This is a genomic window from Chryseobacterium sp. KLBC 52 (assembly GCF_003347605.1).
Classification (GTDB): Bacteria; Bacteroidota; Bacteroidia; order Flavobacteriales; family Weeksellaceae; genus Chryseobacterium.
This window is the reverse complement of sequence record NZ_QDFZ01000007.1, coordinates 115,343-173,013: the sequence shown is the minus strand read 5'-3', so window position 1 is coordinate 173,013 and position 57,671 is coordinate 115,343. Positions and strand designations below refer to the sequence as shown.

Annotated in this window: 56 protein-coding genes (2 of these 56 running past the window's edge); 31 read left to right on the top strand and 25 right to left on the bottom strand. The window is 37.0% G+C overall.

Annotated elements, in window-relative coordinates; translation table 11 throughout:
* The 9 genes from DDF69_RS09665 to DDF69_RS09625 all read left to right on the top strand — a co-directional run.
* On the top strand, window positions 1–1,959 hold the 3' portion of the coding sequence (locus tag DDF69_RS09665; protein WP_114820606.1) for a TonB-dependent receptor plug domain-containing protein. Its footprint begins 147 nt before the window's first position; only the last 1,959 of its 2,106 coding nucleotides appear in the window; its start codon lies beyond the left edge, outside the window; it ends in the stop codon at window positions 1,957–1,959.
* 16 nt (window positions 1,960–1,975) lie between these two features.
* A complete protein-coding gene (locus DDF69_RS09660; RefSeq protein ID WP_228411956.1) occupies window positions 1,976–3,091 on the top strand; it encodes an HmuY family protein in 1,116 nt (371 codons plus the stop codon).
* A gap of 21 nt (window positions 3,092–3,112) precedes the next feature.
* Window positions 3,113–3,991 carry a hemin ABC transporter substrate-binding protein gene (locus DDF69_RS09655; RefSeq protein ID WP_114820604.1) on the top strand — a complete coding sequence of 293 codons (879 nt, stop codon included), beginning with the start codon at window positions 3,113–3,115 and terminating at the stop codon, window positions 3,989–3,991.
* Window positions 3,975–5,015 (top strand): FecCD family ABC transporter permease, encoded by a 1,041-nt coding sequence (locus DDF69_RS09650; protein WP_114820603.1) that lies wholly within the window; start codon window positions 3,975–3,977, stop codon window positions 5,013–5,015. The genes DDF69_RS09655 and DDF69_RS09650 overlap by 17 nt, the downstream gene beginning before the upstream one ends.
* Window positions 5,015–5,788, top strand: coding sequence for a heme ABC transporter ATP-binding protein (locus DDF69_RS09645; protein ID WP_114820602.1), 774 nt, complete (start codon window positions 5,015–5,017; stop codon window positions 5,786–5,788). The genes DDF69_RS09650 and DDF69_RS09645 overlap by 1 nt, the downstream gene beginning before the upstream one ends.
* Before the next feature lie 2 nt (window positions 5,789–5,790).
* Window positions 5,791–6,441, top strand: a complete 651-nt coding sequence (locus tag DDF69_RS09640; RefSeq protein ID WP_114820601.1) for a class I SAM-dependent methyltransferase — start codon at window positions 5,791–5,793, stop codon at window positions 6,439–6,441.
* 4 nt (window positions 6,442–6,445) lie between these two features.
* Window positions 6,446–7,474 carry a hemin-degrading factor gene (locus tag DDF69_RS09635; RefSeq protein ID WP_114820600.1) on the top strand — a complete coding sequence of 343 codons (1,029 nt, stop codon included), beginning with the start codon at window positions 6,446–6,448 and terminating at the stop codon, window positions 7,472–7,474.
* Window positions 7,475–7,592: 118 nt separating this feature from the next.
* Complete coding sequence (locus DDF69_RS09630) at window positions 7,593–8,465, top strand: ChaN family lipoprotein (RefSeq protein WP_114820599.1); 873 nt, start codon at window positions 7,593–7,595, stop codon at window positions 8,463–8,465.
* 202 nt (window positions 8,466–8,667) lie between these two features.
* Window positions 8,668–9,303 carry a peptide deformylase gene (locus tag DDF69_RS09625; protein ID WP_114820598.1) on the top strand — a complete coding sequence of 212 codons (636 nt, stop codon included), beginning with the start codon at window positions 8,668–8,670 and terminating at the stop codon, window positions 9,301–9,303.
* 195 nt (window positions 9,304–9,498) lie between these two features.
* Here DDF69_RS09625 and DDF69_RS09620 read toward each other — a convergent pair whose 3' ends face one another.
* The 3 genes from DDF69_RS09620 to DDF69_RS09610 are packed head-to-tail and all read right to left on the bottom strand — an operon-like array spanning window position 9,499 to window position 11,024.
* The gene (locus DDF69_RS09620; RefSeq protein ID WP_114820597.1) at window positions 9,499–9,924 is read right to left on the bottom strand and encodes an organic hydroperoxide resistance protein; all 426 of its coding nucleotides are present in this window, start codon (window positions 9,922–9,924) and stop codon (window positions 9,499–9,501) included.
* On the bottom strand, window positions 9,925–10,359 hold the full coding sequence (locus DDF69_RS09615) for a MarR family winged helix-turn-helix transcriptional regulator (RefSeq protein WP_114820596.1): 435 nt from the start codon (window positions 10,357–10,359) through the stop codon (window positions 9,925–9,927).
* A 32-nt stretch (window positions 10,360–10,391) separates the two neighbouring features.
* Window positions 10,392–11,024 carry an NAD(P)H-dependent oxidoreductase gene (locus DDF69_RS09610; protein ID WP_114820595.1) on the bottom strand — a complete coding sequence of 211 codons (633 nt, stop codon included), beginning with the start codon at window positions 11,022–11,024 and terminating at the stop codon, window positions 10,392–10,394.
* A gap of 277 nt (window positions 11,025–11,301) precedes the next feature.
* Between DDF69_RS09610 and DDF69_RS09605 the strand changes: the two genes are divergently transcribed.
* Window positions 11,302–12,054: an SDR family oxidoreductase gene (locus DDF69_RS09605; RefSeq protein ID WP_114820594.1), complete on the top strand. Its 753-nt coding sequence runs from the start codon at window positions 11,302–11,304 to the stop codon at window positions 12,052–12,054.
* Between the two features lie 6 nt (window positions 12,055–12,060).
* On the opposite strand, the gene DDF69_RS09600 is transcribed toward DDF69_RS09605, so the two are convergent.
* The 14 genes from DDF69_RS09600 to DDF69_RS09535 all read right to left on the bottom strand — a co-directional run bounded on the left by DDF69_RS09600 (window position 12,061) and on the right by DDF69_RS09535 (window position 24,502).
* A complete protein-coding gene (locus tag DDF69_RS09600) occupies window positions 12,061–12,336 on the bottom strand; it encodes a hypothetical protein (protein ID WP_162800894.1) in 276 nt (91 codons plus the stop codon).
* Window positions 12,337–12,443: 107 nt separating this feature from the next.
* Window positions 12,444–13,403 carry a protein-glutamine glutaminase gene (locus tag DDF69_RS09595; RefSeq protein WP_114820592.1) on the bottom strand — a complete coding sequence of 320 codons (960 nt, stop codon included), beginning with the start codon at window positions 13,401–13,403 and terminating at the stop codon, window positions 12,444–12,446.
* A gap of 365 nt (window positions 13,404–13,768) precedes the next feature.
* On the bottom strand, window positions 13,769–14,497 hold the full coding sequence (gene lipB, locus DDF69_RS09590) for a lipoyl(octanoyl) transferase LipB (protein ID WP_034696030.1): 729 nt from the start codon (window positions 14,495–14,497) through the stop codon (window positions 13,769–13,771).
* A gap of 31 nt (window positions 14,498–14,528) precedes the next feature.
* Window positions 14,529–15,287 carry a tryptophan synthase subunit alpha gene (gene trpA, locus DDF69_RS09585; RefSeq protein ID WP_228411959.1) on the bottom strand — a complete coding sequence of 253 codons (759 nt, stop codon included), beginning with the start codon at window positions 15,285–15,287 and terminating at the stop codon, window positions 14,529–14,531.
* Window positions 15,288–15,349: 62 nt separating this feature from the next.
* Window positions 15,350–16,534 (bottom strand): tryptophan synthase subunit beta, encoded by a 1,185-nt coding sequence (trpB, locus tag DDF69_RS09580; protein ID WP_114820590.1) that lies wholly within the window; start codon window positions 16,532–16,534, stop codon window positions 15,350–15,352.
* A gap of 4 nt (window positions 16,535–16,538) precedes the next feature.
* Window positions 16,539–17,084: a GNAT family N-acetyltransferase gene (locus tag DDF69_RS09575; RefSeq protein WP_114820589.1), complete on the bottom strand. Its 546-nt coding sequence runs from the start codon at window positions 17,082–17,084 to the stop codon at window positions 16,539–16,541.
* Window positions 17,081–17,590, bottom strand: a complete 510-nt coding sequence (locus DDF69_RS09570) for a hypothetical protein (protein ID WP_114820588.1) — start codon at window positions 17,588–17,590, stop codon at window positions 17,081–17,083. The genes DDF69_RS09575 and DDF69_RS09570 overlap by 4 nt, the downstream gene beginning before the upstream one ends.
* 19 nt (window positions 17,591–17,609) lie before the next feature.
* Window positions 17,610–18,308: a phosphoribosylanthranilate isomerase gene (locus DDF69_RS09565; RefSeq protein ID WP_114820587.1), complete on the bottom strand. Its 699-nt coding sequence runs from the start codon at window positions 18,306–18,308 to the stop codon at window positions 17,610–17,612.
* Between the two features lie 18 nt (window positions 18,309–18,326).
* Complete coding sequence (gene trpC, locus DDF69_RS09560; protein ID WP_114820586.1) at window positions 18,327–19,100, bottom strand: indole-3-glycerol phosphate synthase TrpC; 774 nt, start codon at window positions 19,098–19,100, stop codon at window positions 18,327–18,329.
* Window positions 19,101–19,293: 193 nt separating this feature from the next.
* A complete protein-coding gene (trpD, locus tag DDF69_RS09555; RefSeq protein WP_114820669.1) occupies window positions 19,294–20,280 on the bottom strand; it encodes an anthranilate phosphoribosyltransferase in 987 nt (328 codons plus the stop codon).
* 41 nt (window positions 20,281–20,321) lie between these two features.
* Window positions 20,322–20,924, bottom strand: a complete 603-nt coding sequence (locus tag DDF69_RS09550) for an anthranilate synthase component II (RefSeq protein ID WP_114820585.1) — start codon at window positions 20,922–20,924, stop codon at window positions 20,322–20,324.
* A 57-nt stretch (window positions 20,925–20,981) separates the two neighbouring features.
* Window positions 20,982–22,406, bottom strand: coding sequence for an anthranilate synthase component I family protein (locus DDF69_RS09545; RefSeq protein ID WP_114820584.1), 1,425 nt, complete (start codon window positions 22,404–22,406; stop codon window positions 20,982–20,984).
* Window positions 22,407–22,652: 246 nt separating this feature from the next.
* The gene (locus tag DDF69_RS09540) at window positions 22,653–23,297 is read right to left on the bottom strand and encodes a hypothetical protein (protein ID WP_114820583.1); all 645 of its coding nucleotides are present in this window, start codon (window positions 23,295–23,297) and stop codon (window positions 22,653–22,655) included.
* Between the two features lie 752 nt (window positions 23,298–24,049).
* On the bottom strand, window positions 24,050–24,502 hold the full coding sequence (locus tag DDF69_RS09535; RefSeq protein ID WP_114820668.1) for a cupin domain-containing protein: 453 nt from the start codon (window positions 24,500–24,502) through the stop codon (window positions 24,050–24,052).
* A gap of 199 nt (window positions 24,503–24,701) precedes the next feature.
* Between DDF69_RS09535 and DDF69_RS09530 the strand changes: the two genes are divergently transcribed.
* The 4 genes from DDF69_RS09530 to lysS all read left to right on the top strand — a co-directional run bounded on the left by DDF69_RS09530 (window position 24,702) and on the right by lysS (window position 28,106).
* Complete coding sequence (locus tag DDF69_RS09530; RefSeq protein ID WP_076354041.1) at window positions 24,702–24,920, top strand: hypothetical protein; 219 nt, start codon at window positions 24,702–24,704, stop codon at window positions 24,918–24,920.
* Entirely contained in the window at window positions 24,920–25,294 is a 375-nt protein-coding gene (locus DDF69_RS09525) for a c-type cytochrome (protein WP_114820582.1), read from the top strand. Before DDF69_RS09530 ends, DDF69_RS09525 begins: the two co-directional genes overlap by 1 nt.
* A 3-nt stretch (window positions 25,295–25,297) precedes the next feature.
* On the top strand, window positions 25,298–26,227 hold the full coding sequence (gene rlmF / locus DDF69_RS09520; protein ID WP_114820581.1) for a 23S rRNA (adenine(1618)-N(6))-methyltransferase RlmF: 930 nt from the start codon (window positions 25,298–25,300) through the stop codon (window positions 26,225–26,227).
* Between the two features lie 181 nt (window positions 26,228–26,408).
* The gene (gene lysS / locus DDF69_RS09515) at window positions 26,409–28,106 is read left to right on the top strand and encodes a lysine--tRNA ligase (RefSeq protein WP_114820580.1); all 1,698 of its coding nucleotides are present in this window, start codon (window positions 26,409–26,411) and stop codon (window positions 28,104–28,106) included.
* 41 nt (window positions 28,107–28,147) lie between these two features.
* Here lysS and DDF69_RS09510 read toward each other — a convergent pair whose 3' ends face one another.
* From DDF69_RS09510 to DDF69_RS09500, 3 genes are read right to left on the bottom strand one after another with little or no spacing between them, the layout of a single operon-like run.
* A complete protein-coding gene (locus DDF69_RS09510; RefSeq protein ID WP_114820579.1) occupies window positions 28,148–28,663 on the bottom strand; it encodes a ClbS/DfsB family four-helix bundle protein in 516 nt (171 codons plus the stop codon).
* A 7-nt stretch (window positions 28,664–28,670) separates the two neighbouring features.
* Window positions 28,671–29,675, bottom strand: coding sequence for a cytochrome d ubiquinol oxidase subunit II (locus DDF69_RS09505; RefSeq protein WP_114820578.1), 1,005 nt, complete (start codon window positions 29,673–29,675; stop codon window positions 28,671–28,673).
* On the bottom strand, window positions 29,672–31,015 hold the full coding sequence (locus DDF69_RS09500; RefSeq protein WP_114820577.1) for a cytochrome ubiquinol oxidase subunit I: 1,344 nt from the start codon (window positions 31,013–31,015) through the stop codon (window positions 29,672–29,674). Before DDF69_RS09500 ends, DDF69_RS09505 begins: the two co-directional genes overlap by 4 nt.
* Window positions 31,016–31,249: 234 nt before the next feature.
* On the opposite strand from DDF69_RS09500, the gene gyrB reads away from it, so the two are divergent.
* From gyrB to DDF69_RS09470, 6 genes are all read left to right on the top strand, one after another.
* Window positions 31,250–33,184, top strand: a complete 1,935-nt coding sequence (gene gyrB, locus DDF69_RS09495) for a DNA topoisomerase (ATP-hydrolyzing) subunit B (RefSeq protein WP_114820576.1) — start codon at window positions 31,250–31,252, stop codon at window positions 33,182–33,184.
* Window positions 33,185–33,265: 81 nt separating this feature from the next.
* Window positions 33,266–33,688 carry a DUF5684 domain-containing protein gene (locus DDF69_RS09490; RefSeq protein ID WP_034695994.1) on the top strand — a complete coding sequence of 141 codons (423 nt, stop codon included), beginning with the start codon at window positions 33,266–33,268 and terminating at the stop codon, window positions 33,686–33,688.
* 401 nt (window positions 33,689–34,089) lie between these two features.
* Window positions 34,090–35,982: a DUF3857 domain-containing protein gene (locus tag DDF69_RS09485; RefSeq protein ID WP_114820575.1), complete on the top strand. Its 1,893-nt coding sequence runs from the start codon at window positions 34,090–34,092 to the stop codon at window positions 35,980–35,982.
* 2 nt (window positions 35,983–35,984) lie between these two features.
* Window positions 35,985–37,919, top strand: a complete 1,935-nt coding sequence (locus DDF69_RS09480; protein WP_114820574.1) for a transglutaminase-like domain-containing protein — start codon at window positions 35,985–35,987, stop codon at window positions 37,917–37,919.
* A 93-nt stretch (window positions 37,920–38,012) separates the two neighbouring features.
* On the top strand, window positions 38,013–38,837 hold the full coding sequence (locus DDF69_RS09475; protein WP_114820667.1) for an RsiV family protein: 825 nt from the start codon (window positions 38,013–38,015) through the stop codon (window positions 38,835–38,837).
* A gap of 43 nt (window positions 38,838–38,880) precedes the next feature.
* Window positions 38,881–39,732, top strand: a complete 852-nt coding sequence (locus DDF69_RS09470; protein WP_114820666.1) for a diacylglycerol/lipid kinase family protein — start codon at window positions 38,881–38,883, stop codon at window positions 39,730–39,732.
* A 200-nt stretch (window positions 39,733–39,932) separates the two neighbouring features.
* Here the strand turns inward: DDF69_RS09470 and DDF69_RS09465 are convergent, their stop codons facing one another.
* Window positions 39,933–41,213 (bottom strand): dicarboxylate/amino acid:cation symporter, encoded by a 1,281-nt coding sequence (locus DDF69_RS09465; RefSeq protein WP_114820573.1) that lies wholly within the window; start codon window positions 41,211–41,213, stop codon window positions 39,933–39,935.
* 170 nt (window positions 41,214–41,383) lie between these two features.
* A complete protein-coding gene (gene ggt / locus DDF69_RS09460; RefSeq protein WP_114820665.1) occupies window positions 41,384–43,072 on the bottom strand; it encodes a gamma-glutamyltransferase in 1,689 nt (562 codons plus the stop codon).
* A 233-nt stretch (window positions 43,073–43,305) separates the two neighbouring features.
* Here ggt and DDF69_RS09455 point away from each other — a divergent pair, with 233 nt between their 5' ends.
* From DDF69_RS09455 to DDF69_RS09445, 3 genes are all read left to right on the top strand, one after another.
* Window positions 43,306–46,158 carry a TonB-dependent receptor plug domain-containing protein gene (locus DDF69_RS09455; protein WP_114820572.1) on the top strand — a complete coding sequence of 951 codons (2,853 nt, stop codon included), beginning with the start codon at window positions 43,306–43,308 and terminating at the stop codon, window positions 46,156–46,158.
* Between the two features lie 103 nt (window positions 46,159–46,261).
* Window positions 46,262–47,227, top strand: a complete 966-nt coding sequence (locus DDF69_RS09450; protein ID WP_114820571.1) for an NAD-dependent epimerase/dehydratase family protein — start codon at window positions 46,262–46,264, stop codon at window positions 47,225–47,227.
* A gap of 84 nt (window positions 47,228–47,311) precedes the next feature.
* Complete coding sequence (locus DDF69_RS09445; RefSeq protein WP_114820570.1) at window positions 47,312–48,064, top strand: polysaccharide deacetylase family protein; 753 nt, start codon at window positions 47,312–47,314, stop codon at window positions 48,062–48,064.
* Window positions 48,065–48,209: 145 nt separating this feature from the next.
* On the opposite strand, the gene DDF69_RS09440 is transcribed toward DDF69_RS09445, so the two are convergent.
* A complete protein-coding gene (locus tag DDF69_RS09440; protein ID WP_114820569.1) occupies window positions 48,210–49,415 on the bottom strand; it encodes a metallophosphoesterase in 1,206 nt (401 codons plus the stop codon).
* A gap of 66 nt (window positions 49,416–49,481) precedes the next feature.
* Window positions 49,482–50,555, bottom strand: a complete 1,074-nt coding sequence (locus DDF69_RS09435) for a 3-oxoacyl-ACP synthase III family protein (RefSeq protein ID WP_114820568.1) — start codon at window positions 50,553–50,555, stop codon at window positions 49,482–49,484.
* A gap of 101 nt (window positions 50,556–50,656) precedes the next feature.
* Between DDF69_RS09435 and DDF69_RS09430 the strand changes: the two genes are divergently transcribed.
* The 8 genes from DDF69_RS09430 to DDF69_RS09395 all read left to right on the top strand — a co-directional run bounded on the left by DDF69_RS09430 (window position 50,657) and on the right by DDF69_RS09395 (window position 56,945).
* Complete coding sequence (locus DDF69_RS09430) at window positions 50,657–51,226, top strand: hypothetical protein (protein ID WP_114820567.1); 570 nt, start codon at window positions 50,657–50,659, stop codon at window positions 51,224–51,226.
* A 3-nt stretch (window positions 51,227–51,229) separates the two neighbouring features.
* A complete protein-coding gene (gene ubiE, locus DDF69_RS09425; RefSeq protein ID WP_047096897.1) occupies window positions 51,230–51,961 on the top strand; it encodes a bifunctional demethylmenaquinone methyltransferase/2-methoxy-6-polyprenyl-1,4-benzoquinol methylase UbiE in 732 nt (243 codons plus the stop codon).
* Window positions 51,962–51,964: 3 nt separating this feature from the next.
* Entirely contained in the window at window positions 51,965–52,747 is a 783-nt protein-coding gene (locus tag DDF69_RS09420; RefSeq protein WP_034695972.1) for a porin family protein, read from the top strand.
* Window positions 52,740–53,189, top strand: coding sequence for a hypothetical protein (locus DDF69_RS09415; RefSeq protein WP_228411955.1), 450 nt, complete (start codon window positions 52,740–52,742; stop codon window positions 53,187–53,189). Before DDF69_RS09420 ends, DDF69_RS09415 begins: the two co-directional genes overlap by 8 nt.
* Window positions 53,189–53,476: a cell division protein ZapA gene (locus DDF69_RS09410; RefSeq protein WP_034695967.1), complete on the top strand. Its 288-nt coding sequence runs from the start codon at window positions 53,189–53,191 to the stop codon at window positions 53,474–53,476. Before DDF69_RS09415 ends, DDF69_RS09410 begins: the two co-directional genes overlap by 1 nt.
* A 233-nt stretch (window positions 53,477–53,709) precedes the next feature.
* Window positions 53,710–55,275, top strand: coding sequence for a ribonuclease Y (gene rny / locus DDF69_RS09405; RefSeq protein WP_185144333.1), 1,566 nt, complete (start codon window positions 53,710–53,712; stop codon window positions 55,273–55,275).
* A gap of 73 nt (window positions 55,276–55,348) precedes the next feature.
* Window positions 55,349–56,590: an MFS transporter gene (locus tag DDF69_RS09400; RefSeq protein WP_114820565.1), complete on the top strand. Its 1,242-nt coding sequence runs from the start codon at window positions 55,349–55,351 to the stop codon at window positions 56,588–56,590.
* A gap of 166 nt (window positions 56,591–56,756) precedes the next feature.
* The gene (locus DDF69_RS09395; RefSeq protein WP_114820564.1) at window positions 56,757–56,945 is read left to right on the top strand and encodes a hypothetical protein; all 189 of its coding nucleotides are present in this window, start codon (window positions 56,757–56,759) and stop codon (window positions 56,943–56,945) included.
* 80 nt (window positions 56,946–57,025) lie between these two features.
* Here DDF69_RS09395 and DDF69_RS09390 read toward each other — a convergent pair whose 3' ends face one another.
* On the bottom strand, window positions 57,026–57,671 hold the 3' portion of the coding sequence (locus DDF69_RS09390) for a YeiH family protein (RefSeq protein ID WP_114820563.1). It continues 290 nt past the right edge of the window; the window shows 646 of its 936 coding nt (coding positions 291–936); its start codon lies beyond the right edge, outside the window; the stop codon is at window positions 57,026–57,028.

The following is a 57,671-nucleotide window of genomic DNA, read 5'->3' as shown; positions in this document are numbered from 1 at the left end:
AAGGTTGATGTTATTGATGCAGAACAGATTAAAAATATGGCAGCAACGAATGTTGCCGAGGTTTTAAATCAAAGTCTGAATATACAGATCACTCCGGATACGCGTTCAGGAAATTCTACCGCCAACATCATGGGACTTAACGGAGACTATGTGAAAATCCTTATAGACAATATACCGGTAGTAGGGGATACAGGACTGGGAAGTAATATTGACCTTACCAAAATTACACTAAGCAATATCGAAAGAATAGAAATTGTAAAAGGAAGTATGGGGGTTGAATATGGAAATGGTGCCGTTGCCGGTGTCATCAACATTATTACAAAGAAAACAAGCACAAAAAAAGTAAGTGTAAGAGGTTCATTACAGGAAGAGACCGTAAGGGACAACTACGATCTTAAGAAGAGGGGGAACGGCAGACATATCCAGAATCTTAATGTAGATTATAATATCAACAGTCAATGGTTTGCAAGCATCAATTTCAATCATAACCAGTTTATGGGATATGAGGGAGAAAGCAAAGGTTACAAATATTTCGGACAGGATAACCAAAGAGGGTATGAATGGAACCCGAAAGATCAGTATGATGCTTCTGCTCTATTAAGGTATACCAAAAATAAAACGACATTCTTTTACAAGTTATCTTATCTTGACGAAAAATTCAATTTTTATAATCCGGAGGTGAACAGAAATCCTCTTAATGATGGTTTGGGTGGGGTTGCCTACGAAAGCAGAGACAGAAGATACAATACAGACCGATGGATTCACCAGTTCAATATTCAAACCAATCTGGGACACATCCGATACATGGGAGACTTCTCGTACCAGAATCAGGATAGAAAATATTACGACTACAATTACGATATTCCAAACAGGCAAATCAAAAGCCGTCAGGAAGAAAAGTCTTACTATAAGACAGACGTCATCTATTCAAGAGGGATGTTCAGCAACTTCCTCGACAGCAAGGTTTTTGATTTTCAGTTAGGATATGAATTAGACTATACCAATGGCTATGCTGCTTTAATTGCCGGAGATTTCTTCGGTGAAGCGGTAAAAAGAAAGATCTTCACCTATTCCAATTTCCTTTCTGCAGAATGGAATGTGTCAGACAAATTCTCTTTAAGACCGGGAGTAAGACTTTCCCTTAGCGAAAACTTTAATAATCAGTATAACTATTCTTTATCAGCAAGATATAAAACCTCTGAGAATTCAAACCTTAGAGCAGTGGTAGGATCGGCTAACCGCTTCCCAAAATATGATGAGTTGTACACCTATTTTGTGAATCTTAACCATGATGTACAGGGAAATCCGGACTTGAATCCTGAAAAGGGATTCTCTGCAGGACTTTTCTGGAATCAGAACTTTTCAGCAGATAATGGCTGGAAGATCGCTTATGGAGTAGACGCATTGTACCTTGATGTACGTGACAGAATTGAAATGGTGATGATTAAAGAGCCGTCCACCTACAAATATATGAACCTTAATACCTATAAAAATCTACTATTCTCCGCTAATGTAGATTTCAGAAAAGATCAGTTTGCCCTGTCTTTAAGAGGATCAGTAAACGGAACATCAGTATCGATGATTGATTTAAAATCCTCTTCCCCTACAGATTTCCAGTATCTGTTGCAGGCAGGGGCTTCAGCAACCTACAAACTGAAAAGTACCGATACCAATTTTGCTCTTTATTATAAGTTCACAGGTCCGGACAGAATTTATGTATCCGATGGAGCTAGTGACTTCCGCCTTGGAAAAATAGATAGTTTCCATATGATGGATTTTATTGTAAGCCAGCCTTTCTGGAATAAGCACTTTGAAATTTCAGCCGGGGTGAAAAATATATTCGATGTCACAAGATTAAACTCTACTGCAGTGGCAGGTTCAGCCCATACCGCTGCGAACGGGTTTGTTAATTTATATTATGGCAGAAGCTATTTTGCCCGATTAATGTTTCAATTTTAAATAATACGTTACGATTATGAAGTATCTAAAAATAGTATCTCTTCTTTCTATCATGGCCGCCACACAGTCATGTCTTTCTGCAGACGAAGATCCGGTTCCGGTTCCTCCTATGACAGGATCTGAAGTAAGTGTGCAAGTTGGCGGTCCTACAGAACCTAATCAGGTTTGGATCGATTTAAGTGACTATACCAATCCGGCGGTCAACAGCAGAACAGACTGGGACCTTGGTTTTTACAGTGGCGATGCCTACAGAGTGATTATGAACGGGTCTCTTGCGATGACGGTAATCAAAATACCCAACGCTTCAGACATCAGTAAAGTAAAGGAAACTGATATTTCAAGTTTAAAAGATATTGCCCAGGTAGGAACATTTGATGCTGCTAACATGAAGTATGTTGACAATCCGAACGGAGACTTCTTAAATCAGACTTCAGGAATTGATGCCATCCACGAAAATGATGCTGATAACCCAGTGTATCTGATCAATCTGGGAAGAGAAATACCTTCTTCTGCCAATATCGGAGCTGGTTCCGTTTCATTGTCCGGTGATCCGAGAGGATGGAAAAAAATTCAGATTCTGAGAGCGCAGAATGGCTATAAAATCCGTTATGCCGATGTGAATGCAACAGGAACAGATATCAAAGAATATCTTATTACCAAAGATACAGAATACAACTTCTCATTCTTTAACCTGAAAACAGGAACTCCGGTAAAAATTCAGCCTAAGAAGAAAAAATGGGACATGGTGTTTACGACATTTACCAATGAAGTATTCATGGGGCCTACAACAAGTGCCGGAAGTTATTTTTATGCTGATTTTGTAGCAACCAATACCCTGAATGGAGTAGGAGCTTATCAGGTAACGGTTACAGGAAGTCTTGATGCTGCTTACAATGCTTTTAAACTGAAAGATGTAGAGCCTGCAAAATTTGTTTTCAATGACCAGAGAGCGATTGGTGATAAATGGAGAACTACTACCGGTACCGCCTCCAATCCTGTTCCTTTTGTATATGCAGACCGTTTCTTTGTATTGAAAGATGCTGAAGGTTTTTATTTCAAGCTGAGATTCAATACCATGAAAAATACAAAAGGTGAAAGAGGATACACCAATTTTGAATTCGAACCTTTATAAATAATCAAATAATAGTATATCATGAAAAAATTCATCCTTGCAGCTTCTGTACTTGTAGCAGTATATTCTTGCAAAAAAGCAGAATCAGGAGCAAAAGAAAATACTACAGAAGCTAGTTCTGAAGCACCAAAAACCAACAATAAAATAGTAACATTAAACGGAGGGATTACTGAAATCGTTGCTGCTTTAGGCCACGAAAAAGAAATCGTTGCAACAGATGTTACCAGTACTTATCCTGCCTCTTTAAAAGCTACCGCTAAAGATTTAGGACACATGAGATCAATGACAATTGAGCCGATCATGGCTGTAAACCCTACTTTGATTCTGGCTTCTGATAAAGACATCAACCCGGAACTAATGGGGAAAATTAAATCTTCAGGCATTAAAGCGGAAGTTTTCAAACAGGAATATACGGTTGAAGGAACTAAAAAACTGATCGAGCAGGTAGCAAAAGCGATCGGAAATACAGATTATCAGACATTAAATGATAAAATTGATGCTGACCTTAAACAGGTACAGCCTATCGCTAAAAAACCGAAAGTATTGTTCATCTACGCCAGAGGAAATATGCTGATGGTGAGTGGTAAAAATACCCCAATGGCGTCATTGATTACCCTCGCTGGAGGAGAAAATGCAGTCACTGATTTTGAAGATTTCAAACCATTGACTCCGGAAGCGGTTGTAAAAGCTAATCCTGATGTATTGTTCTTCTTCGAAACTGGTTTACAGGGAGCAGGAGGAAACGAAGGAGCGCTAAAAATGCCGGGAGTATCTCAGACCAATGCAGGTAAAAACAAGAAAATCATTGCAATGGACGGAGGTTTAGTATCAGGTTTTGGACCAAGAGTAGGAGAAGCAGCAGTAGGATTAAACAAACTTTTAATTGAAAGCACAAAGTAAACTATACTTTTATCTTATTATCAGTGCGGTACTGCTTGTCATTATAGCAGTACTGTCACTTAATATAGGAGTTTATGATTTCGGAGAAAACTCTCCGTTCAGGGCACTGTGGCAATTTATAAAAGGAGATTCCGGTTTGTCACTCAGTGATAAATATGTGATTTGGGACGTAAGAGCAGCCAGAATTATCATGGCCATTTTAATAGGAAGTATGTTGTCGGTTTCAGGAACGAGTCTTCAGGGGCTTTTCAAGAATCCTCTGGCAACGGGAGATTTAATAGGACTTACATCCGGAGCAACGTTGCTGGCAGCTATTGCGATTGTTTTAGGAGGACATTTTAAAGAATATCTTCCTGAAGCTGTACAATTTTCACTGGTAGGAATAGCAGCTTTTATCGGTTCTTTTTTATCAATGATGCTGGTGTACAGGATTTCAACAAGCGGAGGAAAAACAAATGTAGTGATGATGCTGCTTACCGGAGTTGCGATAACGGCTATCGGGTTTTCGATAACCGGGTTTTTGATCTATATCTCAAAAGATGAGCAGCTGAGAGATCTTACTTTCTGGAATTTGGGAAGTCTGGCAGCCGCTACATGGACGAAGAATATCATTCTGGCTATTGTTGCAATGATTGCTTACATTATTTTACTTCCAAAAGGAAAAGCATTGAATGCAATGATGCTGGGAGAGAAAGATGCACAACATCTGGGAATCAATGTGGAAAGACTGAAAAAGCAGATCATTATCATCGTGGCTTTAATGGTGGGTAGTTGCGTGGCATTCTCCGGAACCATTGGCTTTGTAGGTCTTATTGTCCCTTATATTTTAAGATTGTTATTCAAATCCAATTATACCTTTATTTTGCCACTATCGGCGATGTGCGGAAGCATTTTGTTATTGACAGCAGATACCTTCAGCAGAAGTATTGTAGCACCATCAGAGCTACCGATCGGAATTTTAACAGCCTTAATGGGAGGACCTATTTTTATCGCTATTTTGGTTAAATTTAAAAAATCACTGTAATGATCAAGGCACACCAGATTAATTATAAACATAAAGAATTCCGGATTCTGGACGGGGTAGATGTCTCTCTGGAATACGGTGAATTCTTGGCCATTGTAGGACCCAACGGTGCAGGGAAGTCTAGCCTTCTGAGCGTGTTGGCAGATGAAGTGAAATCCGGACATAACAAAGTTTTGTTTAAAGATAAACCTATTAAAGAATGGAATATCAAAGAACTTTCAAAACACAAAGCCAAGTTCTCACAGCACAACAGCAACGATATTCCGCTTGAGGTAAAAGATGTGATCATGATGGGACGGTATCCCTATTTCGATGCCCAGCCCGGAAAAGAAGATCTTGAAGCCATGAATAATATGATGTACGAAACCGATATTTTTCATCTGAAAGAAAGAGAATACAACACCCTTTCAGGAGGAGAAAAGCAGCGTGTACATCTATCAAGAGTGATGGCACAGCTTGAAAACGAGATCACCCACAAACTGGTTTTTCTGGACGAACCATTGAACAATTTAGATATAAAACATCAGTACAAAGCATTGGAAATTATCAAAAATTTTACTAAAAAAGCCAACAGTGCTATTGTCGTTTTGCATGATCTGAACCTTGCTGCACAGTTTGCAGATAAGATTTTATTAATGAAATCAGGACAGGTTTCCGCCTATGGAACTCCAGAGGAAGTTTTTACTGAAGAAAATATCAGCAATGCCTATAACTTCCCCTGTACCATCTGCGGACACCCTATTACGAATAACCCAATGATCATTTTTGGATAACCATGGAAAAAGACGAACTCAAAATCCTCGCACAGAATCTTGCCAATCCTCAGGGGGAGAAAGGCATCGAGATTGGTGAAATGATGAATGCTACCAACATCAGCATGACGTTGGAAAGTATCAAAACATTGGTGATAGACGATGAGCAGCAGATTCTTGAAATAGGACACGGAAACGCTGCCCATCTGAAAAGCTTAATGAGTCTTGCCAAAAACCTCAGATATACAGGAATTGATATTTCTGAGACCATGCACAATGAAGCCAAAAGGCTCAATAAAGAATTTGAAAGCGAAGCAGATTTTGTTCTGTATGAAGGCAAAAGGCTTCCTTTTCGGGATCGATCTTTTGATAAAATATTTACTGTAAACACAGTCTATTTCTGGGAAAATCCGGTTGAATTTTTAAATGAAATCTACAGAGTTTTAAAAGATGACGGAACATTTGTTCTTACGTTCGGACAAAGAGAATTCATGGAAAAACTGCCGTTTACGGAATATGATTTCACCTTGTACAGCAACAGTGAAATGGAAGAGCTGGTCTCCAAAAGCCAATTTAAAAGAATGAAAACTTCTGAAAGAGAAGAAGAAATAAAAAGTAAAACAGGAAACGAAACCATACGAAGAATTTATACAATTTTAACCATAAAAAAGTAAAGTAATGAGCACATTAGTTAATGATTTAAAGGAAAAATGGGAAGCTCTGAAAGCAGAAAATCCACATATCAGAATAAGAAATGCTGCAGCACAGCTGGAAGTAAGTGAGGCAGAATTATTGGCAACAAGCATTGGAGAAGGCGTTACGGTCCTGAATCCGGATTTCCAGGGAATCCTTACAGAAGCTGGGCAATTAGGAAAAGTAATGGCGCTTACCCGTAATGATGAATGTGTTCATGAAAGAAAAGGAACTTACCTGAACGGAGATTTCAGCAGCCCTCATGCACAGCTTTTTGTGGGTGAAGATATCGATCTCAGAATTTTCCTTAACCACTGGAAATTTGCTTTTGCCGTATTGGAAGGAGAGAAGAAAAGCCTTCAGTTTTTCGGAAAAGATGGTCTGGCACTTCACAAGATTTATTTAACGAAAGACAGTAATGAAGCTGCTTTCGATGCGATCGTAGAAAAATTCAGAGCAGAAGATCAGAATCAGGTACTTGTTTTTGAAGCAGTAGCTCCAAAACAGGCTGAAAAAGCAGATTCAGACATTGATGTGGAAGGATTCAAAAAAGCATGGACAGAACTGAAAGATACTCATGATTTCTTCATGATGACCAGAAAATATGGAGTAAGCAGAACACAAGCATTAAGATTGGCTCCGGAAGGATTTGCCAAGAAAATTGATAATGCTAAAGTAGTGAACATCCTTGAAGATGCTTCTGAAAAAAATACACCGATCATGGTTTTCGTTGGAAACAGAGGAATTATACAGATCCACACAGGAAATGTGAAGAAAACACTTTGGCACCAGCAATGGTTCAACGTAATGGATCCTGACTTCAACCTGCACCTTGACGTAACGAAAATTGCTGAAGCATGGATCGTGAAAAAACCAACTGAAGACGGAGAAGTAACGGCTATCGAAGTATTCAATAAAGAGGGCGACTTCATCGTTCAGTTCTTCGGAAAAAGAAAACCTGGAATTCCTGAGCTTCAGGAGTGGAAGGACCTTGTAGCCGCATTAGAGAAATAATAATTAGATGATTTGAATGAGACCGTTTTGTTTGTAAAATTCAAAGCGGTCTTTTTTATTGCATGCGGCCTATGGGTGACGAAATATTTGTGTAATTTGTGATTAAATATAAAATAAAATGAAACATATTTTCATAGCGATATTGCTTACCGGATTCTTTTCGTTGAAAGCACAGGATTTAAAAGCGTATCAGTTTTATGATAAAAAAGGAAAAGAAGTGAAGACAGAAAAGCTGGTAAAAGAACTGGCAGATTATGATGTGGTCTTTTTTGGTGAAAATCATAACAGTTCTATCAATCACTGGCTTCAGCTTAAAATTACAGAAGCGCTGTTTGCTAAAAAGAACGGACAGCTGATCTTAGGAGCAGAAATGTTTGAGAGAGACAATCAGGCTCAGCTGGATCAATATTTAAACGGAAAGTTTGATGCTAAGACTTTGAAGGATTCTGCCCGTTTATGGAACAATTATGCAACTGATTACAAGCCTTTGGTTGATTTTGCGAAAGATAAAAAGCTGAATTTTGTGGCTACCAATATCCCAAGAAGATATGCCTCTCAAACCGCAAAAGAAGGTCTTGAATCCTTGAATAAATTAAGCGAAAAAGAGAAAACCTATATCGCCCAGTTGCCGATTAAAGTGACTTTAGACACTCCCGGATATCCGGAAATGAAAAAGATGATGGGAGATCATGCAGAAGGAACCAAAGTGATGAATTTTATTTCAGCTCAGGCTACAAAAGATGCTACAATGGCTGAATCTATCCTGAAAAGCTACCAGGCGGGAAAAACCTTCATTCACTATAATGGAAACTACCACAGTAAAGAATTCGGTGGAATTTATTGGTATATCAAACAGAAAAATCCTAATCTGAAAATGGCCGTAATTTCTGTTTTTGAATCAGACGATCCTGAACTAAAAGTTCCAGTTAAAGATTATATTCCGACAGACTTCAATTTGATTATTCCGGGAGATATGACGAAGACTTTTTAATAAGAAGCCCGCAGATGATGCGGATTGAGCAGATCTTATTATAAATTAAATAATTTGAATTGCATTCATTCAATAGGAACGGGCTTTAGCCCGTTCTTTTTTTATATCAAAATTCCATTGGCTTTAGCCAAAACTTAAAATTCATCGGCAAATAAATCATTTTTATGTCACAATATTTACCTTTGTATCACATTCAAAACATATGAAGAAATTACCCATTCTGCTGATCTTTTTTATCGGACTGTTCAATGCACAAAAACTGACTTCCAATGAACTTTCCATCATCAATCAGGGAGATGTAAACAAGGCGTTACCAATTTATCAGACGACGGATAATAATCAGCATCAAACATTGCTGAACATTTCTTCAGAAGCAGATCCTCTTGATCCTAATACAGCTGTTCTGGTAAAAAGGATGAAAGAATCTCTTCTATCTACGGATGGCGGAGTAGGTATTGCAGCCCCTCAGGTGGGAATCAACAGAAAGATCATCTGGGTACAGCGTTTTGATAAAGAAGGAACTCCGTTGGAATATTTTATTAATCCGGTGATAGTTTGGCGATCTGATCTTCAGAACCTCGGTCCTGAAGGCGATTTATCTATTCCTGACTTCAGAGATCAGTTCTACAGAAGCAAAGTTATCCAACTGGAATATGTGGATTTGAAAGGACAGAAATATTCAGAAATTGTAGAAGGTTTTACAGCAGTAATTTTCCAGCATGAAATCGACCATCTTTTCGGAATTCTGATTTCCGATAAAAAGGAAAAAGAAAAAAACGATTCTTATAAAAAGGTAGATGCCTATCAGAAAAGTGATGTAAATAAAGACAGGAGGTAATTATAAATGATGAATGATGAATGATGAATGATGAATGATGAATGATGAATGATGAATGAAATTCTTAAGCATTATATACAAAAAAATATTCTCAATCATCTGTGCCCATCTGCGAAATCCGTGGGAAAATTAAAAAAAGGAGCTGTTTCCATGGAAACAGCTCCTTTCGTTATAACTATGCTTAAAAAAATTGGATTAATCGTTGTTGGTTACTGAAAGTTTCACCTCCATATTATTTCTGGTAGCATTAGAGTAAGGACAGATCTGGTGTGCCTTTTCTGTCAAAGCTTGTGCTTCCTCAAGAGAAACTCCGGGGATGTTCACATCCAGTTCTGCTGCCAGTCCGAAGCCACCATTCTCAAGTTGGCCTATGCTTACCTGAGCAGTTACTGTAGTTTCTCCGGTTTTTATTTTAGAAAGACTGATCACTCTGTTCAGAGCGCTGTCGAAACAGGCAGAATATCCTGCTGCAAAAAGCATTTCAGGATTGGCAAAATCATCATTGGCTCCTCCTAAACCTTTCGGCATTCTTACCTCAAGTTCCAATACTCCGTTTTCACTTTTCACATGGCCGTTTCTGCCTCCTTGAGCAGTAACCTGAGTGGTATATAAAGTTTTCATTTATTTTTCTATTTTGTTTAATATTTTTAAGACTGTGTCTTTAAGGTGCAGCAGCTCTTCCGGTTGTATTCCCAGTTTTTCCTGGATTTTTCCCGGAATTTCACAAGCCTTCTGCTGAAGCTGTTTTCCAGCTTCGTCTAAAAATACTTCAACCACTCTTTCGTCCTCTTTTTTTCTCTTTCTGATAATAAATCCTTTAGACTCCAGTCTCTTAAGAAGAGGCGTTAAAGTTCCACTGTCCAGAAACAGTTTTTCTCCGATATGCGTTACCGTAAGTCCGTCACCATCCCATAATATCATCATCACAAGATACTGCGGATACGTAATGCCCAGCTCATCAAGAAAAGGACGGTAAAGCCCTGTAATCTCTTTGGCAATGACATATAATGGGAAGCAAATCTGGTTTTCCAGTTTGGGTGTTTTCGGATTTTCCATAATTTTTGAGTACGAAAGATTCGATGAAGGTATTACTTTTTTATGATAAATTCATCCATTGGAATTCTGACTTTTTTCATAGAAGAAAGCCAGTCATTAGCTTCGTCGCGGTATCCAAGGTATAAAAGGCTTACACTTTTTAATCCTAATTCTTTTAATCCCAGTACTTCATCCACTACAGCATTGCTGAAACCTTCAGCCGGTGTACTGTCGATTTTAAGTTCCGCAGCCTGTGCAAGAGCAATTCCTAAGGCAATATAAGTCTGACGAGCAGTGTGGGCAAAATGCTCTTCAGCAGTCTGTGCTCCATACATTTCCTTAATTTTATCGGTGTAGCTTCCGAAACGTCCTCTCGGAAGGTCTCTTACATCGGTATGATAATCGTAAACTTTGTCAATTTTTTCATTAGAATAGCTGTCCCATGCTGCAAAGACCAAAACGTGAGAAGAATCTCTCATGACTTCAGGGTTTAAAGCGCCTGCTACCATTTTTTCTTTCAGTTCCTGATTTTCTACTACAATAATTCTGAACGGTTGTAGTCCGGATGAAGTAGGAGCCAGTCTTGCTGATTCTAAAATAGTAGTAAGGTCTTCCTGTGAAACTTTTTTGGTAGGATCATAAGCTTTTACAGCGTGTCTCCAGTTTAGATTTTCTATTAATGACATTTTTATTTTGTTTTTAAATTAAACTACTTTGTGTTTATCACTTCTGTTTTTATGTTGAAGTAAATGAACAGTACAAATGTACACTCAATTTAATTGTGTACAATTTAATTTTGAAAGATTTTATTGATGGCAATTATTGATAAACTTTAAAAAGGTAAATAAATGAAGATGACCAATGAGAAATTTTTAGTTTCAGTTTTAATCATTTCAGCATGATTCGGATTTTTTCAAAGCCTTTGAATTCCAATCTTTGCCTTAGAATTTTAAACTAAAAACAATGCAGAGATTTAAAAACAAAACGGCCTTAATTACAGGAGGAACCAATGGAATGGGTTTGGCAACCGCTCAGAAATTTATAGAAGAAGGAGGGAAAGTCATTATTACAGGCAGAAGTGAAGAAACTGTGAATAATGCTTTGGAAAAGCTTGGAGAAAGTGCCTTCGGAATCATATCCAACGCAGGAAATATAAAAGATCTGATGATTCTTCAGCAGGAAGTCAGAAAGTATACAGAACATATTGATCTGGTCTTTGCCAATGCGGGTTACGGAAGATTTGCTCCCGTAGAATACGTAGACGAAAATCAGTTTGATGAACTCTTTGATATGCTGGTAAAAGGACCGTTTTTTACGGTACAGCAGATATTACCATTGATGAAAAGCGGAAGTTCTGTTATTTTCAATACTTCGGTGGCGACAGAGATTGCGATGCCTAATTTTTCGGTGTATTCTGCAGCAAAATCTGCAGTGCAGTCAATGATCAAAACTTTTGCCGTAGAGCTTACAGAACGTGGAATCCGTGTGAATGGAGTAAGTCCCGGACATATTAAAACCAATATTTTTAATAATACAGGATTAACGGGAGAGCAGATTGAAAGTGCTATAGATGATATTATCCCTACAATTCCTTTTAAAAGGCAGGGTGAACCGTCAGAAATTGCCAATGTAGTTCTGTTTCTGGCTTCAGAAGAAGCTTCCTATATCCATGGGGCAGAAGTGAAAGTGGATGCCGGAATTTCTGTGATCAGATAATCCGGATTATTTGACCTCTTTAATTTCTTTGATGATATTGGTTTTATTTTCAATACCGATATTATAGGTCTTACCTTTTTTAAAGCTTTGGGTTGCTTTTTCCATAAGGCTTTTGTATTCCGGTGATTTTTTTGAAAGATAAAAAACCTGAGCGCTGATTCCAATAGCGACACGTACCACTTCATTCGGTTGATCGGGATCTTCCATGATGTTGGAAATCGTGGCATTATTGTACCATGTTAAGTTCTGTGAACTGGAATTTCCGGAACAGGATGTAATCATAATAAAAAGTAATAGTAAATAGGACCAGGCTTTCATAATAAAAAAAAGATTAAGTAAAAAGCTCCTGCAATATATCAAAATATGGGCAGGAGCTCTATATAAATTAGTTAAAATCCACAACTTGCTACACTAGGTGCAGGGGAAGGAGAACATCCTGAAAGGGATGAGAATATGTTTAATACACAGTTGGTATTTACATAATTGTTATCATATAATAAAGATCCTGATGGACTTCTGTAGTATACGTTTCCTGCTGTATTGGCATAAGAAGAAACAGAAGCAGATCCACAGCTTGTATTGGTACATGCAGCTCTCCATGCAGCGTCAGTTACAGGTCCGCTGGAGAATAATGATGGGTCAATGATTCTTTTTTCAACAATTCCTGAAGCATTTTTGAAGCTTACCAAAATGGCTACGTGATATACCCATGAAACGCAGCAGGTTCCTGTAGAAGCTCTTAGGTTACCATAAACGAATTGCTTTTCACAATCGTAACCTGCATTTAAAAGGATTTGTCTCATTTTGTGAGCTCTTGCATAACAGCCATCCACAGGATATCTGAAGGTGATACATGGTGAAGATGCGGTAGAAGTTCCGCAAGCCTGGTTTTTGATCTGTGTAAAAAGACTGTTTAATGTAGCAAGATTAGGAATAACACTTACTGCCTTGTTACTTTCCCCTCTTTCTTCTTTGTTGAATACTGATTTGAAATAACGGATGTCATCAGCTGTTGCTTTTTCTACTTTTGCAATTTCATTAGAATTAGCTTTCAGAAAAATCTGAACAGGCGTTTCATTTTCTACAGCTTCTTTGATCATGGAGATAAATCCCGCATTTTCTTTGGTATCCTTAATTTGATAGGGCTGTGCAGAAACCATAAATGAAACCTTAAATTTTCCATCCTCTTTTTCTATCCCTACCGGAACAGTTTTACCGAAGTCTTTCATGGCAATTTCATTAGACTCCTTGGCTACAAGATTAGGATCCTGGCTGGCACCTGAATCTGAGCAGGAATTAAAAGATAGTACCGACACGAATACCATCATGGATAACAGAAATTTTTTCATAGTTTTTATATTTTGTGGTTAATTTTCAGTGAACTTTATAATGGTGATAGTTCACTATTTTGTGATATTAAAAGTAATAAAATTTAAAATATGAGCAATATTTTTTTTAAAAAAAATAAATTATTCTGTTGTTTTATTGATTTAATAATAGGGAAAAAGGTAGAAAAATGATGATTTTTATAGGTAAATCCAAGGAAAATAGAAAATTTTTAAAATAGTAAAATCCGTTGTTTTTTACGATTTGAATTCCTACGGAATGATAAACGTTGTGGCTAGTCTAATTAAATAAAAATAACATTATCATAAAATTAAAAACCCAGTTTCAATAGTTGAAACCGGGCTTATTATATTGTAACTAAACTTGGCTATTTGTAAATCAATTCTGCCTGAAAAACATCAGCGAAATGTTTTCTGATCTTTGCTTTCAATTCTTCCATTTCTTCTGGTGTCAACTCTCTTTCAAGCTCTCTTTTCAAAGAAGTTACCTGCTTGTCTTTGATCCCACATGGAATAATGTATTCAAAATAACGCATATCCGTATTCACATTCAATGCAAAGCCGTGAAGAGTTACCCAACGGGAAGCTTTCACTCCCATCGCACACATTTTTCTGGCGTAAGGCTTTCCAACATCCAGCCAAACTCCGGTTTCTCCCGGCGAGCGTTCTCCTTTAATACCATATTCGGCAATGGTTCTGATGATCACTTCTTCCAGATTTCTCATATATAAATGAATATCTGTGAAAAAGTTTTCAAGATCCAGAATAGGATAACCTACAACTTGTCCATAACCGTGATAGGTAATATCTCCGCCACGGTTTACTTTCACGAAAGTAGCATCAATTTCTTTCAGCTTGTCAATACCGGCAAGCATATTTTCTTCATGCCCGCTTTTTCCTAAGGTATACACATGAGGATGTTCTACAAAAAGAAGGTGATTGGGAGTAGTGGTATGTTGTTCTGCAGGAAGATCTCTGTTTTTTATTTTGGTGTCAATGATGTTTTTCATCAGCTGTTCCTGATAATCCCAGGCAGGCTGATATTCTTTGACTCCTAAATCTTCAAATTCTACTGCTTTATTTTGATTTGTATTCATTTCAATTTTTGATATACAAATTTAGTGAATTTTACCCTTTTATGGAATGGATAAAATCTATAGCACTTTTCTTCCAGTCTCTATCCTGAAGTAAAATATTCACAAAGGCTGTCCCAATGATACCGCCATCTGCTTTTTCTGTTACATTTTCAAAATCTTCTTTAGACTTAATTCCGAATCCAATCATCACCGGATTTTTAAGCGGGAGGGAAGCTACCCTGGAAAGGTAGTTTTCATTTTTTACAACAGCATTTTCATTTCCGGTAGTAGAAGAGGAGCTCACTGCATACAGGAACCCTGAGCTTAAAGAATCCAGATAGATCATCCTTTCATCGGAAGTTTCCGGAGTTACCAGAAAAGTGAAATTAAGATGATATTGTTTTAAAATATGCTGATAGTTTTTCTCAAACTCAATAGGAGGAAGGTCTGGAAGAATCAATCCTGACACACCACTTTCCGCACATACTGCACAGAATTTCTCAAATCCGAAGCTCAAAACAGGATTAATGTAACCCATCAGAATAATCGGAATTCTGATTTCGTCTTTGATCGCTTTCAGCTGAGACAGCAATTTTTCAATGGTCATTCCGTTTTGTAAAGCCAGCTCGTGCGCTTTCTGAATCACAGGTCCGTCTGCTACAGGATCAGAATAAGGCATTCCGATTTCAATCATATCGGCTCCGGATTCCTGAATCAGTTGTATAATATCAGCGGTATCTTCCAACTGTGGAATTCCTGCTGTGAAGTATATATTTAGTTTTTTCATTTCTTTATTATAGAGGTTAGAAATTCGAGGTTAGAAGTTAGAAGGTGAATACTTTTTATTAGGTAATACTTACTAATTTCTAGTATCTAACTTCTAATTTCTTTAAGATAGGTGCCCATATCCTTATCTCCACGGCCACTCAGGCAGATAACGACAACATCATTTTCATTAAATTTTTTCTTATCTAAAACTGCCAGCGCATGAGAACTTTCCAGTGCGGGAATAATTCCTTCCAGTCTGGTGAGTTCAAAAGCACATTGTAAAGCTTCGTCATCATTAATACTAAAGAATTCTGCTCTTTTTTCTTTGAACAAATGCGCATGAAAAGGACCTATTCCAGGGTAATCCAATCCTGCAGAAATAGAGTGAGGCTCTATCACCTGTCCGTCTTCCGTCTGCATCACAAGGCTTTTGCTTCCGTGAAGTACCCCCAAAGTTCCTAAAAATGTAGTCGCAGCAGATTTTCCTGAATCTACACCCAATCCTCCGGCTTCAGCAGCAATGATTTTTACTTCTTTTTCTTCTACAAAATGATAGAAAGTTCCTGCAGCATTACTTCCTCCACCTACACAGGCAATCACATAATCCGGATTTTCCCTTCCGATTTTCTCTTTCAGCTGTTCTTTGATTTCTTTTGAAATAATACTCTGAAATCTTGCTACCAAATCAGGAAAAGGATGAGGTCCTACCACACTTCCAATCACGTAATGAGTCGTTACAGGATTGTTGATCCAGTCTCTTAATGCTTCATTCACTGCATCTTTAAGGGTTTTTGATCCTGAAGTAGCTGCTACCACTTCTGCACCAAGCATTTTCATTCTTGCTACATTCGGGGCTTGTCTCTGGATATCAATTTCTCCCATATAAACGATGCACTCAAGACCAAGTAAAGCACACGCTGTAGCGGTAGCAACACCATGTTGTCCTGCACCGGTTTCAGCAATAATTCTTGTTTTTCCAAGACGTTTTGCCAATAAGACCTGTCCCAGAGCATTATTAATCTTGTGAGCTCCGGTATGGTTGAGATCTTCCCGTTTCAAATAAATCTGTGTCTGGTATTTTTGACTTAAGTTTTTAGCAAAATAGAGTGGAGTAGCCCTTCCGACATAATTTTTCAGCAAATCCTGATATTCAGCCTGAAAATCTTCAGATTCTATGATTTCAAGATAGTTTTTTTGCAGTTCTTCTACATTAGGATAGAGCATTTCGGGGATGAAAGCACCTCCAAACTCTCCATAATATCCGTTCTCATCGGGGTTTTTATAATTCATTTTTTTATTCTTTAGTCATTAAATAAGCGTTGTTTTGTACACTCAGCTGGTTCAGCAGCTCTTTTCTTTCCTGTGAGGTATGAAAAATCAAAATATCATCATCTTCAGAATTCACCCACTCCGAGCCGATACTTTCTTTGATCATTTTGGCTTTGTCGTGGAGAATTTCTATATCACATTTTTCATAAAAGGAACGAAGATCAGCATGGCAGAAACCAATCGTTTCCAAATTTCTATGAATGACGTTTTCCTTGAAATTCTTTACCAATGCAGCACCGTAACCTTTCTTTTTATGAGCTGCTACAAGCCCTACAGCTTCTGCAAAATTATATGCTGTGTCTGCTATTTTTAAGGTAAAATCAAAATTCACCCTTATAACAGCCAGGATATTTTCATGGGCATCTACCAGAAAATGAAACTCTGAATCTTTGAAAAAAGTACGGAAATAGGTAGATTTCATTGTATTCCATGCAGAAATGTCCCAAAGTTCAAGAATATGTTTGATCTCGTCTTCCGTTAAATCTTTCGTTTCTTTTATCTTATATTTCATGGGTTTAAGCTATTAATAAATGTGAGATGGTAATCATTTTGCTGTTTGGTAATCAGTTTTTTATAATACAGCAATTCTATTTTGTGCATTACATCAATTAAGGTTGCTTTATCTATTTTCGACTGATACATGGTAATCGCAATTTCCAGATTGTCAATCAGATAATAAGGATCAGAGTCTTCGTAAAGTAGAAATATTTTAGCATAAATAAGTCCTAAGTCATACTTTACAAGCGATCTGACATGGTTTTCCAAAAATTTATCCGAAATAATCACCAGATAATAGCTGTTCCATAAGCTGATTCTTTCAAAAAAATACTGAATATCACTTTCTTCAAAATCTTTTATAATACTAATGAAATCAGACAATAATCCACCCACTTCCCAATGTTCTGTATTACTGTCGTTCTGAGCAACAAAGTGGTACAGGTTCTGAATTTTTTCATTCCCGAATTTAGGCGGAAATAATGTTTTATAAAATGTCTTTTTGAGCAAATGTATATTCATCCTTGTGTGTTTTTATGTGTTATTTATTTTGCTGATATAAAGTTTTAAACTTTTTTATGCTGTTAATATTTTTATTTCCGGGCTCTGTTTCAAATTTCGAATTGATATCCAAAGCAAAAGGCTGTTGTTTCAATGTATCCATATTCCCTAGATTTTCCTCAGAAATACCGCCGCTTAAAAAGTAGGGCAATGGAATTTGAAACTCATTCAGAATATTCCAGTCGAATTGTTTTCCAGTTCCACCAAAGGCTTTGCTGTCCGTATCGAATAGGTAGTAGTTGATAGGTTGCAGGTTGCAGGTTGCAGGTTGCAGATCAAGAATTTGTGTTATTTTGTTTTGATTTTCTGCCGTATTACTTCCTATTCTGATGACTTTAATGATTCCAACCTCAGGATTTAGTTTTTGTCTTAGTTCAGCAATGAAATCATTACTTTCATCACCATGAAGCTGTACAAAATTCAAATCTGCATGTTGAACGATCTTTACAATGATATCTGCTTCTTCATTGACAAAAACGCCCACTTTTCCCTGATGATCAATGGTTGAGATCTCTTCCAGACTCAGATGATTCAAAACATATCTCGGTGACTTTTCGTAGAAGATAAAACCAAGAAAATCTGTTTTCATAGCAATCAATTCCTGAATCTGATCCGGTTTTGTAAGACCGCAGACTTTCAGGCGAGGTGGCAGGTTTGAGGTGGTAGGTTGCAGTTTCATTGTTGATTATTATTGAGTTTAAATTTGAGAAGTGAATTCTTCAAAAGCTTTGGCAGGATCTGTATTTTTCATGAAATATTCACCCATCAGGAAACCGTCAAATCCTTTTTCTTTTAAAAACTGAAAATCTTCAAGGCTGTAAATACCACTTTCTGCAACAGATAAAACTTCTTTTGGAAGCTGATTTTTCAACTGAACAGAATGGTGAAGATCTACTTTAAAATCTTTAAGATTCCTGTTGTTAATCCCCACTAAGTCGATTTTTGAATTAAAGTGGTTCAGTTCATCTTCCGTATGAATTTCCAGTAAAACTTCCAGTTTCAGCTGGTGAGCTAATTCTGTGAATTCCTTTACCTGAGCTGGTGAAAGACATGAAGCAATCAGTAAAACAACATCAGCTCCAATACTTTTGGCTTCATAAAACTGATATTCATCAATCATAAAATCTTTTCGCAGAATCGGAATGGTAATCTCATTTCTTACATCCAGAATATCATTTAAATTTCCTCCGAAAAAATCATGATCAGTCAGGATAGAAATTCCGCTGGCTCCAAAATTTTCGTAAGCAGAAACTACCTCCAAAGGCTGTACACTATTGTTGATGATACCTTTTGAAGGAGATTGTCTTTTAAACTCAGCAATAATTCCGCTCCTATTTTTGATGGATTCTTTCAGAGAATAGGTTTTTCTTCCAAAAAAAGCGGTGTCTTTTAATCGGTCAGGGGAAATGCGTGATTTTGCTGCAGCAACTTCCTCTTTTTTTCGTTCAATAATTTTATCCAGTATAGTCATTTTTTTGTGTTTAAAATTTAATCAATGATTATTTTATTCGAACCTGTTTAAACTTTTTTCTTTTTGAACCATTAAGATTGTATTAAGGTGTTAAGATTATTAAGATGAACTTTACTTTAACTTAAAATCAGAATGATTTATCTTAATGATTCTTCATTACTTAAAATTCTTAAAGGTTAAAAAAATTGTAAGACTAATTAATTAAAAGATTAAAACTATTCAATGCTTTTCCGCTTTGAAGGCTTTCCTGAGCCATTAAAAGACAGTCATCATACGTCCCGAATTTATGAGTGTTGTGTAAGGCTACTGAAGCGTTGGCAAGGATTACAGAGTTCTGCTGCTCTGTACCGTTTCCTTCCAGAATATTCATAAATATTTTTGCCGTTTCCTGAATGGAACTTCCGGCTTTAATATCTTCCAGTGTTACCGGATTGAAACCTAAATCTTCTGCAGAATAGATTTCTTCTCCGTTTTTTGTAATGATTTTACTATCGTCAGTAAGACTTATTTCATCATATCCGTCAAGACCATGTACTAGAGTAAAATCACGTTCCTCTTTCTGAAGGAGATACTGATAAATTCTTGCAATTTCAAGATTATAAACTCCGATCATTGAATATTTGGGTTTTGCCGGATTTACCAATGGCCCCAAAAGATTGAAAAATGTCCTCAATCCCAAAGATTTTCTCAATAATCCGACTGATTGCAGAGCAGGATGAAAATAAGGAGCATGTAAAAAGCAGATATTGGCTCTTTCAAGATCTTCATTCAATTGCTCTGAGCTGTTTTTAAACTGATATCCCAGTTCTTCCAGCACATTCGATGATCCTGTGGTGGTTGAAGCTCCGTAATTTCCATGCTTTGTTACCTTTTGTCCGGCTCCGGCTACTACAAAGCTGGCCAGAGTGGAGATATTGATGGTGTCTTTTCCGTCTCCTCCGGTTCCAACAATGTCAATGGCATCACTGGCATCAATTTTTACAGGAACAGCCATCTGTAATAGTGCTTCTCTGAAGCCTTCCATTTCTTTCAATGTGATATTCCGCATCAGGAAAACACTTATGAAAGCAGTAACTTCTGCAGTGTTGAATTTATTCTGTGCAATCTCAATCATGGTAGCTTTTGCTTCTGATTTTGAAAGCGTATTATGGTTGAACAGGTATTGCAGTATTTCTTTCATTTGTGGTGTTTTTATGGTTGTTGAAGGGGTTTCTAAGGTTTTCATGACAACAGAAAGTTTTTAATGATTACTTCTCCTTCCGGTGTTAAAATGCTTTCAGGGTGAAACTGTACTCCGTGTACATCATAGGTTTTATGCTGCAAAGCCATGATCATTCCGTCTTTATCTACAGCTGTAATTTCCAGTTCTTCCGGGAATCCTTCCGGGTTGACTGCCCAGCTGTGGTATCTTCCTACTTCCAATCCTGATTGTAAATCTTTGAAAACTTTGGTGTTTTCTTTTACAATTTCAGTAGTGGTGGCTACTCCGTGAAAGATTTCAGAAAGGTTAATCAAACTTCCCCCAAAAGCTTCAGCGATAGCCTGCTGGCCCAGGCACACTCCAAGGATACTTTTTGTAGGAGCATATTCTTTAATGAGGTCTAATAAAATACCGGCTTCTTCAGGAATTCCAGGACCTGGAGAAAGGATGATTTTGTCATATTTTCCAATTTCTTTAAGAGTAATTTTATCATTTCTTACCACATCCACTCTTTGATTCAGAATTCTTTCGATAATCTGAACAAGGTTATAGGTAAAGCTGTCGTAGTTGTCGAAAACGAGAACTTTAAGCTGTGGTTGTTGAATGTTTATATTGTTGTTCATTGCTTTTTTGTTAAATTGTTGCTGGTTGTTTTTGTTGCTGTTTGTTGGTTGACGGATTTATTTTTCAACTATTTTTTCAGCTTTTTCTACGGCTTTTTTAAGAGCGTTCAGTTTGTTGTTGACTTCCTGTAGTTCGCTTTCAGGGACAGATTTTGCCACAAGGCCGGCACCAGCCTGATAAAATAATGTATTGTTTTTGCTTAAGAATGTTCTGATCATAATGGCCTGGTTGCAGGTTCCGTTCAATCCGATAATTCCGATACAGCCGCCATAATATCCACGGGAATCTTTTTCATATTGGTTGATCAGCTGAAGTGCTTTATGTTTGGGCGCACCGCTTAATGTTCCCTGAGGGAAAGTGGCGGAAACCATCTCCAGAGGATTGATATCATCTTCAACATCTGCCGTCACTTCACTTACCATATGAATAACGTGAGAGAAAAGCTGGATTTCTTTTAGTTTAGTAACCGTTACATTTTTCCCAAGCTTTCCAAGGTCATTTCTGGCGAGATCTACCAGCATGGTGTGTTCTGCATTTTCTTTGGGATCAGCTTTTAAAACTTCAATCGCCTCAAGATCCGCTTCAAAGTTTCCGGTTCTTTTTGAAGTTCCTGCAATCGGGTGAATGATCGCTTTATTATTTTTAATGATTAACTGGCTTTCAGGACTTGATCCGAATAATTTATAATTTCCGTAATCAAAATAGAACAGGTAAGGGGAAGGGTTGATATTTCTCAAAGCACGGTACACATTGAACTCATCTCCCTTGAATTTTTGTTCAAACCTTCTGCTTAAAACCAGTTGGAAAACATCACCACGCATACAGTGTTTCTGAGCTGTTTTTACAAGTTCAAGATAATCTTCATCGGTAATATTAGATGTTTCATCACTTGTTTTCTCAAAAGGATAAACCGGAGTATTCTGATTTTTAATAAGGTTTTCCAACAGATGAAGTTCAGATTTTACTCCATCGATAAAGTTTTCAATAATATGCATTTCATCATTGAAATGATTGATCGCAATTACATATTGGTATAATCTGTATCTCATCACAGGGATTTCTACTTCCTTGCTTTGTGCTTTAAGGCTGATGTTTTCAAAGAACTGTACCGCTTCAAAACTTGTATATCCAAAAAGACTCTGAGCTGTCTGTTCAATTGGATCATTGGTCTCTTTGCAGTTAAAAATTTTTCGGAACTCCTCAAATATATCTGTGATATTTCGCTCCATAATAAATTGTTTTACGGGAGCAGAAGCAGGAAGTTTGATTTCATATTCGTTGAGGTTTTTCACTTCAATTCCGGCGATGGCATTCACCGCAATGAAGGAAAAATTGTTATCGATACTTTTCGAGTCCGAGCTTTCCAGAAGAATGGTATCCCTGAATTTATCCCTGATCTTAAGATAAATATTCATGGGAGTATGAAGGTCTCCCAGTGTTTTTTTCGAAACAGTTTTTATTGTAATTGTGTTGGTCAACATCTTATTGTTTTTTGTGAGATTAAGGAATAAAAAAAGGCTTTAACGGTATCCGTCAAAGCCTATATATTGTTTTTTGATTATTTCTGCTGTAGTTAACAACATGACAATACCTCCAGACCCGACGAAGAGTTTGAAAGCCACCACCAAATATTGTTGTTCATTTTTAACATGGGACAAATGTAGAAATTTTTTTAATAAAAAAACTAAAAAATATCAGAAAATAAATAAACTTAATATAGAAATCCTTTATTTAAGCTGCTTAAGCTCCTGTTTTAATTCTTTGATTTTTTCTCTGTATGTTTTATCATCATCATATTCAACATAATTTTCCAGTGCAGAAATGTATTCTTCTATGAACTCCTTATTTGTTTTATCAACTTCATATTTGATTCTGGCAGAGTTAACAGGAGCCAGTTTGGAATACTTAAGATTAGCCTGCCCTTCATCAGACTGATAGTAAAGAATGACCATGTTTTTTTCATATCCCGGAATATATTTTACAGGGAAAGAAACTTCTGCTTGTGGAATCCTGATGGCATTTTCAATCGGATAAATCGCTGCGCTGGTCGTGGAGAAAAAGGTTGAAATATATTTTCCATCCTGCTTTTTCACAATAGCCTCATAGTCGTGGATGTACATATCATTGAGGGTAGAATTGGTTTCTATATCAGAGGTGATAATAGCAGTGCTCTCAACACCATATTTGTTTAAAAACCATGCATTTAAAAACTGTCCGCCAAAACCATTAACTATAGCCAGTGGAATAATTGGAATTAAAAACCATGCTTTTTTGGTCAGATAGGAGAGCAATCCAAAGAACGCAAACAACAGAACCACAGTATAAAAACCATGATGACTGGTGAAAAACAGAATTTTTGAAATTAAAACCATGGATTAAATATAACTATAATAATCTTTTATTTAAACGCTGAGATCGCAAAGATTTTATTAAAATAACTATAAAACGATCGCAACGGCGTTTCACTCAGCAAAATACACTGTCATTAGCTGAACGAAGTGCCCTTGCGAACAAAATATAGTATTATGATAATTACCTTGCGAACTAGCGTTTAAAACATTTATTGTACCGGTTCTGTATAAGAATAATCTAAACGCTGGGTTCGCAAAGATGCTATTAATTAACTATAAAAGGGTTGCAACGGCGTTTCACTCAGCAAAATACGCTGTCATTAGCTGAACGAAGTGCCCTTGCGAACAAAAATAGAGTAGTATGATAAATACTTTGCGAATCTAGCGTTTAAAACATTTATTGTACCGGTTCTGTATAAGAATAATCTAAACGTAGAGGTTGCAAAGATGTTATTAAATGATTGTTAAAATGTCAGCAACGGCGTTCCCCTCAGCAAAATACGCTGTCATTAGCTGAACGAAGTGCCCTTGCGAACAAAAATAGAGTAGTATGATAAATACTTTGCGAATCTAGCGTTTAAAACATTTATTGTACCGGTTCTGTATAAGAATAATCTAAACGCTGGGTTCGCAAAGATGCTATTAATTAACTATAAAAGGGTCGCAACGGCGTTTCACTTAGCAAAATACACTGTCATTAGCTGAACGAAGTGCCCTTGCGAACAAAATATAGTATTATGATAATTACCTTGCGAACCCAGCGTTTAAAACATTTATTGTACCGGTTCAGACAAAGGAATATCAGGAGTTCCGCTGTAGAAAACAATTAAAGTGACTCCTTTGTCTCCCGTTTTGCCTCGATGACCCACATTCACCATTTCCGGCAGCACCTGGCCTTTGCGTATCCACTGTGTTTTGCCATCTTCTTTTCTTTCCACCTGAATTTCACCTTTTTCTACATACGCTGCATTGATCACAGGATGTTTATGCCAATTCAGTGCTGAATTGGGAGGTACAGCAATTTTAAGAACCGTGATTTCCGGCTGTGTGGCAGGATAGGCCGGATATACAGTTCCATCCCATGATTTAGTTGTTTTTAAAAGGGTCACCGATTCAATTTTATCAGAATATTCCGATTGTGGTTCGTTAGATGAATTGTCACACGAAAGAAAGAGGGAAGAGGATACAACAAAGAAAGCTGCAGCCAACCAATTTTTTTTAGTCATAAGCTTCATATTTATATTTCGGTTTTGGTTTGGATCATCCGATATACAAAAATAATAACCTATTTTAAATTTCCCTATTGATTGAATTATTTTTTATTGTCAAATTAAAACTCTGACCGCAAAAATATTTCTCAAAGAAAACATTTGTCATAAGTTTAAAACTTTATTTTTTATATTTTTGCTTCCAAATTAGAAAAAAATGAAAAAAGTATTAGCAATCGCATTTATTGGAGGTTTATTATTAGCAAGCTGCTCAAAAAAAGTAGATCATTCTTTACAGGATAGCAACACCATGCTTGAAGAACCAGAAGCAACTACTGTTGTAGATTCTACTGCTAAAACTGCTGCACCAGCTGCTGCAACTCCGGCTGCTCCTGCTCCTGAAGCTGCTAAAACAGATTCTACAGCGAAGAAATAATGAAAAAAATACTTTTAGCAGGAACTTTAGGTCTTATGATCATTTCCTGTTCTAAAAAAGAAAATACAGCAGAAGTAGCGTCTTCTTCTGAAACGACTGCTGTTTCAGAGCCTGCTCAATCTAATCTTTCCGGTGACCAGATCATGGAAACATTGGACTGTTCAGGATGCCATTCTGTTAATGAGAGAATGATAGGACCTTCTTATAAGGAAATTGCAGGAAAGTACTCTGAAAAAGATACAGAACTGCTGGCTTCCAAAATTATAGAAGGCGGAAGTGGAGTATGGGGAAGTGTGCCTATGGCTGCCCATCCACAGGTATCTAAAGAAGATGCCAAAAAAATGGTGGAATATATTTTAAGTCAGAAGAAATAAAATATGTCCGCTGAAAAATCCAGTCTGCACACAAGAAATCTGCATCGTAATCCCTATGATTTTGATCAGCTTATTTCTTGTGTGCCGGAACTGAAACACTATGTTTTCGTGAATGCTTATCAGACGGTAACCATTAATTTCAGCATTCCACAAGCAGTTAAGCTGCTCAATAAAGCCTTACTCTTACATTTCTACAACATCAAAGGCTGGGATATTCCCGATACCAATCTTTGTCCACCCATTCCCGGAAGGGCAGATTACGTCCATTATATAGCAGATCTTTTTGGCGAACAACTTAATAAAATTCCGACAGGAAATTCTGTAAAAGGCCTGGACATTGGAACAGGAGCCAACCTTGTGTACCCTTTAATCAGTCACAGATCTTATGGCTGGACGATGCTGGGAACAGATATCAATCAGGATTCTTTAAAAAATGCTCAGCATATTCTGGATCACAATGAAGATCTTTCCTCTGTAATTCAGCTAAAAAGTCAGCCTGATGCTGATCATATTTTTACCAATATCATCGGTGCGGAAGACAGGTTTACTTTCACCATGTGCAATCCTCCTTTTCATGATTCTGAAGAATCTGCCATAAAAGGGAATATCAGGAAAACAAAAAATCTTAGTAAATCAAAGAAAAGTAAACCTCTTCTTAACTTTAGTGGTCAACAGTCTGAGTTGTGGTGTGAAGGAGGCGAACTGGCATTTATTACAAAAATGATTAATGAAAGTGCATTATTTTCATCACAGGTTCTTTGGTTCACATGTCTGGTTTCTAAAAAAGATAATCTCAATAAACTGACTAACCTTTTAAAAAATGTCAAAGCCGTAGAGGTGAAAACTATTGATATGGCTCAGGGACAAAAAGTAAGCAGAATACTTGCCTGGACTTTTATTCCTCAAAAAAACAGAAAAACCTGGTTTATTTAAAGTTCAATGTTTAAGGTTTAAAGTCATAGTGCAATATTCAAATCTCGCATCCTTATACCTCGAATCCCGCAACACGTATCCGAATACCCCGCATCTCAACTACTTTTTAAAATTTCTGAAAAAAGCCATTGATGGTCAGACCAAAAATGCCTAAATTTGTACGCTTTTAGAAAAATAAGAAATGCAATTATCAGAACAAGAAATCATTAGAAGAGAAAAGCTGAATAAGCTTACTGAAATGGGGATTAATGCGTTCCCTGCGGATGAGTATACAATTACAGATACTACAGAATCTATAAAACAGGACTTTTCTGAAAGTAAACAGGTGAAGATCGCTGGTAGATTGATGTCCCGCAGAATTCAAGGAAAGGCTTCTTTTGCAGAATTGCAGGATTCTAAAGGAAAAATTCAGGTTTATTTCAACAGAGATGAGATTTGTCCGGGTGAAGATAAAGAACTATATAATGAAGTTTACAAGCACCTTTTGGATATCGGTGATATTATCGGTATCGAAGGAGAATTGTTTACCACTCAGGTAGGAGAGAAGACGGTTTTAGTGAAAAACTTTACGCTTCTTACAAAGGCTTTACGCCCTCTTCCTCAGGCAAAAACTGACGATAACGGTGTTGTACACGACGGGTTCACCGATCCGGAATTAAGATACAGACAGCGTTATGTAGATTTAACGGTAAACCCACAGGTAAAAGAAATTTTCGTGAAAAGAACAAAATTGTTCAATGCCATGAGAACATTCTTTAATGATGCCGGATATTTTGAAGTGGAAACACCAATTCTACAGTCAATTCCTGGTGGAGCAGCAGCAAAACCGTTTATCACGCATCACAATGCCTTAGATATTCCATTATATTTAAGAATTGCCAACGAATTGTATCTGAAAAGATTGATCGTAGGTGGTTTTGATGGGGTATATGAGTTCTCTAAAAACTTCAGAAATGAAGGAATGGACAGAACGCACAACCCTGAGTTTACCGCTATGGAAATCTATGTAGCGTACAAAGATTACAACTGGATGATGGATTTCACTGAGAAATTACTGGAATTCTGTGCTATTCAGGTAAACGGAACTACAACAGCTACTTTCGGAGAACACAATGTAGACTTCAAAGCTCCTTATCCAAGAGTTTCCATGACAGAAGCAATCCTTAAATTTACAGGATTCGATATTACTGGAAAAACTGAGAAAGAATTATACGATTTTGCCAAGTCTATCGGTATTGAAGTGAATGAGACAATGGGGAAAGGAAAATTAATCGATGAGATCTTCGGTGAGAAATGTGAAGGAAACTTTATTCAGCCGACTTTCATTACGGATTATCCGATCGAAATGTCTCCATTGACAAAGAAACACAGAAGCAAAGAAGGCTTAACAGAGCGTTTTGAATTAATGGTATGCGGTAAAGAAATCGCTAACGCTTATTCGGAGCTTAATGATCCTATTGATCAGAGAGAACGTTTTGAAGCACAGATGGCATTATCTGAAAGAGGAGATGATGAAGCCATGTTCATCGATCAGGACTTCTTAAGAGCGCTGGAATATGGTATGCCGCCAACTTCAGGATTAGGAATCGGTATGGACAGATTAATTATGTTCTTAACGAATAATGCCTCAATCCAGGAAGTATTATTCTTCCCTCAGATGAGACCTGAAAAAGCAGTTCCACAAATTGAATTAGGAGAGGACGAAAAAGTAATCCTTGAAATCCTTAACTCTCAGGAAGAGCCAATGGCTTTGGTAGAAGTAAAAGAAAGAAGCCAGTTATCCGGTAAAAAATGGGATAAAGCTTCTAAAACTTTGACAAAAAATAATATTGTGAAAGTAGAGAAAATTGACGAAAATCTTTTGATGAAATTGGCTTAAGATTTTTCAGAAGATCTAAATATAATATAAAAGGTACAAATCTATTTTGTACCTTTTTCTTTTTTCCATTTCCGAAGCTGTGCCCTGAAGTTTTTAAACGGAGCCACGGTATTGATATGAATCCATTTCCAGACCGGCCATTGGGCGGGAGTAGTTGCCCATTTTCTCTGTCCGGGAGTGAATAGTGTGTCATCACTAAGGTTTTCTATCCAGTTGATAATTTCATTAACCTGATTTCGCAGCAAGTCTCTTTGCTGTTGTAAACTATAAGAACCGTATTCATGATAAAAAGACTGATATAATCCTCCCAGATTATTCCATTTATATTCAGGAGTAGGAGTTTTCACTTCAATTCCTTTGCTTTCATCAGATTCCCACTGTAAAAGCAGGTGAGTCCAACCTAATTGATAGGAAATATTTTGGGACGGAGTTTTGTCAACTCCCGGTTGCGGAAGATCTTTTTCTTCTTCTTTTATATCATTAAATTCCTCATCATAGAGCAGGTATCTTTTCTTTAGCTCTTCAATAAGTTCTGTTTTGTCTTTATAAGTCTGCATATTTTACCTATTTTCTCAACTTACTGAAAGAAGCCATCAGATAAAATAAAAACGGAAGGATAAACAATGAACCCAGCATTAAAGCCCAACCTAATGCCGCAATAGTCTTTTCAGGAGCCATATGCTCAAGCAGTGAAAGATGCTGTCCGTTTCCCAATAAAATAATATCCGGATTATGCTGATACGTTGCCGCTACTAAAATCATCACCATCTGGAATCCTGCCAAAGCACGTACGGGAAGTAGTTTTTGACGGTTCATCGCTCTTAAAATAAGCAATAAAGCAATCGTAGCAAAGGCAATTGCCATAATGCCCAAAGGTTTAGAAAATACCCACATCAAAAGGGGAATGTCTGAAATATAAGCGGTCACAAATACTAAAATACCTGTAATTACCACGAAGATCATCGTCTGTTTGGATTTTCTGATCATTAATAAAAGGTCTGCCTTATCACGGGTTTCTCTTAATGAAAAGATAGAAGCAAGATAAGCACAAAGCGCTACCGTAAATAAACCTACGGAAACTCCAAACCAGTTCAGCCAGCTGAACACATACAAATCCAGAAAACCTACAGCATCAGGATTGATAGAATGTGAAACCGTAGCAGCAGCAATTAATCCCAAAAAGAAAGGGGTTAAAAGACTGGCATAATAAAAGATCTGAGTATATAAAACCTGCCAGTTATCTTTCACAGCATCATAATGCCTGAACGTAAAAGCTGTTCCTCTTGCAATAATTCCTAAAAGCATTAAGACTAAAGGAATGTGAAGATAAGTAGACATAGTGGTATAAATCTCCGGAAAGCCAACAAAAAGGATAACGATGGCAATAATCAGCCACATGTGATTGGCTTCCCAAACAGGAGCAATAGATTCATACATAATCTCATGGGTTTTATGGCGGGCTTTTTTATTGGTGAACATTTCTACAATACCTGCTCCAAAGTCAGCTCCGCCTAAAATAATATAAAGACAGATGGATAGCCAGAGAAAACCTATTACAATGTAAATCATGATTTTTTGTTTTTATCGTTAAACTGAGCATCGGTAGGATCGTAAAGCTTCGGAACCATTTGAATCTGTCTCTTTAAAAGGAAAACAAGGATTAATGATAATGATACGAAAATAGCTGTAAAGAAATAGAATGAATACTGTATTCCCGGCATTGGAGTTACTGCATCAACCGTTCTCATAATCCCATAAATAATCCAAGGCTGTCTTCCTACTTCTGTTACTGTCCATCCTGCTTCCAGCGCAATATATCCGAAAGGGGTTGCTATTAAAAACGTTTTCAGCAGCCAGTGTTTATTCAGCCATTCTTTTTTGAAGAAGAAAGCATATAAATAAATAGCTCCAATAACAATCATGACCACTCCGAAGAAAATCATGATTTGAAAAGCATAATGAACTACAGCAATCGGAGGCCATTCATCTCTGGGGAAATCCTTAAGACCTTTAACTTCAGAATTGAAGTCATTGCTCACCAGAAAACTTAAAACTTTTGGAATTTTTACCGCATATTTTACTTCTTCTTTTTCTTCATCAGGAATTCCGCCAATCACAAACGAGGCGCCTTTTTCCGTTTCAAAATGGGCTTCCATCGCAGCCAGTTTGATAGGCTGTCTTTCTGCCACCGACTTTGCAGCAACATCACCGCTTAGAGGTGCTCCGAACGCTCCAATCAAAGCAAATCCTACAGCAATTCTAAAAGCTTTGGTGTGAAATTCAACATTTCTTTTTCGCATAATCATAAAGGCGTGTACTCCAGCTACAGCAAATCCCGTGGCACAAAATGCCGCAACCGTCATGTGAAGAGCCTGTGGAAACCACGCATCATTGAACATTGCTTTGATAGGATCTATATTAAGATACTGTCCATTGATATAATCGAAACCAGTGGGAGAGTTCATCCATGAGTTGGCTGCTACCACCAGAATTCCGGAAGCCAGCCCGCTTACTCCTACAAGGAATCCACAGAACCAGTGAAACCATTTATTGAATCTTTCCCATCCGTATAAAAAGAAGCCGATAGCAATAGCCTCAATGAAAAAGGCTGTTCCTTCTAGAGAAAACGGCATTCCGAAAATAGGACCTGCATGCTTCATGAAACCAGGCCACAGAAGTCCTAACTCAAAAGAAAGCATCGTTCCTGAAACCGCACCCGTAGCAAAAAGAATAGCCACCCCTTTGCTCCATGCTTTTGTCAGTCCTTTGTATACTTCATTATTGGTCTTTAGATATTTCCAATGGGCAAAAGCCATCAGAAAAGGCATCACCATACCCACACAGGAGAATATGATATGAAAGCCCAGAGAGAGTGCCATCTGAGCGCGTGCTGCTATAAAATCATCCATAATTTCAACTTTTCAGTAAATAAATTTACGCATAAATTATTGATGTTGAATATGATTTACAACAGTTGGTATTTCACCAATACCTTTTAATTTTGAATCTTTTATTGGCTTACTTTTTCTTATGTTTTCGATAAGAAAACTCTACATTTTTTTGACACTTTTTAACTTTCATACCTCGAAAAAAATCACGATATTTGTAAGTCTTTGCATAGAGCAGGATTTTTAATATTTAATATGAGTCAAAAACAATATACAGCTAGTAGTATTCAGGCATTGGAAGGAATGGAGCACGTACGTATGCGTCCTTCAATGTACATTGGTGATGTAGGAGTCCGAGGGCTTCACCACTTGGTTTATGAAGTAGTAGATAACTCTATTGACGAGGCATTGGCAGGGTACTGCGACACGATCTTCGTTAGCATCAAGGAAGGAAACGGAATTGAGGTAAGTGATAACGGTAGAGGTATCCCGGTTGATTTCCACGAAAAAGAGCAGAAATCTGCCCTTGAAGTTGTAATGACGAAAATTGGAGCCGGAGGTAAGTTTGACAAAGACTCTTATAAGGTTTCCGGAGGTCTTCACGGGGTTGGGGTTTCGTGTGTGAATGCACTTTCCAACGAGATGATTACTACTGTTTACAGAGATGGGAATGTTTACCAGCAGATTTATTCAAGAGGAAAAGCTCAGACAGGTGTAGAGGAAATTGGTCACAGTGAAAGAAGAGGTACCAAACAGTTTTTCCAACCGGATGATACAATCTTTACAGAATTAATTTATAATTACGATACATTAGCAAGCCGTTTAAGAGAACTTTCTTATCTTAATAAAGGAATTACCATTACTTTAACGGATGAAAGAGAAAAATTAGAAGACGGATCTTTCCGTTCAGAAATTTTCCATTCAGAAGGTGGATTAAAAGAATTCGTTGCTTACATTGACGGAAACCGTGAGTCTATCATGGAGCACGTGATTTTCATGGAAGGTGAAAGAGATGATATTCCTGTAGAAGTAGCAATGCGTTACAATACATCTTTCAACGAGAATCTTCACTCTTACGTAAACAATATCAATACGCATGAAGGAGGAACTCACCTTGCAGGTTTCAGACGTGCTTTAACGAGAACCCTTAAGAAATATGCTGATGATTTAGGAATTCCACAGAAAGAGAAAGTAGAAGTTACAGGAGATGACTTCCGTGAGGGGTTAACAGCTGTAGTTTCTGTAAAAGTAATGGAACCTCAGTTCGAAGGACAGACTAAAACAAAATTAGGAAACTCTGAAGTTTCAGGGGCTGTAGATAAAATTGTAGGAGAAATGCTTACTAACTTCTTGGAAGAAAATCCTAATGAAGCTAAGCTGATCGTTCAGAAAGTTGTTTTAGCTGCAAAAGCAAGACAGGCTGCTAAGAAAGCCCGTGAAATGGTTCAGAGAAAATCTCCGATGGGAGGTTCTGGTCTTCCGGGAAAACTATCTGACTGTTCTTCAAAAGATCCTGCAGAATCAGAGATCTTCCTTGTAGAGGGAGATTCCGCAGGTGGAACAGCCAAGCAGGGAAGAGACAGACACTTCCAGGCTATCCTTCCTTTAAGAGGTAAAATCTTGAACGTAGAAAAGTCTATGCTTCATAAAGTTTATGATAATGAAGAGATCAGAAATATCTATACAGCTCTTGGGGTTTCTGTAGGTACTGAAGAAGACAGCAAAGCATTGAACATGGCTAAGCTAAGATACCACAAGATCGTAATCATGACCGATGCCGATATTGACGGATCTCACATTTCGACACTGATCCTTACTTTCTTCTTCAGATATATGAAGGAACTTATTGAAAACGGATATATCTATATTGCTCAACCTCCTTTATATCTATTAAAGAAAGGGAACAAAAAAGTATATGCTTATAACGAGAAAGAACGTGAAGAGTTTACTTTAGAAATGTCTCCGGACGGAAAAGGAGTAGAAGTACAACGTTACAAAGGTCTTGGAGAAATGAACCCTGAGCAGCTTTGGGAAACTACCCTTAATCCTGAACACAGAATTCTGAAGCAGGTAACTATTGATAATGCTGTAGAGGCTGATAGTGTTTTCTCAATGTTGATGGGAGATGAAGTTCCGCCAAGAAGAGAGTTTATCGAGAAAAATGCGAAATATGCAAAAATTGATGCATAAACCTTTTTAAAAATATAATAAAAAAGCTTCTAATTATTTAGAAGCTTTTTTTATATTTGGATAAACCAAAAAAACAATAATATGTTAACTCTTTTACAAACAGATCCTTACAACGGGGCGGATGCGGCTTCTGGAGCAGTGGCTGCAGGATTAGGGATCGGAACGATGTTCTTCGGCTTACTGTGTTATATTTTCTATGGATACTGCATGTACAAAATCTTCCAGAAAGCAGGAAGACAAGATGCCTGGGCCGCCTTTATTCCTATTTACAACACCATCGTATTGCTGGAAATTGTGAAAAAACCAATTTGGTGGATCATTCTTTTCTTTATTCCATTGGTAAATATCTATGCATGCTGGGTTGTATATGACAGACTGGCCAAAGGCTTTGCCAAAGAAACTCCTCTTTACACGATTCTGATTCTCCTTTTCGGATTTATTTTTATTCCTGTATTGGGACTTGGAAGTGATCAGTTTGATAGTAAACTGGTCCCGAATGATTAAAAAAGAAACAAAAAATTTAAAAGACTTCATTTTTGAGGTCTTTTTTTATAAATAATTTTCAACTGTAGAATTTATTGTACTTCTTCTTATTATTAATTCTACATTATTAAAATCACCTGAATTGTAATTTATTTTAAATTTGAAATGCAGATAATATGAAGTTTATTCCTTCATGCCACAGAATAGATACTCCCTTCTCCCAATATAGAATGAGTATAAATATTCTGTTTTTAACTTTTCAAAATTGAATGATGAAAAGTTGATAATGTGTTCATTTTCTTATAAGTACGTCTAATAAAGTACTTTTTTAAGTAACAGGTTAAGGCTTCACATGTTGAAGCCTTTTATATTTTTTTTAACAGTTATTAAGATTTTATTATTTTTGTGCCATCTTAATAACTATGATGAAAATATTAGTCCTGGGGGCTTTATCTACTGCCTCATTATATTTCGCACAGAGCTATCCTGCCTCTGCCATTCCTGAGAATTTAAAGAAAAATGCTAACGTTGTTATACGAAAAAAATTTACAACGGTTCAGATCAACAAAGTTGATGAAATAAAATACCAATATAATACTGTGACTACAGTTTTAAATAAAGATGGTGATGAACGGGCTGTAGCGTATATACCTTATGATAAAGCAAAAAGTATTTCTAACATAAAAGTTACGATTTATGATGAAGCCGGAAAAAAGGTTAAGAGCTTTTCAAAGTCGGATTTTAAAGATTTTGCCAATAATCCGCAGGGAGTTTTCTATTCCGATAACAGAATTCTGGTATTTTCTTACACATCAGTTCAGTATCCTTATACTGTTGATTTTTCTTATGAAAGTGAAGATAAGAATACGATCTTTATTCAGGATTTTGTACCGTTTTACTCTATTAAAATGTCCTTGGAGGAGGCTCAGTTCAAAATCATTAATACATCAGGAATTGAACTTCGTACTAAGGTATACCCTTCAAAGTATAACTATGCGTCTGTTGTAGAAAGCGGAAGTGAAAATGATAAGACCTATTCCTATAAAAATGTACCTGCCATTGATGATGCTTTTATGATTCCAGAGCCTGTTAAAATATTACCTTCAGTAAATTTTGCTCTGACAAAATTTAACCTGGCAGGAAAACAAGGGATTTTAAATAACTGGACGGATTTTGGAACCTGGTATTATAAAGATCTGATAGAACCTGTTTCAGTATCTACTCCAGCTATTAAAGCTGAAGTTGCATCTTTACAATTACAGGGTTCTGTGGAAGATAAAGTAAAGAAAATTTATCAGTACATGCAGAACAAAACCCGATATATCGCTGTAGGATTAGGAATTGGAGGCTGGCTTCCCATGCAGCCGGATGAAGTCCACAAAAAAGGATATGGAGACTGTAAAGCATTAACGAATTATATGAGAATTCTATTGAACGAAGCTGGAATTCCATCTAAATACTGTGTGATCAATTCCAGTTCCTCACAGGTTTCTTTTGATCCTGAATTTCCTTCTATGGGCGGAAATCACGCTATTCTGATGATCCCGACTGAAAAAGGAAATATCTGGCTTGAAAATACCTCTCAGCAAATAGCCTTTAATCATTTAAGCTATAATACCACAGATAGGAATGCGCTTGCTGTAACTCCGAAGGGAATAGAACTTATCAATACGCCAGTTTATAAAGCTGAACAGAATAAAGAAAAACAGATCCTGCGGGTTAACCTTAATGAGGATAACAGCATTATCGGGACTGGAAATTTTTCCTATACGGGAAATCAATATGATTATAATTTGAGGTTTGCCAGTCTTGATCCCAAGGAAAAAAATGATGCGGTAAAAGAGAGATTTAAGGTATTAAACTTTGAAAAGGTAGAGATGAAAAACTTTAATAATGACAGAGATAATGCCATTATTACCTATGACCTTGATTTTAAAACCAATAATTTCTCTAAAAAAGCAGGAAACAGCCTTCTCTTCAGATCGGTGCCTATTTTTAGTGATACTGTCTTTAAAAATGATGAAAACCGTGAGCTTCCTTTTGAAGTAGGCATGTCTTATGAGGATGAATATGAAATTGCCTTTGTTCTTCCCTTAGGATATAAAGTTGATGAAACTCCGGATAACGCAAGCATTACTTCCGAGTTCGGATCTTATAAGCTAAGCTTTGTTAAAAGTGATGATCAGGTAAAAGTGATCAGAAAAATACAGATTAATAAAGGGCTGTATCCAAAAGAAAAGTACAATGACTATATCAGTTTCAGAAAAAAGATTCTGAATATGGATAATTCAAAAATTTTAATAACAAAAATATAACCATGAAAAAAATAATAGTATTCCTTCTTTGCTCAGCCAGCACAATACTGGTAAATGCTCAGAAGAAATATGAATTTCTGAATCCTCCGAAATTTAATGATGCAGATTTGTCTAAAACCAAATCATTACTGGATGATAATGCTCCTGCAGAGATCTTGTATAAATCTGCTTATTTTATGATCGATAACAATACCGGTAATCTGCATAAAAGATATTTTTACAGAGTTAAGATTTATGATAAAGATAAAGCTGAAGATTGGCTGAATCTCGAAATTCCTATCTATAATATCGGTTCAAACAGGGAATCACTAGGTAAATTCAAGGCTTTTACCTATAATCTTGAAAATGGAAATTCTGTTCCTGTAAAAGTAGAAAAGAGTTCTCAATATAAAAGTAAAGAGAATAAATATGTTACTCTCACAAAATTTGCATTTCCAGGTGTGAAAAACGGGTCAATCCTGGAATATCAATATGAAATTATTTCTCCGTTCAGATTTATGATTCCTGAAGTATTGATAGAATCCGACACTCCTTCTCTGAATACAGAATACGTTTTTGATACACCCATTAATATGTCATATAACGTAAATTATACAGGGGGAATTACTCCAAAGTACAGAGAGATGGAGGAAAGATACCTGTATGGTTCACAATACAGAACCTACAGATTTGCTTATGAAAATCTGAAAGGTTTTAAAACTGAAAAATTTGTAAGAAATGACAGAAACTTCAGAACAAAAATCAGTGCTGAGCTGAATTCTACAAATTTCGGAGAGCTTAAGCTGTATTCTTCCTCATGGGATCAGATTGGGAAGAGATTGTATGAAAGTGAAGATTTTGGAGGAGAAATGAAAAAAGCAAAACTGGCAAAAGAAAATTTGCCGGCAGGAATTTCAGAAATGAAAACGGATCTTGAAAAGGCAAATGCTATTTTTTCCTACGTTCAAAAGACCTTTACCTGGAATAAAGATAAAGGAATTTACACAGAAGATGGCATCAGGAAACTGTTGGAAACTAAAGTTGGGAACGCTGCAGAAATCAATCTTTTTCTTGTGATGATGCTTCGCGAAGCAGGTCTTAAAGCTGATCCGTTGGTAATTTCTACAGTGGAAAACGGGTTAATCAACCTGGTTTCGCCTAATATTTCCAATATGAATTTTGTATTAGCCGCTATCAGTATTGATGACCAGCTGCATATCTATGATGCCACCTCAAAACAATCTTCTCTGGATGAAATTCCTCTTAAAAACTGGAATCAGTATGGAATTTTAGTCACCAAAGGCAAAACTCTTCTGATTCAAATGGCTAATGTGAAGTCGAGTAATACTTTCCTTACGGTCAATGGTAAAATTAATGATGATGGAAGTATTTCAGGAACTTACTCAGACAGAGATACCGGAGCTTACGCAATGTATGTAAAGGACAGCTATGACGATAATGCCGAGAAATATAAAAAACAGTATAAAGAAAACTTCTCCATGGACTTTACGGATATCGATTCAAAAGTGCTGGAAAATGGAGACTTTGAAAGCAGTATGAAATTCTCTTCTCCCAACCTGATTGACAGAGTAGGAAAGAAAATGATCATTAATCCTATGCTGTTCTTAAACAAAAGTTCCAATGAATTTGATCAGACGGAAGTAAGACAGTATCCTATCGATTTTGGATCACCGATCACAAAAGTAAAAAAAGTAACTCTTGAAATTCCGGAAGGTTATATGATTGAGGAAATGCCTAAAGAAAAAAAGATTGTTACAGAAGATAAAGAAATAGAATACACCTATTCTATCGTACAAAAAGAAAATAAGCTGGAGGTAACGACCACTACAAAAATTAACAGCTCAGATTATCCGAAAGAATATTACCCTGCATTCAAACAAATCTGGGGCGTGGCTTCGAAATTTGAAAATCAGGTCATAAGTCTTGTAAAAAAGTAATATTTAACATGATTTAAATAAAAAAAAAATTTTTTTCAGAAACCATTCATCTTTTGAATGGTTTTTGTATTTGATACCAAAAAAATGAGAATTATGAAAAATACGATTGCTGTTATAGCATTATCTTCTTTCTTAGCAGTGACTGCCTGTAAAAAAAATGAAACGGCAGGATCAGCAGAAAAAACTGAGAAAAAAGCCGCTGAAGAATTTGTAGTAGACTCTGTGAAGGTCAATGACTCTACAAAAATTACTGATTCGTTAAAAGTGAGCTATACTTCAAAGCTTCTGGTTTTCCCTACTTTAAAAGATAAAAAACTGTTAGACAGCATCTATTTCCAGAATGAAAAGATTAAAGACTTTTCCAAAGCCGGTCTTCAGGCTTATCTGGATAATGAAAAAAACAATTATTTCAATTCTGTAAAAAATGATAATAAAGACTGGGTTTCAGACGTTACGTATGCTCAAAACTGGTATTCAAGCTCACACATGAACCTCATTTCCAACACCAACGGTTATATGCATATCCAATATGTAGGAAGCGGATATGAAGGTGGGGCACATGATAATTACGGATTTTCCGAAAGGGTTTTTGATCTGAAAAACAGCAAAAAATTAGAATTGAAAGACATTACTTCAATGCCTAAAAATAAAATTGAAGCCATTCTGATGAAAAATATTGATAAAATGAATAGTGGTACGATGGATGGTGACGGAGAAGTGAAGAACTCAGAAATGCTTTTAGTGGATAAAATTCCGGCATCTGATAACTTTTATTTTGATGATAAAAACCTGTATTTTCACTACAGTCCCTATGAAATAGCTGCGTTTGCTGCCGGAGATATTACCATTCCTGTTTCATGGGAAGACCTGAAAGGCACATTAAATGCAGAATTTAAAGAAAGAATGAAAATTAAGTAAATTAATGCTTCCAGTTCTGGAAGCATTTTTTAATTTTGTGGTAATGGACAAAGTAGCTTTTATTATCAATCCTTTTTCGGCCAAAAAAAACTATCAGCCGTTTTTAAATGAACTTAAAACAAAGGTTAATAACCCATTGTATTATGTGTCGGAATCTATTCCAGGAACAGATGAATTTATTCAGTCCCATTTTGAAGAAGTAGATATTTTTGTGGCCATCGGAGGGGATGGTACTATTTCTACAGTAGCCAAAAATCTGATTTATACCGATAAAATTCTGGCCATTTTTCCGGCAGGTTCGGGAAATGGATTTTCCAATGAAACACAATTCAGTAAAAATCTGGATGAACTTTTAGAAAAAATAAAAGCCAAAAACTGCAGAAAGATCGATACTTTCACGGTAAATGACAGGCTTTCCATCAATGTTTCGGGAACGGGATTTGACGGTAAAGTGGTTAAAGAATTTGAAAAAACAAGCCGTGGCTTTAAAAATTATATCAAAGTTTCCCTGAAAACCTTTTTCAATTACAAACCCATTAAGGTGAAATTTTTCGATGAAGAATATCAACAGTACAACGGAAGGTATCTGATGATGAACATTGCCAATACCCGCCAGTTTGGTAACAATGCTTATATTGCTCCGAAAGCCAGTAAAAGTGATGGATTGGTTGACATGGTTTTGGTAAAAAAGTTTCCACTGACGTATTCTGCACTCTTTGCTTTCCGAATGTTTACCAAAAGACTGAAAGATGATGAATATGTAACCTATCTTCCGGTCTCTGAAATATCGTTTAAGGTCAATACCAAAAACTGGCATCTGGATGGTGAATTCAATAAGATCAAATCACCGGTTCATGTTAAAGTTCAACCTGCGAGTTTGAGTATTTTGATTTAAAGTTTTAGATTACGGGGTGCGGGTTTTTTGTTTCGGGTTTACTAATTGCTGGTTGTTTGGTTTCGAGTTACGTGTTACACACAACATTAAACCTTAAACCTTAAACCTTGAATCTTGAATCTTGAACCTTGAATCTTGAACCTTAAACCTTGATTCTCTCCCGAATCCCTGCAACCTAAAAACTACCATCTGCCACCTATTTACACTTCCAGTTTCTTTTCTACCTCAGCCGGATGGTCCAGGCAGTAGTGAAGCTGTTTTTTATCAAGCTGTTTTTCCCAATTCGCTACAACAACTGTTGCTACGGAATTTCCAATAACATTCGTTAATGCACGGCATTCACTCATGAACTTATCAATTCCAAGAATCAAAGTCATTCCTGCAATCGGAATTTCAGGAACTACGGCCAGTGTTGCTGCAAGGGTAACAAATCCGGCACCTGTAACGCCAGCTGCACCTTTTGAACTTAACATAGCCACTAAAAGAAGCATCAGCTGCTTTTCAATAGGAAGATGAATATTTAAGGCCTGAGCAATAAAGAGAGAGGCCAGGGTCATATAAATATTCGTTCCGTCAAGATTGAAAGAATATCCGGTGGGAACCACAAGGCCTACAATGGCGCGTGAACAGCCCGCTTTTTCAAGTTTTTCCATAATTCCGGGAAGGGCAGATTCTGACGAGCTTGTGCCCAGAACGAGAAGAAGTTCTTCTTTAAGGTAAAAAAGAAGTTTCAAAATATTAAATCCGTTATACCATGCTACCGCTCCCAATACCAGAACGACAAACAGGATTGACGTAATATAAAATGTACCTACAAGGAATATAAGATTCAGAACAGAATGAAGTCCGTATTTACCAATCGTAAAAGCCATGGCTCCGAAAGCACCTATCGGGGCAAGTTTCATGAGCATATGGACGATTTTAAATACCGGAGTGGATAAATCATGTAGGAAATCGGTTACTTTCTGGCTCTTTTCTTTTGTTAAAACCAAAGCAACTCCCATTAAAATAGCGACCAGAAGAACCTGAAGGATATTATCACCCACCAATGGACTGAATAATGTCTCGGGAATAATATTCATAATAAAACCGGTAAGTGTAGATTCATGAGCTTTTGCCTGGTATTGTGAAACATCGCCCGAAAGGGTAGCAGGATCAATGTTCAAACCATGTCCCGGCTGCAGAATATTTCCTACCACTAATCCGATAATAAGAGCCAGAGTTGAAAAGGTAAAAAAATAGATCATTGCTTTAATTGCAATTCTTCCTACTTTTTTCAAATCGGTCATGTGAGCGATCCCCAAAGTAAGGGTTATAAAAATTACCGGAGCGATAATCATTTTTACCAGTTTGATGAATCCGTCTCCCAAAGGTTTCATCTTTTCACCTAATTCAGGATAAAATTTTCCCAGAAGAATACCCGCAATGATGGCGATAATCACTTGGAAATAAAGCTGATTGTATATTTTTTTTGCTTTCAAAGAACAGTCGTTTTGTTTTTTTAAGGCCGAAAATTAAGAAAATTTATCTGAAAACATGACAAAAGTCATTAAAAGAATCTACAGGATTGGTTTTCTAAAATGCTTAAAAAAGCTTGGGCTTCATTCTCCGAATGAAGCCCAAGCTGTATTATTGCTGTATTATATAAGGATTATTCCACTGCTACAGAATCATCTCCACGGCCATCTGCTACTGCGTGAATATTTCCGTTTTCATCAAGAACAATCATTTCTGTTTTCCCAATATATTTTGTCTTTTCAATGACGTAATTCTTACTTTTCAGTTCAGAAATAGTACTTTCCGGAAAATTATTTTCAACAGTAATGGTTTCCGGAAGCCACTGGTGGTGGAACTTTGGTGCATTGACTGACATGTTCGCATTGAGTTTAAAATCAACCACATTCACAATGGATTGGTATACTGAAGTTGGAATTGTAGTTCCTCCAGGTGTTCCCACAACCATATAAGGCTTTCCGTTTTTAAGAATAATGGTTGGGGTCATAGAAGAGAGCATTCTCTTGTTAGGCTGTATTGAATTGGCCTCTCCACCCACAGCTCCAAACATATTCGGTACACCTGGTTTGATAGAGAAATCATCCATTTCATTATTTAAAAAGAATCCTGCACCTGAAACAAGCACTTTGCTTCCGTAATACCCGTTAAGAGTTGTCGTTACCGAAGCTGCATTTCCGTCCTTATCCAATACGGAAATATGGGTGGTCTGCATAGATTCTTTAGGCTGTTCTATGATTTTACCTACTTCGGAACTTGGAGTAGCCTTGTCAAAACTGAAACTTTTCCATCTTCCTTTCAGATATTCATCCGAGATCAGGTAAGAGGTTTTATCCTGAATAAAATCCGGATCCCCCATATATTCTGCTCTGTCTGCAAAGGCTCTTCTTTCTGCTTCGGCCATAATCTGAACCGCTTTTGCAGAGTTTTGCTGATACTTTTCAAGGTTTTCGAAACTAGCCATTCTGAGCATCTGGGCAAGAAGAACTCCACCACTTGATGGTAAAGGCATCGTAACAACATTGCTTCCTTTGTAATCAAATTCAAGCGCTTTTCTTTCGGCAACTTTATAATTTTTAAGATCTTCCAGAGTGATGATTCCGTTTCCTCTTTTCATTTCGGCAACTAAAAGATCAGCTGTTTTTCCTTCATAAAAACCTTTTGCTCCTTGTTTCTGAATCAGTTTCAAAGTTTCAGCTAAGTCTTTTTGAACCAATAGATCTCCGGCTTTCCATGGGGTATCCTTCACGAAAATGATGGAAGATTTATTATGTTTCTGGAATTTTTCCCTTTGGTTATTCAGCATTTCTGCCTCTTTGTCTGTGATGGCAAATCCTTTTTCAGCAAGATCAATAGCAGGCTGGATGATTTTTTCCATAGGCAGTTTACAGTACTTCAGCGTTGCAAAGAAACCTGCTACACTTCCGGGAATACCTACAGCCAGTCTTCCGTTCTGGGAAAGATCTGTATCTGCTTTTCCTTTTTTATCAATATACATATCTCGGGAAGCTTTTTTGGGAGCTGTTTCCCTGTAATCCAGTGTAAATTTTTCACCATTATTTTTTACGCCTACCAAAAATCCTCCGCCACCAATGTTTCCGGCTTGCGGATATACTACAGCAAGTGCATATTGTGTCGCCGTAACAGCATCATAGGCATTTCCGCCCATCTTTAAGATTTTGGCTCCCGCTTCACTGGCTAACGGATGTGCGGAGACCACAACACCTTTCTTTTTTACCTGTACTTCTTTGATAATATTGATATCTGTGAACTGAGCCCAGCTAAGTTGAGCAGCCAAAAGCATCGAAGCAATTAAAATCTTCTTCATATGATTGTTTTTTCTTACAACAAAATTATTGAATTTTTTGTGTAAATGGCTGTTTTTATCAAGTAGATGAAAATCATACATTATTATTTGTACTTGTTATTATGTTTTAAATTAATTTGTGATTAATTGTTTATTTAATTAATAATATTGAATAATATTTAAATTATTTAGAGTTTTAGTGAAATTTAGTTTATTTTTTATGATTTGAATTGCTACATTTGAAAAAAAAATGCATGAAAAAAAATTACCAGAAAATTGCCTTTTTGGGAGGCCTGTTCTTTCTATCAGCTAACCTAAATGCTCAAACTAAAGATTCTGTACAAGTAAAATCAGTAGATGAAGTTAAGATTACCGTAGGATCCAGAAATAAAAACCGTGTTGCAACTGATACACCTGTTCCTGTAGATGTTATTAATATTGGATCACAATCTGTGCTAAGCCCGCAAACCGATCTGAATCAGATCTTAAACTATGCTGCGCCCTCTTTTACTTCCAATTCAACCACTGTAGCAGATGGTACAGATCATGTTGATCCTGCTCAGCTGAGAGGGCTGGGACCGGATCAGGTACTTGTTTTACTTAATGGAAAGAGAAGGCATACTTCATCACTTGTAAATATTAACGGTTCTCCAGGCAGGGGATCAGTAGGTACAGATCTGAATGCTATTCCGGCTTTTGCGATTGAAAGGCTGGAAGTACTGCGGGACGGTGCATCAGCGCAATATGGTTCTGATGCGATTGCCGGAGTAATTAATGTGATCATGAAAAAAAATACGAATGCATTTACCGCTGCAATTACAGGAGGTGGATTTAATTCGAAAGGAGCTAATGATCATACCGGAGGATGGGACGGAGAGAAGTATCAGCTTGATCTTAATTACGGAACTAAAATTGGCAATAACGGATTCATTAATTTTACAGCAAGCTTGCTGAACAGGAATGATACCAGAAGAGCAAAGTCAGCAACAGGGGATATCTTTAATGGTTATAATGCAGTTGAGCAGAGAGCGTTAGAAAAAGGAGTTAATATTTCTGCTCTTTTTGGGAATATCAATAATACTTCCAATACACAACAAATCATAGATTATATACATCAATATGCTCCAAATGTAAACTATTTTACTGCTGCACAGCAGGCTAGTATTCAGTCGGCAAATACAATTGCTGCCCTGCAGGATCTGCTTAAGGGTGATGTTACTGAAAATGAACTTGCTTACAGAGGATTAACAAGAGACGACTTTAATATGAGGGTGGGACAATCCAGGTTAGGGTCCGGTCAGTTTTTTATGAACTCTGAATTTGACCTGTCTACAACAATCCGGGGATATGCTTTTGGGGGAATTTCCTATAGAGCAGGAAATGCAGCAGGATTTTACAGAAGACCTAATCAAAACAGAACCTCAACGTCAATATATCCTAATGGTTTTTTACCGGAAATTACTTCTGATGTTATAGATCTCTCTTTTGCAGCAGGGTTTAAAGGAAAACTAGGTAATATTAATTATGATATCAGTAATACGTTCGGAAGAAATACTTTTGATTATACAATAAAAAATACCGCCAATGCATCCATGCTGTATCCTGGTAAAAGAGAGTTTAATGCAGGAGGTTTGGGATTCTCTCAAAATACCATCAATGCAGACTTCGATACCAAGTTAGACTGGTTAAAAGGGTTTAATATTGCCTTTGGAGGAGAAATGAGGTTTGAAAAATATAAGATAGAAAACGGTGAGGAAGCTTCATGGGCTCTGTATGATATTAATGGGAGTATTCAAAACCCTGTAACAAGTAGCGCACTAAAGCCTACCGATTTCTTTGGAAGTACCAGACCCGGAGGAGCTCAGGTGTTTCCTGGTTTCCGGCCTGAAAATGCTTTAAATAAAGGAAGACATTCTATAGCTGCTTATGTGGATACGGAACTGGATGTTACAGATAAATGGTTGGTGAGTGCCGCTTTGAGATATGAAAACTATTCAGACTTTGGTTCAACATTCAACTATAAGGTAGCTACAAGATATAAATTAACTGACCATATCAATCTCCGGGCGGCACATTCCACAGGATTCAGGGCTCCTTCTTTGCAGCAGATCTATTTTAATGCCACAGCGACACAATTTGTGGGCGGAACGGCATATGAAGTAGGTACTTTTTCTAATGATTCCGATGTAGCGGGTATTCTTGGAATTCCACAATTGAAACAGGAAGAGTCGGTGAGTTATTCTGCTGGTTTTACGGCTAAGATCCCTCAGATGAATTTAACGTTTACAATGGATGGTTATTATATTAAAATTAAAAACAGAGTTGTATTAACTGATCAGTTTTCAAGGCCTTCAGGAACTTATCCGGCGGAAAGTGACCTAGGTAAATTGCAGACTGCCTTTGATAAAGCCAATGCAAATGCTGCCACTTTTTTTGCAAATGCGATTGATACACAGACGAAAGGTATTGAAGGGGTGATTTCACATAAAGCAAAATTTTCTCAGGCAGTAGCTTTGAATTCTGATTTTGCTGTTACAGTGTCAAAGACAAACAGGATAGGCGATATACATGGTTCTGATGTTCTAATCAATGCCGGGCAGATCAACAGGTATTATTCGGAATCCAGCCGTGTTTACCTTGAAGAAGCTATCCCAAGATTCAAAGCTTCCTTGAACAATGCCCTGGAGATTAATAAATTCAGTGTGCTGCTAAGAAATGTTTATTTCGGGAAAGTTACGGATCCTAATGCAATGGATGCTAACGGGGACGGAATCGTAAGTGGGGAAATCATTAACGGACAGGCTGTTGCTACTGAACATCCCGTTTGGGGAGGAAAAATAATTACCGACCTCTCTCTTGGATATAATTTTACTAAAAACTTTAAACTGACAGTCGGGGCGAATAATTTGTTTGATATTTATCCTGATAAAAACTACGGTCCGGCAACGGTAAAAACTCCTTCTCTGGATGCTTCCGGTAACCTCGTATATGTTAATACTTCCACCATTGATCTTACTAATCAAAACCAGTTTGTGTACTCAAGAAATGTTTCTCAGTTCGGAATGAACGGAAGATTTCTTTTTGCCAGGGTAAATCTTACTTTTTAGTTAAAGATTTCAGGAATATAAAAAGGTGTACGAAAGTATACCTTTTTTATTATGGTTGGCATGTTTTTTTTACTTTTGTACAATTCTAAAAAAAATCTGAAAAATGGAATCCTATACGGAAAGAATATTGATTACAGGTGCCTTGGGACAAATTGGTACCGAACTGACAAACAGACTTGTTGAAATTCATGGAGCGGAAAACGTTGTTGCTTCAGGATTGGACAGATGGCAGGAAGGAATTACTTCTGCCGGACACTACGAAAGAATGGATGTTACCAATACCCAATTGGTAAGACAGGTGATTCATGATTATGAGATCACGACAGTGTATCACCTCGCTTCCCTTTTATCCGGAACTTCTGAAAAGCAGCCTGTTTTTGCGTGGAAACTGAATCTTGAGCCACTGCTTCATTTTTGTGAAATGGCGAAAGAAGGGCTTCTTAAAAAGATCTTCTGGCCAAGTTCTATCGCAGTATTTGGAAAAGGAATTCCAAAGCATGACGTAGGACAGGATGTAGTGTTGAATCCAACAACTGTTTACGGAATCTCTAAAATGGCAGGGGAGAAGTGGTGTGAGTACTATTTCGATAAATATGGGGTGGATGTAAGAAGTATCAGATATCCCGGATTGATCTCATGGAAGACTCCGGCAGGAGGTGGAACTACCGACTATGCCGTTGAGATTTTCTACAAAGCAATTGAAGACGGAAAGTATACAAGTTTCATTTCCGAAAATACAGGAATGCCGATGTTGTATATGGATGATGCCATCAATGCAACCTTGAAATTAATGGACGCTCCTAAAGAAAGTTTGACGGTTCGTTCTTCTTATAATTTGGGCGGAATGTCATTTACTCCAAAAGAATTATCAGACGAAATCAAGAAAGAAATTCCGGATTTTACGATCGATTATAACCCGGATTTCAGACAGGCAATTGCAGATTCATGGCCGGCTTCTATTGATGATTCAGTAGCGAAAAAAGACTGGGGTCTGACGTATGATTTCGGAATTTCTGAAATGACAAAAGATATGATCAAGAATCTGAAAGTAAAATTAGGAAAGGATTAATAATGTAAAGTAATGCTTTAATTACTTTTGTTTTTAACATCTGATTTTTAATATTTTATAGAATTTATATAAACTTTGATTTAAATGGTATTATTGACTTTTAACATCACCTGTATTGAGGCTGAAGTAAAAAACGGCTCTTCAATTACTGCTGATGAGCGATTGAAAATTACAGAAGATAATACCAAAGCTATTCTTAGAATTTTAGATATTCATGATGTCAAATCAAGTTTTTTTGTAGAGGTTTCTCTTACCGAAAAACTTCATCATTTAATAAAAGCAATTTCATCCAAAGGGCATGAAATTGCTTTTTATAACAAAGGTTCAAATCCTGAAGAAATTGAAAATGCCAAGAAGAATATTCAGGATCTTCTGGAAAAACAGATCAGAGGAATCCGTCAGAAAGATGTAAAAGTTTCTCAGGAAACTTTGAAGATGATGGAATTTAATTATGTCTCTAATATTGATAATGCCAATATTCTTTTTCCTTTCAAAAGACTTAAAAGAGATACCGTCATCACAGAAGAAGACGGACTGAGTATTGTTCCGGAAAGTATCTCTCCATACAGTCAGCTGCCTTATAATGATTTTGTATTCCAGATCCTGCCGATGAAGTATTATCAGAATATGGTTCTCGAAACTTTGCAGAATGAAGAATTTGTGCTGATCTATCTCAACACATGGCAGTTTACAGATTTCAAGAAATATCGTTTTGATATTCCTTTTTACCGAAGCTTATTTTCGGGCAAAAAAATGGAGGACAAATTAGATGCCCTCCTTACTTTTCTCAATGACAGGGAAATGGCTACTTCCCGCATGAAAGATTATATTTTTTAGGTAATAGGTTGCAGATATTAGGTAGCAGGGTTTTTGAGTTTGAGAGTGTAAGTGTTTAACGCGGTAGGTAACCAGGAACAAAAACAACCCACCATTTGTAAATAATAACTCGTACCCCGAATCTCGCATCCCGAAGTCCGAACCTCTAGCTTAGCTCAAAAAGCGTAATCTCCGGCAGTACACCCACTCTTCCTGGATATCCCAATACACCAAATCCTCTGTTTACATACAGCAGTTTCCCCTCACTTTCATACAAGTCAGCCCATTTTGGATACTTATACTGTACGGGTGACCATTTTACATTTTTAAGATCTAAACCAAACTGCATTCCGTGAGTATGTCCTGAAAGGGTCAGATGGATGTTTGCAGGATGTTTTTTTACCACGTAGTCAAAGTGAGTTGGATCATGGCTCATCAGAATCTTTGTAGCGGATTCAGGCACATCTTTTAAAGCGTCATCTATTCTTCCGAATTGAGGGAATGGTTTCAGTCCCCAGTTTTCGACTCCAAGAATATATAGTTTTTCGCCGTTTCTTTCGATCACCCTGTGCTCGTTTCTCAGCATGTCAAATCCCGCCTGTTTTTCATACTGAATTAAGTTGTCAAGGTTTTGTTTTTTGGCTGCAGGTGATTCCCAGGTTACGTAATCTCCGTAATCATGGTTTCCTAGCACAGCTAATTTTCCGTCTTTAGCCTTAATTTTTGAAAACAGAGGGATGAAAGGTTTGAACTCATCTGCTACGTTGTTCACCATGTCTCCGGTAAACAATACCAGGTCAGGTTTCTGCTCGTTGATCAGGTCGATTGCATGCTGCAATTTGCTGGGATCTGAGAAACTTCCACTGTGAACATCTGAAATCTGGATGATTTTATAGCCTTTAAAGCTTTTCGGAAGATTAGCAAAATTTACCCTTACTCTTCTCACTTTATGTCTGTACTTTCCAAACGTAATTCCGTCAATAAAAAGAGCGGAAAGAACACCACTCATTCCCAATCCTATCAGGCTCAGAAATTTCCTTCTCTCCGGGAAGAAATTTTCCGAAGGTTTGGCGAAGCCTATCAGATAACCTCCGGTTCTGATAATATCATCAATTAATAAAAACAGAACCACGAAAATCTTAGGAAGAATGAAGATCAAAAATAATGAAATCATGATTTGAGCTCTTACCATACTTTTGTCTGATCTCTGGTAATGAGTGACTTCGTAAGCGAAAATCCCGTATACAACCAAAGAAATTACCCAATATCCGATTCTGATCCAAAAATTATCGGTAAGTGTTCTGATAGCCTGATAAATGTATACTTCCAAAAACAGGAAGATTCCGGCGATAATTAAAAAATTCTTTTGCATGTTCTGATCAAAAAAAAGCACAAAGAATAAACTTCCCTGTGCTTTTATATTTTTAATGTTTAAATATTACTTTTTAGGAAATCTATAAACGATAGCATTGATGTTCATTCCGGCACCTACCGAAGTCATTACAATGTTACCATTATCTTTAAACGATTGACCCTCCATTTTTCCTTTAATTATTAAATCATACATGGTAGGAATTGTGGCTACAGAAGTATTTCCCAGATCCTGGATTGTCATAGGAGAAATCGCGTGATCATACTCTTTCACGTCATAAAGCCTGTGAAGTCTCTCAATCATAGCATAATCCATTTTAGCGTTTGCCTGGTGAATTAAGATTTTATCTATATCTTCAATAGAAAGATTTGCATCCGTAATCGTATCTTTAATGGCAACCGGTACGTTTTTAAGAGCGTATTCGTAGATTTTTCGTCCTAACATTCTTACATAAAGACGTTTTTGATCTGCTTCTTTATTGATAGAGGGTTGGTTTTCAAGATAATTTAATTCCGGCCCGTTGTCACAAATAGTGTTATGAGCAATAATCCCTACATTTTCTTCGTCAGTTGCTTTTACTACTACCGCTCCGGCACCATCAGCAAAGATCATTCTGTTTCTGTCGTATGGATCCGTTACTCTGCTTAAAGTCTCTCCTCCGATAACAAGAATTGTTTTAGCTACTTTAGCTTTGATAAGATTATCAGCCAAAATCATAGCTTCAACCCATCCCGGGCATCCGAAAACCATATCATACGTTACGCATTTTCTGTTTTTGATTCCCAGTTTATTTTTTACTCTCGCTGCCATGGTCGGCATAAAATCAGCGTATCCGTTTTCAGTAACTTCCCCGAAATTGCTTGCGTAGATGATATAATCCAATTCTTCGCCGTCTACTTTTGCATCTTCAAGGGCAATTTTTGCAGCTTCATAACCGATTTGAGAGTTGGAAAGATCATCCTCAATGAATCTCCTGTTTTCGATTTCTGTAATCTCTACAAATTTCGCAATGGTCTCTTCCACAGGCTTTTCAATCTTTACTCCGTCTTCAGTGTAGAACTCGGAATTCATGAAGTAATCTCTACCAATAACTCTGTTCGGAATATAAGAGCCAGAGCCAATAATGATCGTATTCGGCATTCGTTTATATGATTTTTTTAAAGATGCAAAGTTAATAATTAATATTAATAACGGAGAATTAAAAATATTATTAAATTTGCAAAAATTGTACTTTACAATCTATGAAAAACAACTCGTCCTTAAAAGGCTTACTTATTGCAGCTGTGGCGTTTATCGTTGCCTTTGGGATCTACTTCCTTTTTTTAGCCAAGAAGAATTATTATGTGGTAGATAATCCTACCCCGAATACGTATTACTTTAAGATCAATAACGGATCTGAAGGAATTATTTCAGCGGGGCAGTATGTGCATGTGGATTTGAATAAAGGGAAAAACTCTATTCAGGTTTTTGATCAGAACAAAAAAATGCTTTATGATTCTGCATTTGAAGTGAATAAACTTCGTGGTCTGATTAATATTACCCACCAGGATTACTATGTAAACGATCAGTATTACGGATACAATCTTAAAAAAGATTCGTTACTGGCCCACCTTGATAAAACTGTTATTGACGGAAAGGATTATTACGGAGGAGCAAGACGCTTCAATAAGCTTTACACAGAAGATTTTTATTACAATGTAGATGAAGACTACGACAAAGTGATCAAAAATATCCAGAAAGTGGAATCAAGATCCAAAATCTTCAGAAAGCAGGATTACCTAAATTATTACAAAGAATATTACAAGTTTTAAGTTTTGACAAAAGATATCACCAAAGTTACTCCCTACAATTCAGAGGCTACAAAAAAAAGCCAGGTAGAGGATATGTTCGACAACATTGCACCGAAGTATGACCTTCTGAACCATGTTTTATCCATGAAAATTGATGTTTTATGGAGAAATAAACTGGTAAGATGGATGAAAAATGATAATCCGCAGGAAGTGCTGGATGTGGCTACAGGAACGGGGGATCTGGCAATTACCATTGAAAAAGGGACCGGTTCTAAAGTGGTTGGATTAGATTTATCACAACAAATGCTGAATGTTGGCGTTATTAAAATAAAAAAACTTAAATTAGACGGCAAAATTTCCATGCAAAAAGGAGATGCAGAAAATTTACCTTTCGAGGACAATAGATTTGATGCTGTTTCCGTTGCATTTGGAGTAAGGAATTTTGAAAACCTTACCAAAGGTTTGGCAGAGTTAAGAAGAGTAGTTAAAGATAACAAAAGTGTTTATATACTGGAGTTTTCAAAGGTTGAGGGTTTCATGGGACCATTTTATATGTTTTATTTCAAAAATATATTACCTGCCATCGGCAGATTGGTTTCTAAGGATAATAGGGCGTATACATACCTTCCGGATTCTGTAAATGCTTTTCCTTTCGGGGAGAAGATGAAGCAAATTCTTTTAGATACGGGATTTAAGAAAGTTGAATATAAAAAATTAAGTTTAGGTATAGCCACAATTTATAAAGCAACAAAGTAACCTATGAATAAATTTCTATTAAAAGCACTGGTTTTAACCTCAGTAAATGTTGCCGTTTTTGCAAACGCGCAATTCAGAACCCGAAACAGAATGGACAAGTTGGAAGATTTCGACGAACAGAAATTCAGTTGGGGGTTTTATTTGAACGGGAACAGACTGGATTACCGCATTGTTTTGCATCCGAAATATGGGATGAATGATAATGAAAACCTTGTTACCTCTAAGGAAAGCTATAGTTTCGGTGCCGGGCTTATTGCAAAATGGAGACTGAATGACTATCTTGATGTAAGAGTAGAACCAGGGTTACAGTTTGCACAAAGACAGTTGACTTTTAATACTCAATCCAATGACATTTATGCGGGTGGATCTTTAACCAATCCTCCTTTTATGCCATTCCCTTTACAGGAAAAGGATAAAGTAAGAGAAATTAAATCTACTTTGATTGATATTCCGGTATTACTGGAACTTCATGGTCAAAGATGGTACAATTCAAGACCTTACGTTGCTGCAGGGGTAAACTATGTGGTAAACCTTCAGTCTAACTCAAGTTCAACAGATGACAACATGCAGGGAATCTACAGATCTACAACGCACAACTTTGCATGGTCTGCAGAAATGGGAATTCAGTTTTATTTCAACAAGTTTAAACTGACTCCTGCTGTAAGAGGAACATTCTTCATGAACAACGAAAAAGTGGCGGATAACGCTACTACACCTCCTTACTGGTCATCTGCAATCTCTACATTGCAGACAAGAGCGGTAATGTTCGTTTTGAAATTTGAATAAAAAATATTGTATTGAAAAATACGCGGGAGGTGCACTGGCACCTCCTTTTTTATTGTTATATCAAAATATAGAGTGTTTTATTTTTGTTAGTGTTATTATTTTTTTATTTTTGCTTTTAGTTAGAATATACAAACCTGAAATGCTTCAAGATTTAGAAAACAATTTTTCAGAATTAGAGAGAAAGATTTCGACTCTGCAAAAGAACTATAAAAATCTTACGGAAAATTTAAAAGAATTAAATTTTGAGCATGAAGAGTTGAAGAAGAAATATGATGAGGAGAGAAGAAAGAATCAGGTATTAGCAGAAGAACAAAAAAATATAAAACTTTATTCAGCAATATCAGGAAATCCTGAACACAATAGGTTAATGAAAAACCATATCAACAGATTGGTAAAAGAAATTGATTTCTGTATTGCTCAGCTTCAAAACAGTGGATTATAATGGAGGTAAGGAGAATAACCGTCAACATTGCAGGAAGAGTGTATCCGCTGAACGTACCGGCAGCAGAGGAAGAAACTTTGCGTAAAGTAGGGAAGCAGATCGAGAATATGATTAAAGATTTTGAACAGAATTTCGATGTAAGAGATAAACAGGATGCTTTGGCAATGTGTGCCCTTAAACTGGGAACCAATGCAGAAGTAGTTTCTCTGAACTACGAGAAAAATATTAATTCTACCAACGAAAGATTAACGCAGATTAATCAGTCGTTGAATGAAATCGGGAAATAGATTTTTTTTCCTGAAAAGTACTGCCTACAATAATTCTAACACATTAAAGGTAAACTCAACGCTAAACAATTACCGAACAAATGTCCATTGAATGGCGTGCCGGGCTTCCGGATTACAGACAGTGGAAATCAGTTCAAATCGTGTTGATTAGGAGTTTACTCTCAATCTCTGGATTATTGTGGGCTTTTTTTATTGAACAAGGATATGAATACAATTAAAACTCAATATAAATTATGATAGAAGTTATAGTCGGTGTTGTTTGTTTAGTAATCGGAGCTGTCGTGGGAATGTTTTTTTCCAGAAGTTCTCTGAATACTAAAGCAAAATTCATCATAGATGATGCAAAGAAAAATGCCGAAAACCTTATAGAAAAAGCTAACGTTCAGGCTGAATCCATAAAGAAAGAAAAGAACCTTCAGGCTAAAGAAAAATTCCTGGAACTGAAATCACAGCATGATGCAGACATTCAGTCCCGCGAAAAGAAAATGCAGGAAGTTGAAAAGAGAACGAAAGACAAGGAGCACAAGCTGAATGACGAGCTTAGCAAGACTGGAAAGCTTGAAAAAGATTTAGACAAGCAGATTGCAGATTATGCTAAGAAAAATGAAATTCTTGAAAGAAAGCAACAGGAATTAGATACAGCTACTGCCAAGAAAGTAGAAATACTTGAGAAAATCTCTAATTATACAGCGGAGGAAGCTAAAGCAGAATTGGTAGAAACCATGAGAGCTGAAGCTAAAACAAGAGCACAGGCACATGTTCAGAGCATCATGGAAGAAGCTCAGATGAATGCTAAAAATGAAGCGAGAAAAATTGTTATCCAAACGATCCAGAGAATTGGAACGGAGCAGGCTATTGAAAATTCAGTATCAGTTTTCAACATCGAGTCTGATGAAGTAAAAGGTAGAATTATCGGTAGAGAAGGTAGAAATATCCGTGCTTTAGAAGCGGTAACTGGAGTGGAAATCATCGTGGATGATACTCCGGAAGCTATTCTTCTTTCATGTTTTGACCCTGTAAGAAGAGAGATTGCAAGATTATCCCTTCACAGATTGGTAACTGATGGTAGAATTCACCCGGCAAGAATCGAGGAAGTTGTAGAAAAAACAAGAAAACAGATCGAGGAGGAAATCATCGAAGTGGGTAAAAGAACCATCATTGATTTAGGAATCCATGGATTACATCCGGAATTGATCAAAATCGTAGGTAGAATGAAGTACCGTTCTTCTTACGGACAAAACTTACTACAGCACTCAAGAGAAGTAGCCAACATTGCTGCAACGATGGCTGCTGAATTAGGATTAAACGTAAAATTAGCGAAAAGAGCAGGACTTTTACACGATATTGGTAAAGTTCCTGAGCAGGAATCAGAATTACCACACGCCCTTTTAGGAATGCAGTGGGCTGAGAAATACGGTGAAAACCCTGAAGTAGTAAATGCTATCGGAGCTCACCACGACGAAATTGAAATGAAGTCATTATTATCTCCGATCATTCAGGTTGCCGATGCGATCTCTGGAGCTAGACCGGGAGCAAGAAGACAGGTATTGGAATCTTATATTCAGAGATTAAAAGACCTTGAATCTGCAGCATTAAGCTTCGATGGAGTATCCAGTGCTTACGCAATCCAGGCAGGTAGAGAACTGAGAGTAATGGTAGAGAGTGGAAAAGTAAATGACGAAGTAGCGTCTCAGCTTTCTTACGACATCTCTGAGAAAATCCAGAATGAACTGACTTATCCGGGACAAGTAAAAGTAACAGTAATCAGAGAAACAAGAGCTGTGAATATTGCCAGATAATGATCAGAAAAAGATATTTAATAAAAACCTTTCAAGAAATTGAAAGGTTTTTTATTTTTATCAAAACTTAAAAATGCAAGAACTGTCCCTATCTTCAAAACTGAAGTACATTTTCTCTATTCCCGTTATTATTTCTGCCTTAGGCTATTTTGTAGACATTTATGATCTCCTTTTATTTGGAATTGTCAGAATACCCAGCTTAAAGGCATTGGGGCTGAATCCGGATGCGGACGGAACCTTTATACTGAACTGCCAGATGGTAGGACTTCTTATTGGAGGAGTATTCTGGGGAATTTTCGGAGATAAAAAAGGGAGACTTTCTGTACTCTTCGGGTCTATTCTGGTGTATTCATTAGCCAATATTGCCTGTGGTTTTCTTCCTTATTTTCCGAAAGAGCATTTAGTGTACCAATATGCCGGTTTAAGGTTTATCGCTGGCATTGGGCTTGCCGGAGAGCTTGGAGCAGGAATTACACTGGTTTCTGAAAGCCTGCCGAAGAATCTAAGAGCGATCGGAACCTCGGTAGTTGCAGGTTTTGGATTAATGGGTGCTGTTGTTGCCCAACTTACCGTAGAACTGGCTGGAGGCTGGAATATTTCTTACATTATCGGCGGGATCATGGGAATCATGTTATTGATACTGAGAATAAGCGTATCGGAATCCGGAATTTATAAGAATCTTGAGCATAAAAACATATCAAAAGGAAATTTTCTCTCCTTTTTCACTAATAAAGACAGATTGATAAGGTATTTGAAATGTATTGCAGTAGGATTACCTACATGGTATTGTATAGGGATTCTGGCTGTTTTAGCCAATCAGTTTGCCCCTGAATTGGGCATAAAAGATATCAACCCCGGAAAAGCAATTATGTGGGCTTATGTAGGTATTTCTGTCGGTGACTTGTTGAGCGGTTTTATTTCTCATGCTTTAAAATCCCGTAAAATGGCCATTTTTTATATGCTGATCTTTACGCTGATCGGGGTAGCAATTATGTTATTCGGCAATACCAACACAGAAACAAAATATTATCTGTTTTGTGTATGGCTGGGATTTGGAACAGGATATTGGGCTATGTTTGTAACACTGGCAGCAGAACAGTTCGGAACGAATATCAGAAATACTGCAACCACAACTGTTCCTAACATGGTAAGAGGGCTGGTACCGGTGATGATATTCGCTTTTGATTCCCTTAAAGGGCATTTCCCTGTGGTGGAAAGTGCTGCCATAGTAGGAGTGGTGGTATTCGGGCTTGCATTTTACTCTTCACTTACCATTTCTGAAACCCACGACAGAGACCTTGAATTTACAGAATAATTAACTTGTTTAAAAAATAATACTTAGTTATTCCTTATTTTGAATATAATAATGAAGTTATAATCAACAATTTATTAATTTTTGCAATAATTTTTGTTGCATATATTTAATATTTGTTTAACTTTGGAAGGTAACTAAAACTATATTTTAAATCAAACTAAATCTCATGAACATTATGAAAAACGCTAAAAAATTAAAAAAACAGGATCTGAAAAACATCACCGGAGGAATAAGTGGAAACCCTGATTTATCACTATGCGGATGCAGCTGCTCAGGAGCAGTAACCGGACCTTGGTATTGTGTACAGTATATCGGTTGCCCGCAGGTATATACTTGTGGTGAAGCCGCAATCTAAAGAAAATTATTTCAATTAGAAATAAACATTTCCACATTTAATATGCAGAACCCTTTTGATTTCAAAAGGGTTCTGCGCTTTTAATGGATAATGTAAAGCAGACTGCCGATGCTTATCGTTACCCACAGGATAATTGCCATAACCAAAGGTTTTAATCCGATCGATTTCAGCGTTTGGACAGAAAGGGTAGAGCCAATCAAAAATAAAGTCAGATTCAGACCGGATTTTGCCAGAACAGTAATCGAAGTGCTGAAACGGTCAAGAAAGGGGAAATAAGTGTTCAAAAGGATTGCTACAATGAAATAACCAATAAACCAGGGAATCTTTATTTTGGAATCTTTGCTTTTAAAAATGAACATCGTAATCAGTGAGACAGGAATAATCCATAAAGCACGAGCCAGTTTCACCGTGGTGGCTATTTTCAAAGCTTCATCCCCATATTTACTGGCCGCACCTACTACAGAACTCGTATCGTGAATTCCTACTGCACACCAAAGTCCAAACTGTTCCTGAGAAAGATTCAGAAGATGCCCTATTGCAGGATAAACGAATAATGCAATAGAATTAAGGGTGAAAACAATAGCCAGGGCAAGAGAAATCTGTTTGGTGCTTGGTTTAATAATAGGAGATACTGCGGCGATGGCACTCCCGCCACAAATAGCAGTTCCAGCGGAAAGAAGATAAGCTAATGGCCTTTCCAGTTTAAATAATTTTCCCAGAAAATAC

What these genes read in the sequence shown, in the direction of transcription:
- DDF69_RS09660 (WP_228411956.1), top strand. Translation starts at nt 1,976, where the DNA reads ATGAAGTATCTAAAAATAGTATCTCTTCTTTCTATCATGGCCGCCACA.
- DDF69_RS09655 (WP_114820604.1), top strand. Translation starts at nt 3,113, where the DNA reads ATGAAAAAATTCATCCTTGCAGCTTCTGTACTTGTAGCAGTATATTCT.
- DDF69_RS09645 (WP_114820602.1), top strand. Translation starts at nt 5,015, where the DNA reads ATGATCAAGGCACACCAGATTAATTATAAACATAAAGAATTCCGGATT.
- DDF69_RS09640 (WP_114820601.1), top strand. Translation starts at nt 5,791, where the DNA reads ATGGAAAAAGACGAACTCAAAATCCTCGCACAGAATCTTGCCAATCCT.
- DDF69_RS09635 (WP_114820600.1), top strand. Translation starts at nt 6,446, where the DNA reads ATGAGCACATTAGTTAATGATTTAAAGGAAAAATGGGAAGCTCTGAAA.
- DDF69_RS09630 (WP_114820599.1), top strand. Translation starts at nt 7,593, where the DNA reads ATGAAACATATTTTCATAGCGATATTGCTTACCGGATTCTTTTCGTTG.
- DDF69_RS09625 (WP_114820598.1), top strand. Translation starts at nt 8,668, where the DNA reads ATGAAGAAATTACCCATTCTGCTGATCTTTTTTATCGGACTGTTCAAT.
- DDF69_RS09620 (WP_114820597.1), bottom strand. Translation starts at nt 9,924, where the DNA reads ATGAAAACTTTATATACCACTCAGGTTACTGCTCAAGGAGGCAGAAAC.
- DDF69_RS09615 (WP_114820596.1), bottom strand. Translation starts at nt 10,359, where the DNA reads ATGGAAAATCCGAAAACACCCAAACTGGAAAACCAGATTTGCTTCCCA.
- DDF69_RS09610 (WP_114820595.1), bottom strand. Translation starts at nt 11,024, where the DNA reads ATGTCATTAATAGAAAATCTAAACTGGAGACACGCTGTAAAAGCTTAT.
- DDF69_RS09605 (WP_114820594.1), top strand. Translation starts at nt 11,302, where the DNA reads ATGCAGAGATTTAAAAACAAAACGGCCTTAATTACAGGAGGAACCAAT.
- DDF69_RS09600 (WP_162800894.1), bottom strand. Translation starts at nt 12,336, where the DNA reads ATGATTACATCCTGTTCCGGAAATTCCAGTTCACAGAACTTAACATGG.
- DDF69_RS09595 (WP_114820592.1), bottom strand. Translation starts at nt 13,403, where the DNA reads ATGAAAAAATTTCTGTTATCCATGATGGTATTCGTGTCGGTACTATCT.
- lipB (WP_034696030.1), bottom strand. Translation starts at nt 14,497, where the DNA reads ATGAATACAAATCAAAATAAAGCAGTAGAATTTGAAGATTTAGGAGTC.
- trpB (WP_114820590.1), bottom strand. Translation starts at nt 16,534, where the DNA reads ATGAATTATAAAAACCCCGATGAGAACGGATATTATGGAGAGTTTGGA.
- DDF69_RS09575 (WP_114820589.1), bottom strand. Translation starts at nt 17,084, where the DNA reads ATGAAATATAAGATAAAAGAAACGAAAGATTTAACGGAAGACGAGATC.
- DDF69_RS09570 (WP_114820588.1), bottom strand. Translation starts at nt 17,590, where the DNA reads ATGAATATACATTTGCTCAAAAAGACATTTTATAAAACATTATTTCCG.
- DDF69_RS09565 (WP_114820587.1), bottom strand. Translation starts at nt 18,308, where the DNA reads ATGAAACTGCAACCTACCACCTCAAACCTGCCACCTCGCCTGAAAGTC.
- trpC (WP_114820586.1), bottom strand. Translation starts at nt 19,100, where the DNA reads ATGACTATACTGGATAAAATTATTGAACGAAAAAAAGAGGAAGTTGCT.
- trpD (WP_114820669.1), bottom strand. Translation starts at nt 20,280, where the DNA reads ATGAAAGAAATACTGCAATACCTGTTCAACCATAATACGCTTTCAAAA.
- DDF69_RS09550 (WP_114820585.1), bottom strand. Translation starts at nt 20,924, where the DNA reads ATGAACAACAATATAAACATTCAACAACCACAGCTTAAAGTTCTCGTT.
- DDF69_RS09545 (WP_114820584.1), bottom strand. Translation starts at nt 22,406, where the DNA reads ATGTTGACCAACACAATTACAATAAAAACTGTTTCGAAAAAAACACTG.
- DDF69_RS09540 (WP_114820583.1), bottom strand. Translation starts at nt 23,297, where the DNA reads ATGGTTTTAATTTCAAAAATTCTGTTTTTCACCAGTCATCATGGTTTT.
- DDF69_RS09535 (WP_114820668.1), bottom strand. Translation starts at nt 24,502, where the DNA reads ATGACTAAAAAAAATTGGTTGGCTGCAGCTTTCTTTGTTGTATCCTCT.
- DDF69_RS09530 (WP_076354041.1), top strand. Translation starts at nt 24,702, where the DNA reads ATGAAAAAAGTATTAGCAATCGCATTTATTGGAGGTTTATTATTAGCA.
- DDF69_RS09525 (WP_114820582.1), top strand. Translation starts at nt 24,920, where the DNA reads ATGAAAAAAATACTTTTAGCAGGAACTTTAGGTCTTATGATCATTTCC.
- rlmF (WP_114820581.1), top strand. Translation starts at nt 25,298, where the DNA reads ATGTCCGCTGAAAAATCCAGTCTGCACACAAGAAATCTGCATCGTAAT.
- lysS (WP_114820580.1), top strand. Translation starts at nt 26,409, where the DNA reads ATGCAATTATCAGAACAAGAAATCATTAGAAGAGAAAAGCTGAATAAG.
- DDF69_RS09510 (WP_114820579.1), bottom strand. Translation starts at nt 28,663, where the DNA reads ATGCAGACTTATAAAGACAAAACAGAACTTATTGAAGAGCTAAAGAAA.
- DDF69_RS09505 (WP_114820578.1), bottom strand. Translation starts at nt 29,675, where the DNA reads ATGATTTACATTGTAATAGGTTTTCTCTGGCTATCCATCTGTCTTTAT.
- DDF69_RS09500 (WP_114820577.1), bottom strand. Translation starts at nt 31,015, where the DNA reads ATGGATGATTTTATAGCAGCACGCGCTCAGATGGCACTCTCTCTGGGC.
- gyrB (WP_114820576.1), top strand. Translation starts at nt 31,250, where the DNA reads ATGAGTCAAAAACAATATACAGCTAGTAGTATTCAGGCATTGGAAGGA.
- DDF69_RS09490 (WP_034695994.1), top strand. Translation starts at nt 33,266, where the DNA reads ATGTTAACTCTTTTACAAACAGATCCTTACAACGGGGCGGATGCGGCT.
- DDF69_RS09485 (WP_114820575.1), top strand. Translation starts at nt 34,090, where the DNA reads ATGATGAAAATATTAGTCCTGGGGGCTTTATCTACTGCCTCATTATAT.
- DDF69_RS09480 (WP_114820574.1), top strand. Translation starts at nt 35,985, where the DNA reads ATGAAAAAAATAATAGTATTCCTTCTTTGCTCAGCCAGCACAATACTG.
- DDF69_RS09475 (WP_114820667.1), top strand. Translation starts at nt 38,013, where the DNA reads ATGAAAAATACGATTGCTGTTATAGCATTATCTTCTTTCTTAGCAGTG.
- DDF69_RS09470 (WP_114820666.1), top strand. Translation starts at nt 38,881, where the DNA reads ATGGACAAAGTAGCTTTTATTATCAATCCTTTTTCGGCCAAAAAAAAC.
- ggt (WP_114820665.1), bottom strand. Translation starts at nt 43,072, where the DNA reads ATGAAGAAGATTTTAATTGCTTCGATGCTTTTGGCTGCTCAACTTAGC.
- DDF69_RS09455 (WP_114820572.1), top strand. Translation starts at nt 43,306, where the DNA reads ATGAAAAAAAATTACCAGAAAATTGCCTTTTTGGGAGGCCTGTTCTTT.
- DDF69_RS09450 (WP_114820571.1), top strand. Translation starts at nt 46,262, where the DNA reads ATGGAATCCTATACGGAAAGAATATTGATTACAGGTGCCTTGGGACAA.
- DDF69_RS09445 (WP_114820570.1), top strand. Translation starts at nt 47,312, where the DNA reads ATGGTATTATTGACTTTTAACATCACCTGTATTGAGGCTGAAGTAAAA.
- DDF69_RS09440 (WP_114820569.1), bottom strand. Translation starts at nt 49,415, where the DNA reads ATGCAAAAGAATTTTTTAATTATCGCCGGAATCTTCCTGTTTTTGGAA.
- DDF69_RS09435 (WP_114820568.1), bottom strand. Translation starts at nt 50,555, where the DNA reads ATGCCGAATACGATCATTATTGGCTCTGGCTCTTATATTCCGAACAGA.
- DDF69_RS09430 (WP_114820567.1), top strand. Translation starts at nt 50,657, where the DNA reads ATGAAAAACAACTCGTCCTTAAAAGGCTTACTTATTGCAGCTGTGGCG.
- DDF69_RS09420 (WP_034695972.1), top strand. Translation starts at nt 51,965, where the DNA reads ATGAATAAATTTCTATTAAAAGCACTGGTTTTAACCTCAGTAAATGTT.
- DDF69_RS09410 (WP_034695967.1), top strand. Translation starts at nt 53,189, where the DNA reads ATGGAGGTAAGGAGAATAACCGTCAACATTGCAGGAAGAGTGTATCCG.
- rny (WP_185144333.1), top strand. Translation starts at nt 53,710, where the DNA reads ATGATAGAAGTTATAGTCGGTGTTGTTTGTTTAGTAATCGGAGCTGTC.
- DDF69_RS09400 (WP_114820565.1), top strand. Translation starts at nt 55,349, where the DNA reads ATGCAAGAACTGTCCCTATCTTCAAAACTGAAGTACATTTTCTCTATT.
- DDF69_RS09395 (WP_114820564.1), top strand. Translation starts at nt 56,757, where the DNA reads ATGAACATTATGAAAAACGCTAAAAAATTAAAAAAACAGGATCTGAAA.